Annotated in this window: 65 protein-coding genes (2 of these 65 cut by a window edge); 39 read left to right on the plus strand and 26 right to left on the minus strand. The window is 37.0% G+C overall.

Annotation, left to right across the window (positions count from 1 at the left end):
* The 3 genes from ACLHG9_RS12655 to polA all read right to left on the minus strand — a co-directional run.
* Nucleotides 1-238 carry the 5' portion of a hypothetical protein gene (locus tag ACLHG9_RS12655; RefSeq protein ID WP_410221864.1) on the minus strand. It extends 158 nt beyond the left edge of the window, so the window shows 238 of its 396 coding nt (coding positions 1-238); it begins with the start codon at nucleotides 236-238; the stop codon falls past the left edge of the window.
* Nucleotides 239-362: 124 nt separating this feature from the next.
* Nucleotides 363-1229 (minus strand): TonB family protein, encoded by an 867-nt coding sequence (locus ACLHG9_RS12660; protein ID WP_410221865.1) that lies wholly within the window; start codon nucleotides 1227-1229, stop codon nucleotides 363-365.
* A gap of 7 nt (nucleotides 1230-1236) precedes the next feature.
* Complete coding sequence (gene polA, locus ACLHG9_RS12665; protein WP_410221866.1) at nucleotides 1237-4056, minus strand: DNA polymerase I; 2820 nt, start codon at nucleotides 4054-4056, stop codon at nucleotides 1237-1239.
* Between the two features lie 187 nt (nucleotides 4057-4243).
* Here polA and ACLHG9_RS12670 point away from each other — a divergent pair, with 187 nt between their 5' ends.
* On the plus strand, nucleotides 4244-4915 hold the full coding sequence (locus tag ACLHG9_RS12670) for a hypothetical protein (RefSeq protein ID WP_410221867.1): 672 nt from the start codon (nucleotides 4244-4246) through the stop codon (nucleotides 4913-4915).
* An 8-nt stretch (nucleotides 4916-4923) separates the two neighbouring features.
* Here ACLHG9_RS12670 and ACLHG9_RS12675 read toward each other — a convergent pair whose 3' ends face one another.
* Nucleotides 4924-5493 (minus strand): DNA-3-methyladenine glycosylase I, encoded by a 570-nt coding sequence (locus ACLHG9_RS12675; protein WP_410221868.1) that lies wholly within the window; start codon nucleotides 5491-5493, stop codon nucleotides 4924-4926.
* 150 nt (nucleotides 5494-5643) lie between these two features.
* On the opposite strand from ACLHG9_RS12675, the gene ACLHG9_RS12680 reads away from it, so the two are divergent.
* Nucleotides 5644-9231 (plus strand): DUF5977 domain-containing protein, encoded by a 3588-nt coding sequence (locus ACLHG9_RS12680; RefSeq protein ID WP_410221869.1) that lies wholly within the window; start codon nucleotides 5644-5646, stop codon nucleotides 9229-9231.
* A 136-nt stretch (nucleotides 9232-9367) separates the two neighbouring features.
* Here ACLHG9_RS12680 and ACLHG9_RS12685 read toward each other — a convergent pair whose 3' ends face one another.
* Nucleotides 9368-9925 (minus strand): hypothetical protein, encoded by a 558-nt coding sequence (locus ACLHG9_RS12685; protein WP_410221870.1) that lies wholly within the window; start codon nucleotides 9923-9925, stop codon nucleotides 9368-9370.
* Between the two features lie 227 nt (nucleotides 9926-10152).
* On the opposite strand from ACLHG9_RS12685, the gene ACLHG9_RS12690 reads away from it, so the two are divergent.
* Nucleotides 10153-11793, plus strand: coding sequence for a M28 family peptidase (locus ACLHG9_RS12690; RefSeq protein WP_410221871.1), 1641 nt, complete (start codon nucleotides 10153-10155; stop codon nucleotides 11791-11793).
* An 86-nt stretch (nucleotides 11794-11879) separates the two neighbouring features.
* On the opposite strand, the gene ACLHG9_RS12695 is transcribed toward ACLHG9_RS12690, so the two are convergent.
* The 3 genes from ACLHG9_RS12695 to trmB form a co-directional block, all read right to left on the minus strand.
* Entirely contained in the window at nucleotides 11880-12224 is a 345-nt protein-coding gene (locus ACLHG9_RS12695) for a carboxymuconolactone decarboxylase family protein (RefSeq protein ID WP_410221872.1), read from the minus strand.
* 69 nt (nucleotides 12225-12293) lie between these two features.
* Complete coding sequence (locus ACLHG9_RS12700) at nucleotides 12294-12620, minus strand: MGMT family protein (protein ID WP_410221873.1); 327 nt, start codon at nucleotides 12618-12620, stop codon at nucleotides 12294-12296.
* Nucleotides 12621-12698: 78 nt separating this feature from the next.
* Nucleotides 12699-13349, minus strand: coding sequence for a tRNA (guanosine(46)-N7)-methyltransferase TrmB (gene trmB, locus ACLHG9_RS12705; protein ID WP_410221874.1), 651 nt, complete (start codon nucleotides 13347-13349; stop codon nucleotides 12699-12701).
* A 219-nt stretch (nucleotides 13350-13568) separates the two neighbouring features.
* On the opposite strand from trmB, the gene ACLHG9_RS12710 reads away from it, so the two are divergent.
* Both ACLHG9_RS12710 and ACLHG9_RS12715 read left to right on the plus strand, forming a co-directional pair.
* Nucleotides 13569-15875, plus strand: coding sequence for a TonB-dependent receptor domain-containing protein (locus ACLHG9_RS12710; protein ID WP_410221875.1), 2307 nt, complete (start codon nucleotides 13569-13571; stop codon nucleotides 15873-15875).
* Nucleotides 15875-16693 (plus strand): DUF4249 domain-containing protein, encoded by an 819-nt coding sequence (locus ACLHG9_RS12715; RefSeq protein ID WP_410221876.1) that lies wholly within the window; start codon nucleotides 15875-15877, stop codon nucleotides 16691-16693. The genes ACLHG9_RS12710 and ACLHG9_RS12715 overlap by 1 nt, the downstream gene beginning before the upstream one ends.
* Before the next feature lie 18 nt (nucleotides 16694-16711).
* Here ACLHG9_RS12715 and ACLHG9_RS12720 read toward each other — a convergent pair whose 3' ends face one another.
* Both ACLHG9_RS12720 and ACLHG9_RS12725 read right to left on the minus strand, forming a co-directional pair.
* Nucleotides 16712-17293, minus strand: a complete 582-nt coding sequence (locus ACLHG9_RS12720) for a hypothetical protein (protein ID WP_410221877.1) — start codon at nucleotides 17291-17293, stop codon at nucleotides 16712-16714.
* Nucleotides 17284-17562 (minus strand): hypothetical protein, encoded by a 279-nt coding sequence (locus ACLHG9_RS12725; RefSeq protein ID WP_243359033.1) that lies wholly within the window; start codon nucleotides 17560-17562, stop codon nucleotides 17284-17286. The genes ACLHG9_RS12720 and ACLHG9_RS12725 overlap by 10 nt, the downstream gene beginning before the upstream one ends.
* Nucleotides 17563-17766: 204 nt before the next feature.
* Between ACLHG9_RS12725 and ACLHG9_RS12730 the strand changes: the two genes are divergently transcribed.
* Complete coding sequence (locus tag ACLHG9_RS12730; RefSeq protein WP_410221878.1) at nucleotides 17767-18699, plus strand: LysR substrate-binding domain-containing protein; 933 nt, start codon at nucleotides 17767-17769, stop codon at nucleotides 18697-18699.
* 99 nt (nucleotides 18700-18798) lie between these two features.
* The gene (locus ACLHG9_RS12735) at nucleotides 18799-19986 is read left to right on the plus strand and encodes a class I SAM-dependent rRNA methyltransferase (protein ID WP_410221879.1); all 1188 of its coding nucleotides are present in this window, start codon (nucleotides 18799-18801) and stop codon (nucleotides 19984-19986) included.
* A 289-nt stretch (nucleotides 19987-20275) separates the two neighbouring features.
* Here the strand turns inward: ACLHG9_RS12735 and ACLHG9_RS12740 are convergent, their stop codons facing one another.
* From ACLHG9_RS12740 to fumC, 3 genes are all read right to left on the minus strand, one after another.
* Nucleotides 20276-21067 carry a S1/P1 nuclease gene (locus ACLHG9_RS12740; RefSeq protein ID WP_410221880.1) on the minus strand — a complete coding sequence of 264 codons (792 nt, stop codon included), beginning with the start codon at nucleotides 21065-21067 and terminating at the stop codon, nucleotides 20276-20278.
* A 15-nt stretch (nucleotides 21068-21082) separates the two neighbouring features.
* A complete protein-coding gene (locus tag ACLHG9_RS12745) occupies nucleotides 21083-21517 on the minus strand; it encodes a fumarate hydratase (RefSeq protein WP_410221881.1) in 435 nt (144 codons plus the stop codon).
* A gap of 141 nt (nucleotides 21518-21658) precedes the next feature.
* Nucleotides 21659-23056: a class II fumarate hydratase gene (gene fumC, locus ACLHG9_RS12750; protein ID WP_410221882.1), complete on the minus strand. Its 1398-nt coding sequence runs from the start codon at nucleotides 23054-23056 to the stop codon at nucleotides 21659-21661.
* A 177-nt stretch (nucleotides 23057-23233) separates the two neighbouring features.
* Here fumC and ACLHG9_RS12755 point away from each other — a divergent pair, with 177 nt between their 5' ends.
* Nucleotides 23234-24466 carry a serine hydrolase domain-containing protein gene (locus ACLHG9_RS12755; RefSeq protein WP_410221883.1) on the plus strand — a complete coding sequence of 411 codons (1233 nt, stop codon included), beginning with the start codon at nucleotides 23234-23236 and terminating at the stop codon, nucleotides 24464-24466.
* A 54-nt stretch (nucleotides 24467-24520) separates the two neighbouring features.
* On the opposite strand, the gene ACLHG9_RS12760 is transcribed toward ACLHG9_RS12755, so the two are convergent.
* Together ACLHG9_RS12760 and radA are read right to left on the minus strand one after the other, a co-directional pair.
* On the minus strand, nucleotides 24521-24985 hold the full coding sequence (locus ACLHG9_RS12760) for a DUF4920 domain-containing protein (protein WP_410221884.1): 465 nt from the start codon (nucleotides 24983-24985) through the stop codon (nucleotides 24521-24523).
* A gap of 98 nt (nucleotides 24986-25083) precedes the next feature.
* The gene (gene radA, locus ACLHG9_RS12765) at nucleotides 25084-26457 is read right to left on the minus strand and encodes a DNA repair protein RadA (protein WP_410221885.1); all 1374 of its coding nucleotides are present in this window, start codon (nucleotides 26455-26457) and stop codon (nucleotides 25084-25086) included.
* Nucleotides 26458-26576: 119 nt separating this feature from the next.
* On the opposite strand from radA, the gene ACLHG9_RS12770 reads away from it, so the two are divergent.
* Nucleotides 26577-27791: an ROK family protein gene (locus tag ACLHG9_RS12770; RefSeq protein ID WP_410221886.1), complete on the plus strand. Its 1215-nt coding sequence runs from the start codon at nucleotides 26577-26579 to the stop codon at nucleotides 27789-27791.
* A gap of 224 nt (nucleotides 27792-28015) precedes the next feature.
* Nucleotides 28016-28183, plus strand: a complete 168-nt coding sequence (locus tag ACLHG9_RS12775) for a hypothetical protein (protein WP_410221887.1) — start codon at nucleotides 28016-28018, stop codon at nucleotides 28181-28183.
* A gap of 117 nt (nucleotides 28184-28300) precedes the next feature.
* On the opposite strand, the gene ACLHG9_RS12780 is transcribed toward ACLHG9_RS12775, so the two are convergent.
* From ACLHG9_RS12780 to ACLHG9_RS12790, 3 genes are all read right to left on the minus strand, one after another.
* Nucleotides 28301-29851 carry a ribonuclease E/G gene (locus tag ACLHG9_RS12780; protein WP_410221888.1) on the minus strand — a complete coding sequence of 517 codons (1551 nt, stop codon included), beginning with the start codon at nucleotides 29849-29851 and terminating at the stop codon, nucleotides 28301-28303.
* A 246-nt stretch (nucleotides 29852-30097) separates the two neighbouring features.
* Nucleotides 30098-30955 carry a tetratricopeptide repeat protein gene (locus tag ACLHG9_RS12785; RefSeq protein ID WP_410221889.1) on the minus strand — a complete coding sequence of 286 codons (858 nt, stop codon included), beginning with the start codon at nucleotides 30953-30955 and terminating at the stop codon, nucleotides 30098-30100.
* A gap of 16 nt (nucleotides 30956-30971) precedes the next feature.
* On the minus strand, nucleotides 30972-31274 hold the full coding sequence (locus ACLHG9_RS12790; protein WP_243359003.1) for an HU family DNA-binding protein: 303 nt from the start codon (nucleotides 31272-31274) through the stop codon (nucleotides 30972-30974).
* Between the two features lie 175 nt (nucleotides 31275-31449).
* On the opposite strand from ACLHG9_RS12790, the gene mutY reads away from it, so the two are divergent.
* Both mutY and ACLHG9_RS12800 read left to right on the plus strand, forming a co-directional pair.
* A complete protein-coding gene (mutY, locus tag ACLHG9_RS12795) occupies nucleotides 31450-32496 on the plus strand; it encodes an A/G-specific adenine glycosylase (protein WP_410221890.1) in 1047 nt (348 codons plus the stop codon).
* 12 nt (nucleotides 32497-32508) lie between these two features.
* Nucleotides 32509-32928, plus strand: coding sequence for a single-stranded DNA-binding protein (locus tag ACLHG9_RS12800; protein ID WP_410221891.1), 420 nt, complete (start codon nucleotides 32509-32511; stop codon nucleotides 32926-32928).
* A 167-nt stretch (nucleotides 32929-33095) separates the two neighbouring features.
* Here ACLHG9_RS12800 and ACLHG9_RS12805 read toward each other — a convergent pair whose 3' ends face one another.
* From ACLHG9_RS12805 to ACLHG9_RS12820, 4 genes are all read right to left on the minus strand, one after another.
* Entirely contained in the window at nucleotides 33096-33758 is a 663-nt protein-coding gene (locus tag ACLHG9_RS12805; RefSeq protein ID WP_410221892.1) for a hypothetical protein, read from the minus strand.
* A 60-nt stretch (nucleotides 33759-33818) separates the two neighbouring features.
* Nucleotides 33819-35279: a RagB/SusD family nutrient uptake outer membrane protein gene (locus ACLHG9_RS12810; protein WP_410221893.1), complete on the minus strand. Its 1461-nt coding sequence runs from the start codon at nucleotides 35277-35279 to the stop codon at nucleotides 33819-33821.
* A gap of 18 nt (nucleotides 35280-35297) precedes the next feature.
* A complete protein-coding gene (locus ACLHG9_RS12815; protein WP_410221894.1) occupies nucleotides 35298-37622 on the minus strand; it encodes a SusC/RagA family TonB-linked outer membrane protein in 2325 nt (774 codons plus the stop codon).
* 509 nt (nucleotides 37623-38131) lie between these two features.
* On the minus strand, nucleotides 38132-38800 hold the full coding sequence (locus ACLHG9_RS12820) for a helix-turn-helix domain-containing protein (protein WP_410221895.1): 669 nt from the start codon (nucleotides 38798-38800) through the stop codon (nucleotides 38132-38134).
* 80 nt (nucleotides 38801-38880) lie between these two features.
* Between ACLHG9_RS12820 and ACLHG9_RS12825 the strand changes: the two genes are divergently transcribed.
* The 27 genes from ACLHG9_RS12825 (at nucleotide 38881) to ACLHG9_RS12955 (ending at nucleotide 53585) form a co-directional block, all read left to right on the plus strand.
* On the plus strand, nucleotides 38881-39087 hold the full coding sequence (locus ACLHG9_RS12825; RefSeq protein WP_410221896.1) for a hypothetical protein: 207 nt from the start codon (nucleotides 38881-38883) through the stop codon (nucleotides 39085-39087).
* Nucleotides 39084-39323 (plus strand): hypothetical protein, encoded by a 240-nt coding sequence (locus ACLHG9_RS12830; RefSeq protein WP_410221897.1) that lies wholly within the window; start codon nucleotides 39084-39086, stop codon nucleotides 39321-39323. Before ACLHG9_RS12825 ends, ACLHG9_RS12830 begins: the two co-directional genes overlap by 4 nt.
* Nucleotides 39324-39365: 42 nt before the next feature.
* Complete coding sequence (locus ACLHG9_RS12835) at nucleotides 39366-41423, plus strand: hypothetical protein (RefSeq protein WP_410221898.1); 2058 nt, start codon at nucleotides 39366-39368, stop codon at nucleotides 41421-41423.
* Nucleotides 41424-41425: 2 nt separating this feature from the next.
* Nucleotides 41426-42292 (plus strand): AAA family ATPase, encoded by an 867-nt coding sequence (locus ACLHG9_RS12840; protein WP_410221899.1) that lies wholly within the window; start codon nucleotides 41426-41428, stop codon nucleotides 42290-42292.
* Nucleotides 42293-42955, plus strand: coding sequence for a hypothetical protein (locus ACLHG9_RS12845; protein ID WP_410221900.1), 663 nt, complete (start codon nucleotides 42293-42295; stop codon nucleotides 42953-42955). It abuts the gene before it with no gap.
* A gap of 38 nt (nucleotides 42956-42993) precedes the next feature.
* Nucleotides 42994-43329, plus strand: coding sequence for a hypothetical protein (locus ACLHG9_RS12850; protein WP_410221901.1), 336 nt, complete (start codon nucleotides 42994-42996; stop codon nucleotides 43327-43329).
* 1 nt (nucleotide 43330) lies between these two features.
* Nucleotides 43331-43561, plus strand: coding sequence for a hypothetical protein (locus ACLHG9_RS12855; protein ID WP_410221902.1), 231 nt, complete (start codon nucleotides 43331-43333; stop codon nucleotides 43559-43561).
* Nucleotide 43562: 1 nt separating this feature from the next.
* Nucleotides 43563-43778: a hypothetical protein gene (locus ACLHG9_RS12860; protein ID WP_410221903.1), complete on the plus strand. Its 216-nt coding sequence runs from the start codon at nucleotides 43563-43565 to the stop codon at nucleotides 43776-43778.
* A gap of 17 nt (nucleotides 43779-43795) precedes the next feature.
* Nucleotides 43796-44440, plus strand: a complete 645-nt coding sequence (locus ACLHG9_RS12865) for a DUF3164 family protein (protein WP_410221904.1) — start codon at nucleotides 43796-43798, stop codon at nucleotides 44438-44440.
* Nucleotides 44441-44443: 3 nt separating this feature from the next.
* Nucleotides 44444-44785: a DUF4406 domain-containing protein gene (locus ACLHG9_RS12870; RefSeq protein WP_410221905.1), complete on the plus strand. Its 342-nt coding sequence runs from the start codon at nucleotides 44444-44446 to the stop codon at nucleotides 44783-44785.
* A complete protein-coding gene (locus ACLHG9_RS12875) occupies nucleotides 44772-45140 on the plus strand; it encodes a hypothetical protein (RefSeq protein ID WP_410221906.1) in 369 nt (122 codons plus the stop codon). The genes ACLHG9_RS12870 and ACLHG9_RS12875 overlap by 14 nt, the downstream gene beginning before the upstream one ends.
* A gap of 4 nt (nucleotides 45141-45144) precedes the next feature.
* Nucleotides 45145-45549 carry a hypothetical protein gene (locus tag ACLHG9_RS12880; protein WP_410221907.1) on the plus strand — a complete coding sequence of 135 codons (405 nt, stop codon included), beginning with the start codon at nucleotides 45145-45147 and terminating at the stop codon, nucleotides 45547-45549.
* 57 nt (nucleotides 45550-45606) lie between these two features.
* Complete coding sequence (locus tag ACLHG9_RS12885) at nucleotides 45607-46065, plus strand: hypothetical protein (protein ID WP_410221908.1); 459 nt, start codon at nucleotides 45607-45609, stop codon at nucleotides 46063-46065.
* A gap of 1 nt (nucleotide 46066) precedes the next feature.
* Nucleotides 46067-46468, plus strand: coding sequence for a hypothetical protein (locus tag ACLHG9_RS12890; RefSeq protein WP_410221909.1), 402 nt, complete (start codon nucleotides 46067-46069; stop codon nucleotides 46466-46468).
* A 204-nt stretch (nucleotides 46469-46672) separates the two neighbouring features.
* Entirely contained in the window at nucleotides 46673-47632 is a 960-nt protein-coding gene (locus tag ACLHG9_RS12895) for a reverse transcriptase domain-containing protein (protein WP_410221910.1), read from the plus strand.
* The gene (locus tag ACLHG9_RS12900) at nucleotides 47619-47912 is read left to right on the plus strand and encodes a hypothetical protein (protein ID WP_410221911.1); all 294 of its coding nucleotides are present in this window, start codon (nucleotides 47619-47621) and stop codon (nucleotides 47910-47912) included. The genes ACLHG9_RS12895 and ACLHG9_RS12900 overlap by 14 nt, the downstream gene beginning before the upstream one ends.
* 1 nt (nucleotide 47913) lies before the next feature.
* Complete coding sequence (locus ACLHG9_RS12905; protein ID WP_410221912.1) at nucleotides 47914-49386, plus strand: DNA cytosine methyltransferase; 1473 nt, start codon at nucleotides 47914-47916, stop codon at nucleotides 49384-49386.
* Between the two features lie 5 nt (nucleotides 49387-49391).
* Complete coding sequence (locus tag ACLHG9_RS12910) at nucleotides 49392-49808, plus strand: hypothetical protein (protein ID WP_410221913.1); 417 nt, start codon at nucleotides 49392-49394, stop codon at nucleotides 49806-49808.
* A 1-nt stretch (nucleotide 49809) separates the two neighbouring features.
* Nucleotides 49810-50178 carry a hypothetical protein gene (locus ACLHG9_RS12915; RefSeq protein ID WP_410221914.1) on the plus strand — a complete coding sequence of 123 codons (369 nt, stop codon included), beginning with the start codon at nucleotides 49810-49812 and terminating at the stop codon, nucleotides 50176-50178.
* Nucleotides 50109-50513, plus strand: coding sequence for a hypothetical protein (locus tag ACLHG9_RS12920; RefSeq protein WP_410221915.1), 405 nt, complete (start codon nucleotides 50109-50111; stop codon nucleotides 50511-50513). The genes ACLHG9_RS12915 and ACLHG9_RS12920 overlap by 70 nt, the downstream gene beginning before the upstream one ends.
* A 2-nt stretch (nucleotides 50514-50515) precedes the next feature.
* Nucleotides 50516-50848, plus strand: a complete 333-nt coding sequence (locus ACLHG9_RS12925) for a hypothetical protein (RefSeq protein WP_410221916.1) — start codon at nucleotides 50516-50518, stop codon at nucleotides 50846-50848.
* Between the two features lie 3 nt (nucleotides 50849-50851).
* Complete coding sequence (locus ACLHG9_RS12930) at nucleotides 50852-51394, plus strand: SPFH domain-containing protein (RefSeq protein ID WP_410221917.1); 543 nt, start codon at nucleotides 50852-50854, stop codon at nucleotides 51392-51394.
* A 7-nt stretch (nucleotides 51395-51401) separates the two neighbouring features.
* Nucleotides 51402-51857, plus strand: coding sequence for a hypothetical protein (locus tag ACLHG9_RS12935; RefSeq protein ID WP_410221918.1), 456 nt, complete (start codon nucleotides 51402-51404; stop codon nucleotides 51855-51857).
* Nucleotides 51820-52509, plus strand: a complete 690-nt coding sequence (locus tag ACLHG9_RS12940) for a hypothetical protein (protein ID WP_410221919.1) — start codon at nucleotides 51820-51822, stop codon at nucleotides 52507-52509. Before ACLHG9_RS12935 ends, ACLHG9_RS12940 begins: the two co-directional genes overlap by 38 nt.
* Nucleotides 52506-52712 (plus strand): hypothetical protein, encoded by a 207-nt coding sequence (locus ACLHG9_RS12945; protein ID WP_410221920.1) that lies wholly within the window; start codon nucleotides 52506-52508, stop codon nucleotides 52710-52712. Before ACLHG9_RS12940 ends, ACLHG9_RS12945 begins: the two co-directional genes overlap by 4 nt.
* A gap of 78 nt (nucleotides 52713-52790) precedes the next feature.
* The gene (locus ACLHG9_RS12950; RefSeq protein ID WP_410221921.1) at nucleotides 52791-53288 is read left to right on the plus strand and encodes a DUF4468 domain-containing protein; all 498 of its coding nucleotides are present in this window, start codon (nucleotides 52791-52793) and stop codon (nucleotides 53286-53288) included.
* Nucleotides 53289-53375: 87 nt separating this feature from the next.
* Nucleotides 53376-53585 carry a hypothetical protein gene (locus tag ACLHG9_RS12955; RefSeq protein ID WP_410221922.1) on the plus strand — a complete coding sequence of 70 codons (210 nt, stop codon included), beginning with the start codon at nucleotides 53376-53378 and terminating at the stop codon, nucleotides 53583-53585.
* Here the strand turns inward: ACLHG9_RS12955 and ACLHG9_RS12960 are convergent.
* The 4 genes from ACLHG9_RS12960 to ACLHG9_RS12975 all read right to left on the minus strand — a co-directional run.
* On the minus strand, nucleotides 53582-54019 hold the full coding sequence (locus tag ACLHG9_RS12960) for a hypothetical protein (RefSeq protein ID WP_410221923.1): 438 nt from the start codon (nucleotides 54017-54019) through the stop codon (nucleotides 53582-53584). The two genes, ACLHG9_RS12955 and ACLHG9_RS12960, sit on opposite strands and share 4 nt — an antisense overlap.
* Nucleotides 54019-54561, minus strand: coding sequence for a phage virion morphogenesis protein (locus tag ACLHG9_RS12965; protein ID WP_410221924.1), 543 nt, complete (start codon nucleotides 54559-54561; stop codon nucleotides 54019-54021). Before ACLHG9_RS12965 ends, ACLHG9_RS12960 begins: the two co-directional genes overlap by 1 nt.
* Before the next feature lie 74 nt (nucleotides 54562-54635).
* Nucleotides 54636-55940, minus strand: coding sequence for a phage minor head protein (locus ACLHG9_RS12970; RefSeq protein WP_410221925.1), 1305 nt, complete (start codon nucleotides 55938-55940; stop codon nucleotides 54636-54638).
* A 23-nt stretch (nucleotides 55941-55963) separates the two neighbouring features.
* Nucleotides 55964-56272: the 3' end of a DUF935 family protein gene (locus ACLHG9_RS12975; RefSeq protein WP_410221926.1), read on the minus strand. The gene runs 876 nt beyond the window's last position; only the last 309 of its 1185 coding nucleotides appear in the window; the start codon falls outside the window, past its right edge; it ends in the stop codon at nucleotides 55964-55966.

The following is a 56272-nucleotide window of genomic DNA, read 5'->3' on the forward strand; positions in this document are numbered from 1 at the left end:
CTTCTACTTTTTTAACTTCTTTTTTAGTGTCAGCTACTTTTGCCGTGGCTTTAGCTTCTGTTTGTTTAACATCTTTTTTAACTGCTTCTTTTGTACTGGTAGCTTTGGTTTCAGCTTTTTTAACTTCTTTCTTAGCTGCAGTTACGCTTTGCTTTGCAGGAGCAGCAGCTGGTGTTTGTGCAAAAGCTGAACTTAAACCTAAAGTAGCGATTGCAATTAAACTCAATAATTTTTTCATTTTTAAGACGATTTAGTTTAACAATATCTTCATGTTTTAATGATATAAAATTGAACATTCAGAATGAAGATTATATGAAGTTATGAAAAAATTATTTTAAAATAAACAGCTCTTTTAAAGATAGTTAGGGGAGTTTAAAAACAATGGGGACAATAACAGTAGATTCGGTCTTTTCTCCAAATTCGAGAGCGGGCTCCCAGTTTTTAAGCATTTTAACTACTCTTAATGCTTCGCGGTTAAACATGCCGTTATTGCTTTCGGCAATTCTAAAATCTTTAAGTTCACTATTTGGCATAAGGGTAAAAGACACTTTAACTGTGCCACTCATCTTTTGTTTAGCAGCAAATGACGGGTATTTTATCAGCTCACTGATTTTTGCCAGATAGGCTTCTTCTCCGTCTTTATAATAAGCATCTCTAAATAAAGTATTTTTTTCTGCTACAGATCCGTCTGCATGAAAATATTGTCCATTGCTAAGTGCTCCATTCTCTATATAGGTTTCCTGGCCAGCTGTTTTGCCATTTGGGTACAACATAATCCATTGGCCGTGTTTCTTCCCGTTGAGATAGCTGCCTTCTTTTTTAATGTTGCCATTAGGCCAGTATGAAATGTATTTGCCACTTAATACTCCATAACTATAATGTTCTAAAAGGATAAGCTTTTGTTTTTCAAAATGCTTCCACTCACCATTTTTATGCCCTTTGTCATATTGCCCCTCTGTACTTATGGTGCCATCGGTATAAAAAGCATAAGGCCCCTGCCTTACAGATAAAGACTTATCCTCAAAATGGATCTGTTCTTTTAAAACATCCTGATCATCATAAAACGAAACCAGATAAAGTCCGTTTTTGGGCATAATCTTAATGTGCCATTTAGATCGCATAGGATCTTTTAGGTAACCAGGTCTTGAATAAACAGTTGTGGTGTCTTGTTGTGCCAGAGCACTTACCGAGAACATGATAAAAAAATATAACAAAAATTGTTTCATCATATGATTCTTAATGCGCTTCGAGCCAGTTTTTTCCTTCGCCAATTTCTACTACAATGGGAACATTGGTTTTGATTGCTGTTTTCATTCTATGCGTAATAATTTCTTTAAGCTGATCAATTTCGCTAATGTGGGCATCAAACACCAATTCGTCATGCACCTGCATGGTCATTTTTGACTGTAGGTTTTTTGTTTTGATATCTTTATGGATATTGATCATGGCTATTTTAATCATATCTGCCGCCGAACCCTGTATAGGAGCGTTGATCGCATTTCGTTCTGCAAATCCTCTTACGGTTGCATTGGCCGAATTGATATCTCTAAGGTAACGCCTTCTGCCCATAATGGTTTCAACATAGCCGTTTTCGCGAGCAAAATTCATCGTATCAGACATGTATTTCTTAATACCGGGATATTGGATAAAATACTGATCAATAATGGCTGCGGCTTCCTTGCGTGGAATATTCAGATTTTGAGATAAACCAAATGCCGATTGTCCATAGATAATACCGAAGTTCACGGCTTTGGCGTTTCTACGCTGAGTAGAATCAACATCTTCAACGTTTATTCCGTAAACTTTTGCCGCCGTGGCAGTGTGAATGTCTATACCTTTCGCAAAAGCATCTAACATATTTTCTTCCTGGCTGATCTCTGCGATAATGCGTAACTCGATTTGTGAATAATCGGCTGAAAGCAAAATGTGATTTTCGTCTCGGGCAATAAATGATTTTCTGACCTCTCTTCCTCTATCTGTACGGATAGGGATATTTTGTAGGTTAGGGTTATTGGAACTTAATCGGCCGGTTGCAGCTACTGCCTGGTTATAGCTGGTATGTACACGTCCGGTTTTAGGATTTACCATTAAAGGCAGCGCATCTACATAAGTAGATTTGAGTTTTTGCATTTGCCTGAAATCCAAAATATCCTGAACAATATCACTTTTGTTGGCTAAGGCTATCAAAACGTCCTCTCCGGTCTGGTACTGTCCGGTTTTGGTTTTTTTAGCTTTAGGGTCTAATTTTAAATGATCAAATAACACTTCGCCAAGTTGCTTTGGTGAAGCAAGATTAAATCTCAATCCCGTTTTTTCATAAACACGAAGTTCGGCCTTTTCTATTTCTTCCTGTAAAGAAACAGAGTAGTTTTTAAGGGTTTCAATATCAATTTTAACGCCTTCTTTTTCCATGTCGGCCAGAACGTATATCAAAGGGTTTTCAACTTCTTTGGCCAATTTATCTGCATTCTTTTCAACCAACAGGGGAGCAAATACCCTTTCAAGTTGCAAGGTAATGTCTGCATCTTCGGCAGCATAATTGGCTGCTTTTTCTACCTCTACATCACGCATATTACCTTGGTTTTTACCTTTTGCGCCAATAAGAGAGGTAATAGAAACCGGAGTGTAACCTAAATAATTTTCAGATAAAACATCCATATTATGGCGTGTATCAGGATCAATGAGGTAATGTGCAAGCATAGTATCAAACAACTCACCCTGCAATTCAATATCATACCATTTAAGCGTTAAAAGATCGTATTTAATGTTTTGTCCTATTTTTTTAATTTGTGGATTTTCTAAAACAGGTTTAAAATCGGCTAAAATGCTAAGGGTTTCTTCTCTGTCTGCAGGCGTAGGCACATAATAAGCTTTACCCGGCTCAATAGAAAATGATAAGCCTACAAGTTCGGTAAGATTTGCGTCTGTTCCGGTAGTTTCGGTGTCAAAACAGATGGCTGGTTGTATTGCAAGTAAATTGGCTAAACTTTTCCTTTCTGCTTCATCTTTTATCAAGATGTATTCATGTGGTGTATTATGAATGTTCTTTGCATCAACAGGCGTGTCAAAAAGCGAGGGTTGTACTACAATGGTTTCTTTGGTAACCTGTACTTCTATTTCATTGCCGAACAGATCTTTTTGAACGGCAATATTAACCATTTTACTTTCGTTTACAGAAAAATTCTCTCCGAAAACTCTTTTGCCTATGGTTCTGAATTCTAATTCTGCAAAGAGTGGTTCCAGCGCATCTTTGTCTGGTGCTTCTACTTCAAGTGATTTTTCATTGAACTCGATTGGAACATTTAAGATGATTGTAGCTAACTTTTTAGAGATTAATCCCTGTTCTTTAAAATTCTCAATATTTTCACGTAGCTTGCCTTTTAACTCGTGGCTATGCGCAAAGATGTTTTCCATACTGCCGTATTGCTTAATTAAAGCTTTGGCAGTTTTCTCACCTATTCCCGGTATTCCCGGAATATTATCCACAGCATCGCCCCAGAGTCCTAATATATCAATAACCTGATCTACTCTTTCTATTTCCCATTTTTCCAGCACTTCTTTTACACCTAATATCTCAACCTCATTGCCCATTCTTGCGGGTTTGTAAATAAAGATATTTTCAGATACCAACTGTGCAAAATCCTTATCAGGAGTCATGCAAAACACCTGATATCCATTTTGCTCGGCCTCTTTGGCTAAGGTTCCGATAATATCATCGGCCTCATAACCATCTTTGGTGATTACCGGAATATTAAAACCTTCAATTAATTTAAAGACATAAGGTATTGCTGCCGCCAGATCTTCGGGCATAGCCTCACGGTGTGCCTTGTATGCTTCAAAATCTGTATGCCTTTCGGTAGGAGCTGCAGTATCAAATACTACGGCCATATGGGTAGGTTTTTCTTTTTTCAGCAATTCAAGCAGGGTATTGGTAAAACCCATTACCGCAGAGGTGTTTACACCTGTTGAGGTAAATCTTGGATTTTTACTCAGCGCAAAATGCGCTCTGTATATTAATGCCATGCCATCCAATAAAAATAATTTTTTGCTGCTCATAACCTTTGTCGTAATTAAATTGCTTTAAATGTGTAACGGGTAAAGTTACTAATAGTAAATACTTGAGATTAAAACTAACAAAATAAATTTTAGCAAGACGTAAAAAAAGCCGATGTCTTAAAAATAGTTAAATCTTATTTTGCTGGGTAAGATGATGAAAAAAAATTCGTTATTTGAGCATATGAAAATGAGAGCGGTATTAATTCTTTTAATGTTTATCTGCATGGGTAGTTATGCTCAGGATGCGGTTTTGATTAGTGAAGGAAATTTTATACGGGGAGTGATACAAGGAACAAACTTTGAAACGGTAGCGATAAAAACAACGGAAGGAGAAATGCAAACCTTTAAAGCTAAAGATATTAGGTCTTTTTTATGGAATGGAGATACTTATGAAAGTAAACCCATTATTTTTAATAAAAAAGCAGAAGTTCGGTTTTTTAAACTGCTTGAAGGCGGCAAGGTTAACCTGTATAGTTACGGAGTAACATCTGAAGTTGAAGAACGTCAGCAACAAACGTCGGCTAAAGTAAAACCTAGCTTTGGTGTAGGCGTAGGTTCGGGAGGATTTGGAGGTGGCGTTGGCGGAGGGATAAGTATAAACCTTGGCGGAAGAAGAAATAGCGACGAAACAAATACGACGAGACAAAAAATTAAAGCAACTTATTTTATTGAACGTCCGGGCAGTGGCCCTATTCAGGAAATTTTTGCGGATGGAACGAGAACAACGGCTACTAAAACATTATTGCTGCAAAAACTAACAGGAGATGAAGACCTGACAGAAAGAATTAAAGCCACAGACAGTTTTGATGATAAAATTATATTAGCGTTTGTTAAATCGTATAATGAATCCGTGAAATAATAAGTTTATTATCTAAAACTGCAGGAAGGGATGTGATCGTTTACCATACCAACGGCCTGCATAAAGGCATAACAAATGGTAGAACCAAAAAACTTAAATCCTCTTTTCTTCATGTCTTTTGCTATGGCATCAGAAATAGGGGTGCTTGCAGGTGCATTGCCATCAAAATGATTGATTAAAGGTTTTTGATCAGGCATAAAACCCCAAATGTAATTGGCAAAAGAACCAAATTCCTTTTGTACCTGTAAGAAATGTTGCGCATTGCTGATGGTGGCTTTAATTTTTAGCCTGTTCTTTATGATCCCATCATTGAGCATAAGTGCTTCGGCTTGCTCTGGTGTAAAGGCTGCAACTTTTACCGCATCAAAATTTGCAAAAGCTTTTCTATATCCTTCTCGTTTACGTAAAATGGTAATCCAGCTTAGTCCAGCCTGTGCACTTTCTAGCACCAGGGATTCAAATAGGACCTTGTCTTCATAAACGGGTTTGCCCCATTCTTGATCATGGTATTTTACATAAAGTTCGTCGTTGCCGCACCAAGAGCAGCGTATTAATGGGTTAGATTGCAAAGCGGACATAATGGTGAGTTTAATTTCAGGGCTTAAGATAGAAAAATAGATTTTTTGTATTGAATTTTTCTAATATTTCTCCTAGAGTGGAGGTTTTTATTCCCTTATTGATTAGCTTTGATTTCAGCAAACAATCAAATATATTAAACAAATTATTATATGACATTTAAGACTACGCTTTCAAGGATTACTCGCCAACCTTTATATAAGAAGGCAAAAAAAATAAATATAAGAGAGAAACAATTTTATCTGAAAGAAAAGATCGTGAGAAATGTCCTTTTCTTATCATTGCTGCTTATTTCTTTCTCTTCGGCATTTCCGCAAGGCCTTACTAAGGCAGAGTTATATCGAGTTACGCAAGCCTCTCCTAATGCAGCAGCTTTAGGTAAAGCAGCAGAATATCCTGTAGGTATGTATACGGGAATTCCTTCTATCAGTGTTCCGCTATATGAAATTAACGCAGGTCGTATAAAGTTGCCAGTGGGTGTTTCTTATAATGCCAGCGGTATAAGAGTAGAGGAGATTGCTTCATCAGTGGGACTAGGATGGGTTCTCAATGCAGGAGGTGTTATTACAAGATCGGTTCAGGGAATGCCGGATGATGAATATTTTGGATTTGAAAATTTTTTGACAACAACAGAAACAGTAGAAGCTATTTTAGCGATGGGAGATAATTCGGCCAATGCTCCTGCTTTTAATACAATTACTAAGAAAATTGTGGGAGCTAAAGTTGATGCTCAGCCAGATATTTATTACTTCAATTTTGGTGGTTTTTCAGGTAAATTTATGTATCATCAACAAGATAAGAAGTTTTATTCTATCCCATATTCTAAACTGAAAATAGAAGCAAATTCTACTTTGGATGAATTTATTATCACCGATGAAAACGGAATTGTATATACCTTCAATGATGTAGAGCGAAGTACAAGGAGTATTGATAATCCAGTTGAAGTAAAGACGGCGTGGTATCTTACTACGATAGAGGATCCCATTAACCAGTCCTCCGTTGCTTTCAGTTATTCGCGTCATACACTATCGTATGAAACGATGGGAACAGAAGTACATTATTTTGCTCTAGGCTCTGGGTACAGTATTGATGAAGGTGGAGGGGATAAGCAAAATCCCGTACATCAGGTTACTAGACTAACAAAGATTGTATTTGATGGGGGGTACATCAATTTTATTTATGGTTTAGACAGATGTGATTTGCCTAATGATAAAGCGCTTACTGAAGTAAAGGTTTATAGTTCTAATAACCAGCTGGTTAAGGATTATGACCTGGCTTACGGCTATTTTACAGCAGGACTTTCATTAAGCTCGATCTGCGGAAATCCGTTGATGTCTCCTAATGCAAGACTGAAACTATTGTCTATAAATGAATATCCGACTAATGGATCTCATACAGATCCATTATCGCATTTATTCGATTATAATACCCTTGAACTGCCTTCTCGAATGTCAAAAGCTCAAGATCATTGGGGCTATTATAATGGAGCTGACGGGAATACCAAGCTTTACCCTTCGTATACTTATACCGCTTTTAACCAACCACCTATTGTTTTATATGGTGGAAACCGGGAAGTTAATGAATATTTTGCGAAGGCAGGAATGCTTAACAAGATTACTTATCCGACTAAAGGCTATACGGAATTCGATTTTGAAGGTAATAAAGCGGTTGTAAATAACCTTCAAACCATTAATCAAGCTGTTGGGGGCTTTAGGATTGAGAAAATTCAGAATTATGACCAAAACGGATCGTTAACTTCTGTGAAAAAATATAAGTATGTGATGGAGGATAACCCCTCTTTGTCTAGTGGACAATCTAGATTTTTTCCGAGATATTACGAAACGGTTTCTTATACTTCTAATATGAATGAAAGTGCTCCAGTACCTTGTATTAAGAGATATTCCCAATCTAGTTACCCATTGGTAGATGAAGCTGGAAAAAGCGTGGGCTATAGCAATGTTATTGAAATAAATGGCGAAGGTAATGGAGATGGGTATATCCAGTATAAGTTTACTAATTTTTCTGAATATGATGATGTAGAATCTTCAGGGCTAAGTGTAAGCAGGCCAATTAGCTTTCAGTGGTTACGAGGATTAGAAACGGAGAGAAAAGTATTTAAATTAACCCAGTCGGGAAAAGAATTGGTTCATTCAATCTCTAATGAATATGAGAAAGACCTCTTAGGGAACCTGAAAAAGGTCTTTAAGGGTATAAGGGGGGTGTATATAAATACTACAACAGACATGGTTATAGAATGGCCTGGTGAAGATTACATGTTTTTAGGAGTTGTAGGAGCAAGTTGGGAAACCTATCCTACTTATTCTGATTTTGTGCACCTAAAGAAAACAATAGAACGAACCTATAATGGACCTGATTATTTGGAGAGTGTTAAAGATTATACCTATAACAGTCGTAATCTAAAGATTTCAGAAGAAACATCGTTATCGAGTGATGGGCAGAAAACCGGTATCACTACCAAGTATGTGTCTGATTATATTGTTAATTCGGCAACTGTACCAGAAAGTATAGCAATCGAAAATCTACAAATTTCCAATTACTTAAATGCTCCGATAGAACAGTATACTTATAAAATCCTTCCAAATAACGACCGTATATTGACTGGCGCTCGCTATAATTCGTATAACTTTAATAAGCAACTAAATACTATATACAGTTATAAACTTCCTTTAGAAATACAGCTTAATTATCAAGGCTTAATAGTGAGCCCAACACTATTTTCCAAATCTATAAATTATGAAGCAGATCTCGTATTCTCTGTTTATGAGTCTGGTAAGTTGGTCGAACAAAAAAGAGCAGATGGTATACCGATTAGCTATTTATGGAGTTATGCCAATCAATATCCTATAGCTGAAATTAAAGGTGTTACTTATAGTGAAATAGAGAGTGCATTAGGAACGAGTACAATTCAGGAGTTTAAATGGAGACTATCACCAGATAAAACTGCTATTGACAACTTTATTGGTTCAATACAAACAATCTTTCCTAAGATACATATAACTAAATATACTTATTTACCGCTTGTTGGGCTGGCTAGTCAAACCAGTCCCACTGGGAATGATACTTTTTATGAATATGACCAATTTAATAGGCTTAAAAACATTAAAAACCGTGATGGGTATATAGTAAAGAATTATCAATACAATTATGGTCAAGCTAATACGGCTCCGCCAACGACTTATTGGTATTACAATACTTTGAAGAGCCAGACATTTGTTCGCAATAATTGCAGTACAGGCCTTACAGGAGGAGAATATACATATGTTGTGCCTCCACGTAAATATGCAAGTTATGTTAGCCAAGCCGAGGCAGACGCTTTGGCTGATGCAGATATTATTGCTAATGGACAGAATCAGGCTAACATTTATGGACCATGCGTTGGCCCTGCTAAGGCAAATATTTCAGTGAGTAGTAATGCCATTGATAATAGTGCATATGTTAGCCGAATTGAAGTGTATAATGAAAATAATTCTGCTCTCTTGTATGATTTTACCTCACCAACAACAGCCGAAATGGAAATTCCTTATGGTACTTATTGGTTTAAAGTAACCGTATATGGTGAAGCGTATACTGCTCATGATGGGAAAGGTTACAATAGCCTTAAAATGTCTGGAACAGCCGTTAATGCAGAATGCCAAGATGTGTCATCTACTTTTTGGTTCATTTCTACGGTTTCAGCTGGTAATATTTTGTTTAGTGTTCGGACAGAGACATGTAATTAATATAAATATTAAAAAGTCAGAAGAGTTATCTTTGTGGTCTAATACTAGGATCTATTTTAAAATCAAAAGCCGGATATAGCGTATATCCGGCTTTTTTCCTAAATCTAAAAGGCGAAATTTATGTGTTCGGTTATCGTTACCTTCCTTTAATAAAACTCGCAACGGACTCACTTTCAAGCTGATTATCTGTAAAGTTAAAAGCAGAGATGTTAAATTGCATTTCAAAGGCTTCATATATAGTGCACTTAGGAGAAGTGGGTTTTATAGCATATAACACGTACAAACCAACTCCGGCTTTAGGACAGGTAACACACACTAAAACAGTAGAACAGGTTTGATTGGCCTGTTGCTGCCATTCTGCTTTATGAGCATTTACATAAGCATCTATTTCATCCCAACACAATTTGTTCGGGTTTGGTACAACTGTTCCGCCATCTACAATAGGTATGAATACATTATTGCTGGCCGATACTTTTTTAACATAAGTAGGCGCATCTTTTTCACTTAAGGCTGTTTTCAGTTCTGCTTTGCTGCCAATAATGATAGCGTTTTCAGTGTTGCCATTTGCCTCGGCAACTTTCATTGCTACAGAAAAGCGTTCTTCTTTTTTTACTTCTTCACCACTTTTTTTACAGGCAAAAACAGTAGCCAGCGCAAGGGCTAAAACTCCGAGAATTTGAATAAACTTTTTCATAACTTGTTTTTTAAGGTTAATAATGTTGTTTTATAGCTATATCATCTTGTCATGAAAATTGTTACCTATCTTTTTTAAAATAAACATAATCGGGTTTCTTCTTTAAAACACAGTGTTTAATGCTTTAATCTGTAAAGAATGCCGATTAATTAAATCTTTTGAGAAATGTCTATGCTAAATTTACGTTCATCCCTTTAAGAAAATCTCGTTTTTTACTTATTTGCATTATGAAAACCAGAATTTTAATTACCGCATTCTCTTGTATGGTATTGGCAAAAGCATCATTTGCCCAAGAGCGTATAAGTAAAGAAGTTGCAACGGCATTAGAACTTGCAAGTGCCAAACAGATAAAAGCAGATATTACCTATTTAGCTGATGATAAGTTATTGGGTAGGAAACCCGGTACGCCAGGGTATAAAATGGCAGTAGATTATGTTATTGAAGAGCTAAAGAAAAATGGTGTAAAACCTGCCGGAGAAAATGGCACATGGCTACAAACTATTTTAATGCGCAGTGCTACAATTGAACCTGATTTTACAGCTTCTTTGTACTCAAGTACCAGCAATGAAAATTTAGCTGAAGAGCATGGCATAACGCTAAGCCCAAATCCTGTAGCATCTCAAGCTTCTGTTGATGCGGCTGTTGTTTTTGTGGGATATGGCATAACAGCCCCGACAAAAAATTACGATGATTATAAAGACCTTAATGTAAAAGGTAAAATTGTACTGGTATTGCGTGGCGCCCCAGAAAGTTTTTCATCAAGTGAAGCCTCGGCAAGCATGAATATCGCAACAATCCAAAAGAATGCATTGCAACATGGAGCAATTGGTGTGATTATGGCCAGTGCAGTAGATAGACAGAGAAATGTTCCTGCAGGGGCGATTAACAGGCCAAGCATTGCCGTAATGACTCCTAAAGGAGAATTGGTGGTTTCATCAGGCTTTAGTTCAAAAGATTTAAAAATTGCCGGTACGCTAGGTTTCAATGCTGTTAAAAAAATATTTAATAGTGCAGAAAAAGATATTTCAACTATTACCGAAAAGTTAAAGAAAGGAGAAACACAATCTTTCGCAACAAACTATAAGATCAAAGCTTCTTATAAAACAAGCCACAACGATTTTATTACCTATAATGTTGCCGGAAAAATTGAAGGCTCAGACCCTAAACTAAAAAAAGAATATGTAGTACATAGTGCACATCTTGATCATTTAGGTATAAGCAAACCTATTGAGGGAGATTCTATTTATAACGGTGCTCATGATAATGCATCGGGTGTTGCTAGTTTGCTGCAGATTACTAAGATCTATTCGGGCTTAAAAGCTAAACCTAAAAGATCGGTTTTAATTCTGATGGTAACCGGAGAAGAAATGGGGCTTTTGGGATCTTCATACTTTGCACTCAAACCAACAGTTAACATTAACCAGATTGTAGCAAATGTAAATACAGATATGCCAACTATTATTGCTCCCCTGTTATCTATAACAGCGTTGGGAGCTGAACACTCTACTCTGATCAATCCTGTAAACGAAGCAGCATCATATATGGGGTTAACTGTAGAACCAGATCCTGAACCAAATGAAAACAGGTTTGTGCGAAGCGATCAGTATAGTTTTATTAAAGAAGGTATTCCGGCATTACATGTTAAATACGGAAACAAAACCGCTGATGGTAAAAACAATTTGGATGTGTTTGTAAAAGAATGGCGTGCTAAGTATTACCACAAACCGCAGGATGATATAAACGGTATATTTGATTTTGATGCAGGTAGAAAATACGCTCAGTTAAATTTCCTCATTGGTTATCTGGTTGCGAATGATATTGAGAGACCTCATTGGAATCCTGGAGATATCTTTGAAAAGAAAAAATAATAAAACCGATCAAAAATTGACGATTAAAAAAATGCGGAGTTTGAGTGGCTCCGCATTTTTTTAATTTAAAGATCTATAACTTAGTTTTAGTTGTTTTTCAGGTCGTCCCAAAACTCAACCGCTCTTCTGTAATGAGGAATAACAATAGATCCACCTACTAAATTAGCAATCATAAAAATCTCGTTTATTTCCTCATCGTTTATACCCTCATTATAGCACTTCTCTAAGTGGTATTTAATGCAGTCGTCGCAACGTAGCACCATTGAAGCCACAAGACCTAACATTTCTTTGGTTTTAACAGATAAAGCACCATCGGCATAAGAGGTAGTATCTAAGGCAAAAAAACGTTTGATATTGGTGTTTGACGTTTCCATGATCCTGTCGTTCATTTTTGTACGATAGGTGTTAAATTCTTCTGCTAATTTTCCCATTTGTATATAATGATTTTAATTTTAGTGATTAAATATGCACGAACATCATCTAAATTTCACTTTCGTATTCTACAATTCTTTCAACGGATCCCAAAAAACCTTTTTAAAGTTCTTTACTTTATCTTTTTCAACAATAATCCCTTCGGCGGTTAAAAGTTCTTCCATTAAAGAAGGCGGCGAAAAATGAAATTTTCCGGTAAGCAGCCCGGCACTGTTCACTACGCGGTGTGCGGGTACTTTTGGTTGCGACATGCCGGCATAACTCATCGCATGTCCTACCATTCTCGAAGAACTGGCTACGCCCAAAGCCTTTGCAATAGCACCGTAAGAAGTTACCCTACCTTTTGGAACAAGGCGTACAACTTCAAAAACCTGTTCATAAAAATTGGTATCCATTATTCCCTCTCTTTTCTTATCCTGAGCTTTGTTCCGGCATCTTTTTAGAAGATGCTGAATTTATTCAGTTATGATACTTTAGTTAAAAGAAAATTGAATATAGTTGATATTTTTATCTTTTTTAAGATATATCCGTTCGTAATGCGTTTTAATAGAGAGCACCTCATCTACTAAATCAGATTGGTAAAGATGATCGGTATCTTTATGTGTTAATAAACCTAATTCAGCAACTTTTTCTTTTGTATAGATATACAGACCATCATTATCTGTCTTCAGGTTTATTTTTGCTCCATTACGTAGCAAAGGCTTATATTTTGCTAAAAAATTAGGCGAGGTAAGTCGTTTGCGTTCCCTGCTGATCTGAGGCTGCGGATCTGCAAAAGTGATCCATATTTCGTCGATTTCTTTTTCGCCAAAGTAATCCTGTAAATCTTCTATTTGTATGCGTAAAAAGGCAAGGTTGGCAATGTTCTCCTCCACTCCCGTTTTGGCACCACGCCATATGCGGTTCCCTTTCAGGTCTATCCCTATAAAGTTTTTCTCTGGAAACAGTTTGGCCAGATTAACGGCATATTCACCTTTTCCGCAAGCGAGTTCCAATACAATTGGATTATTGTTCTTAAAATGGTCTCGACTCCATTTTCCTTTTAAAGGTTTGCCTTCTTCTAATTGGTAAACGTTAGGAAACGTATTGATCTCTGCAAACTTTCTTAATTTATCTTTGCCCACAATTTAATATTAAAGCACAAAAATAGTAATTAATCATTAATCTGAGGGGTGTAATAAAGGGGGCAAAATGCCGTTCATATTCATTAATCTAAACAGGAATGTTTTAACGTTATATTGACATATAGGTAACCCCTGCAAAAGGTATTTTTAGCATATTTGCCAGTTCGTTTTGTAGTTTATTTAAAACCTGATACGCAACCCTTTATGAGATCTGTTTTATTGAAGATAATCCTGTTGTTTTTTCTTGCTTTTCCTTTTACATTGCTTGCGCAGCAGGTCTTTACCATTTCAGGTATGGTAAGATCAGGAACTGAACCTTTAGAAAGAGTAAGTATTAAAATATCTGGAATTAAACAGCCTGTATATACAGATAGCCTGGGCTTTTACAAGGTTAAGCTCAAGGTAGGAAATCATGTGTTTGATATTACGGCTGTAGGCTTTAAGGGGAAAAAACAAACCCTAATGGTAAAACAGGATCAGATCCTTGATTTTGAACTGGAAGAAGATCTGAATACCTTAAATGAGGTGGTGGTATCTTCGAGAATGAATGAACGAAAGCTTGAAAGTCCACAGATGGGAGCCGAAAAGCTAAGTATGAAAGAAGTAAAAAGCATACCTCTTATTTTTGGAGAAAGAGATATTTTAAAAGCAATCCAATTTTTACCGGGAATTAAATCTGCGGGCGAAGGAGGAGCAGGAATTTATGTGCGTGGAGGATCATCAGATCAGAATCTAGTCTTAATGGACGATGTTCCTGTATATAATGCATCCCATTTGATGGGCTTCTTTTCAACGTTTAATCCCGATGCGGTAGAAGATATTACTGTTTATAAAACCGGTATGCCAGCTCAGTTTGGCGGCAGACTTTCTTCTGTTCTGGATGTTAAGATGAAACAAGGCAATGCCGAAAAATTTGAAGTAGATGGAGGTATCGGATTGATTTCCTCCAAACTTACCCTTAAAGGCCCCGTTCAAAAAGAAAAATCTTCGTTTATTATTTCTGGGCGTCGCACTTATGTTGATGCATTGATCAGATTATCGCCAGATAGTACTATCAATAAAAATATCATGTATTTCTATGATGTAAACGGCAGGGCAGATTTCAGGATTGGTGAACATGATAAGCTAGCCTTTACAGGATATTTAGGCGCTGATAAATTAGGGCTTGCAGAAACTTTTGGTCTAACTTGGGGAAATAAACAGGCAAGCTTGCAATGGCAACATTTATTTTCTTCAGCTTTAAGCGTAAATACAACAGCATCTTATACAGGTTATCAGAATAAAATTGCAGTTAATACAGGTTTAGATAATGTACAGATTTTCTCCCAGATTAGAGATTTGACCTTTAAGCATCAATACTTTTGGCAGATTTCGGCTCAAAATCAGTTAAAATTTGGACTTAACAGCATATATCATACAGTAAAACCGGGGCAAATAACTTCTGAGGGGCAATCGAGTTATAATCCTGTTAACTATCAAGAGCGCTATTCCTTAGAAAATGGCGTTTTTGTATCTGATGAATGGAATATTTCTCACGGCTTCAACGTTACTGCAGGCTTAAGATTAAGCGCTTTCAGTATTTTAGGTAAAGGCGATTTCCTGCTTGTTGATCCCCAAGGAAATATTGTAGATACAAAAACGTATAAAAGCGGTCAGATTGTTAAAACCTATTTCAATCTTGAACCCCGTTTAGCACTAAGTTATTTGTTAAATAATGATCAGTCGGTTAAGATGTCATATGTGCGGAATACGCAAAATATGCATCTAATTTCCAACTCCACATCAGGTAGGCCAAGCGATAAATGGCTACCAAGTTCTTTAATGGTCAAACCGGAGGTTTCTGATCAGTATTCTGCAGGTTATTATCGAAATTTTGTGGATAATGCTTTCGAATTTAATGTAGAAAGCTATTATAAAGCCATGCAAAACCAACTCGACTACAGAGATGGAGCAGATACTTTTAACTCAGATAATATAGAAACACAAATTCTTGCTGGCAAAGGTAGGGCTTATGGGCTTGAGTTTCTGTTTAAAAAGAAGAAAGGAAAGCTAACAGGTTGGTTAAGCTATACCTTGTCAAAAACAGAAAGAAAAATAGAGGGTATTAATCAGGGAAAATGGTACAATGCCCGTCAGGACAGAACACATGAATTTTCAACGGTTGTGGCATATGAGCCGGGCAAGAAATGGAGTTTTTCTGCTTCATGGATCTATTATACAGGCGATGCAATTACTTTTCCGGCCGGTAAATATAATATAGATGGAAGGGTTTTCTTTTATTACAGCAGCAGGAACAGCTATAGAATGCCGGCCTATCACAGACTAGATCTGGGTGCTAATTATAAATTAAAACAGAGGAAGAATTTCAGCTCTGAGCTTTCATTCAGTTTATATAATGCTTACGGAAGAAAAAATGCTTATGCCATAACGTTCAGGGAGTCTGAAAAAGACCCTTCGGTTACCGAAGCAGTAAGAACCACACTGTTTAAGTTTGTTCCGTCTGTTTCCTATAATTTTAAATTTTAATGATGGATAAGAAATATACATTAAACCCTGCTTTTTTGCTTATTGCGTTTTTGTTTTTGCTGACAGGATGTGAAGATGTGATTACGCTTAAACTGGATGAGCCCGGAGATCAGTATGTAATTGAAGCACAAATAACCGATCAGTTAAAAGGTGCTCAGGTAGCTTTAAGTAAAGTGAAGAATTTTAATGCCGATAATAGTTTTAACGGGCAGAGCGGGGCGCTCGTAAGCATAGAAGATGAGTCTGGAACACCTTACATTTTAACCGAAACGAGTACTAAAGGAATTTATAGAAATGACCTTTTAAAAGGTGCACCATCAAAAGCATACAAGCTTAAAGTACAAATAGCAGGAAAAGCCTTTACCGCCACGTGTATTATGCCTCAAAAAGTAGTTGCTCAAAATGCTTTTGCATTCGAATTAAGTTTGTTTGACGGACCAAGATTGTTTACACACGTTACTTATCTTGATCCGGCAGACCGAGAGAATTATTACAGGTTTTTAGAATATGTAAATGGAGTTTATACTAAAAATATCACTGTTACCAATGATGAGTTTACCAATGGAAAGCTTGTGAAACAAATGCTTTGGCCAAATGAATTTACCGAAGAAACTAAGTTAAAAAAGGGGGATGAGGTAAAAGTAGAATTCCTTAACATCGATAAAAACATTTTTAAATACTGGAAATCCGTTAAAGACGGAGCTTTAGGCAGCAGTGGAAATGCCTCCCCCGTTAACCCTGTAAGTAATATTTCTGGCGGAGCAATAGGCTATTTCAGCGCACACACCATGCAAAGTATAACATATACGGTTAAATAGATTAGGCTTTTTCAGAAACTACTTTGTTCCATTCCAAATGTTGGTGGGAATTGCATCTTCACAAGGGCATTTGGTTTTATCAGTAACTATTAACTTAATAGATGAGACAATTTTAGAGGCATATTCTTTAAATCCCTCTTCGTTCATACTGCTACGGGCCATTGCTGCTGCGGCACAAAATGACCATAGCTGAGCGTCTTTTTTATCACTTAACATCTTTGCCTTATATTTTTCAGCAAGGGCAAAATAGGTATTGAACTGCTCATTGGAAGCTGTTGCGTTTTTACTGCTGAGTGTAAGCGTGTAACGGCTGCTATTGACTGTGGGCTTAAAGGTTTGTATCGTTGTTGGGCTGGTCACTTCTATCCTGTAATCGATTTTGTTGGTAGGATGAATAAACTGAAATACGTTTCCTTCAAGCTTATGGTATACCGAAGTACGATTGGGCTCAATTAAGGTGAGTTCCTTGTCGGTAAAATTGATTGTAACCGTATAATAGCCATCCTCAGTAGTGTATTGCCCTGATGTGAGCTTAATTTGTGAGCTTGCACTACTCCCAATTAAGCAAAGTAATGCAATAGTTAAAAATCTTATGGACATTCTGCTTTTCTTCTATTTGCTTCAGAAAAATTATCGGCATCGTTGCAGCCATAGGTACGGGCATAATACTCCCAGTTTCTTTTACAAGTAGCTGATAAACGATTAGGAATTTGAACAGTGTTTGTTCTCCCTGTTGGACAAGTATAAGTGTAGGTGTAAGTAGAGTTATCCACCTTTTTTTCCTCTTCAGGCTCTGCCTCAAACAGTTCACATCCAGAAGCGAAAAGGCAGGTTGCTGTTAATAGAAATAATGTTTTGCTTGTTTTCATATTCATAAAATTATTAATATCTTAAAGTTAGGGCTAGTTTCAAGTCAATCAAATACTTAAAAATGAGTATTTTTAAGTGCTCTATTTTATCTTTAAATCATGAATATTTACTGAGTTCTAATGCTATAATTGGTCTGTTATGTATTATTACGGGAATATTTTCTAAATTTATAATGTAGTAAATAAACTATCAATTTTAACTATATGACCTTAGTTCAACTTGAATATATCGTTGCGGTAGATACTTACAGAAGTTTTGTTAGTGCTGCAGAAAAATGCTTTGTCACTCAGCCTACGCTGAGTATGCAGATACAGAAGCTTGAAGAGTTTTTAAATGTAAAGATTTTTGACCGCAGTAAACAGCCGGTGGTGCCTACTGAAATCGGTACTCAGATTATTCAGCAGGCCAGGATTGTTTTACAGGAAAATCAGAAAATAAAAGAGATCATCAATAACCAGCAACAGGAGATTACTGGAGAACTTAAAATAGGTATCATCCCGACCGTAGCACCTTATCTATTGCCCGAAGTTATTGCTGTGATGTTGGCTAAATATCCCGATTTAAAACTGTATATCTGGGAATACACTACAGATGATATTATTCATCACTTAAAAACCGGTGTAATAGACTGTGGCATATTGGCCACCCCATTGATAGATGCTAATCTTGAAGAATATCCTTTGTTTTATGAAAACTTTGTCGGTTATATTAGTAAAAATAGCAAGCTGTATAAGAAAAAGGCTATTGATGCACATGATTTTGATGAAGAAAACATCTGGTTGCTTAACGAGGGACATTGCATGCGTTCGCAGGTTTTAAATATCTGCCGCACCACTAAAAATAATAAGCCTCAAACCTTAACCTATAATACAGGTAGTGTAGAAACACTTATTAGAATGGTAGATGTAAATGAAGGGACTACACTTTTACCAGCATTGGCACTCCGAGATCTGAATACCAAACAACTCAATAAAGTCCGTTATTTTAAATCGCCCGAACCCGTACGTGAAATCAGTCTGGTAACCCACAAAAGTTTTGTGAAAAGACGCATGTTACAGGCCTTAAAGGAAGAAATTCTGGCTATTATACCTAAAAGTATGAAGCAAAGAAAGAAGAAAGACCTGGTTGGTATATAAATCATTATCGATTAAATACGAGCCATTTAAAGCCAGAAATAAGACGAATTCTTTAGAAACATATACCTGAGCCTAAAGCTAAAATGTTAACTTTGCCGGATGGTAGAAGTTAAGCTGAAAAAAGGCAAAGAAAAAGCAGTTCTGCAAATGCACCCATGGGTATTTTCAGGAGCGTTGGAAAAAGTGAAAGGAAACCCTGAAAACGGAGATATTGTAAAAGTAATAGCTTTTAATAGCGATTTTTTAGCTTATGGATTCTTTAATGACCAGTCTAGAGTAGCCGTGCGCTTGATTGAATGGAACGAGGACAAAAAAATAGACAGAAACTGGTATTATGAAAAAATAAAGAATGCCATAGAAGCAAGAACTCATGTTTTGCACAATCCTCAAACCAATACCTGCAGGTTAATTTTTAGCGAAGCAGATTTTTTGCCCGGCTTAATTGTAGATAAATATGCAGATTTCTTATCTGTACAGATCTTAAGCTCGGGTATAGAACAGGCCAAACCTCTTATTATTGAAATTTTAGTAGATATTCTACAGCCCAAAGGGATATTCGATAGAAGTGACGCGACAGCTCGTACGCATGAGGGCATCGAGGCCGAAAATGGCTTATTATGGGGAGAAAATCCTCCTGAATTTATTGAAGTAAAAGAGAACGGTATTCTATACCATATCAATATAGCCGAAGGACAAAAATCAGGATTTTATTGTGATCAGCGTGATAACCGAAGGATATTAGCAGAATACGTGCAAGGTAAAACAGTATTAGATTGCTTTAGTTACAGCGGAGGGTTCACTTTAAATGCTTTACAACAAGGAGCGAAAGCTGTTACCAGCGTAGACAGCTCTGCATTAGCTATACAAACCTTAAATCAGAATATTAGTTTAAATCATTTTACTGACAATAAACATACGGCTATTCAAAATGATGTGAATAAGCAGCTTAGGATTTTTGGCGATGAAGAGCGTAAGTTTGATGTAGTAATCTTAGATCCTCCTAAATACGCGCCTTCAAGATCGGCATTAGACCGTGCAGCAAGGGCCTACAAAGATCTCAATAGAAGAGGCTTGATGCTTTTGGAAAAAGGCGGTCTGCTGGCTACATTCTCTTGCTCAGGAGCTATGGATATAGAAAGCTTTAAGCAAGTTCTGGCCTGGGCGGCTTTAGATGCAGGCAAAGAAATACAGGTAATCAGGCAATTCTGCCAACCCGAAGATCATCCGGTTAGACTCTCTTTTCCGGAAGGGGAATACCTGAAAGGCTTATTGATCAGAGTTGTTTAGACATTAAAAATTTTAATAACCGTAAGGACATATTTTCTTGTATGATACCCTGTCACAACTATTTGTTTTAAACAAAAAAGTGTTATGTTTGTGCCCTGATAAACAATCTGTTAGAAATTATCAGAATTAAGGCTCTATAATGCTCAATACAAACATTCAGGCAAGTCGACCCTATAGAGAGAATGATGAGAAAAGTATCAAGGAACTTTCCACATAGAAAATAGAAAGCACCTTTTAAAAACAAAAAGCTGCCCTTTCGGAGCAGCTTTTTGTTTTTAATGCATAGTGGTTAACTATAAATTTCATTTAAGATATTAGCTAATCTTATACCACCTTTTAACAACTGAGAGTTAACGGTAGAAATCCAATCAAAGTTGTATCTATAACTTAACTTATCATCATTTTTGATACCCGTAGCATAGATCTTATTGCAGATTTCATATGATTCAAAAATATAATCTTTGATGTTTCCTTTTCTCCACTCAGCAAGTTGTGCTGCTGTAGGATTGTTAATTGCTTTTGTATATTCTGTATAGCTTAACTGTTGGTAATCGATCAGCTGTTCGTCCCATACGCGGTGCAGGTTAGATTTTTGTCCAAACCAATTAACCGTAATCCGGTTCCCACCTAAATCTTCTTTACGTGCGGTATGCATAGGTTGGTGCATATCGCCTACTAAGTGTATTAGCATACGTAACGCCAAAAGTTTTTGAGCTGCCGGAGTTTGCTTGTTTTTCAACAGGGCAATCATTTCATTGGTCTTGTTGTAAATGTTTGCTTCTGTCATGTTCTCAAGATAGTTGTTAACCCCAATTTTGTCTAAATTTTCAGGTAGGTTAACGTAGTGCCATGAGCTTAAATAGTTATAGCTCGAATCAGATTTGATAAAATCTGGCCAATTGGCCGTAATAGCCATGCTTTCAGAACCTAAAATTTCTCTAACGGCTTTTCGGGCATTAGGATTTAAATAAGATTCGGCTATTTCGCCTACAATGCGGTGCCCTAATAAACCCCATGCATTTGCAGCATATGGGAAATAAGTTAGAACGGCTACAAAAATTAGTTTTTTAATCAGTTTCATTTTTTATGGTTAAGATTACAATTCTTTTGGTACGCATGTTATTTGTTCACTTAAGGTAAGGTTTAACAGGTTATGTGTATTCAAATCTTCAAGTGCAAGTTGTTGAGGTGACCTGTTTTTAATTTTAAATTCGTTAATATATCTCCCGGTCCGGTAACAACCGCTAACCTTTTGTTTATAATTTGCTTTGGTAAAGTCGCCAACAAGGGTTAAGGTGTCATTTTTTACTTGATAAGTCCCTTTTGCATATTCTTTCCATATTCCATTGTTAAAGCATGAATCTTCGTAGTAGTTCTCTTTAGAGTGGGTTGTAAAATCAACGTAAAAAGAGTCGCAGGTAAACTTTAACCGATGTGTGGTATATGAAAGGAGTTTTTCAGCATGGGCTATGCTATCCTGTTGCCATATGCCCTGTAAAAACACTTCTCCCTTTCCCTGTACATTAGGCATGCGTCTACATGCCAAAGCCGTTATACAAACTAAAAAAATGAAGATATACTTTTTACACATTTTACCTGAGAAATAAATAATGCTGCGGTTTGATAAAAAATAAAGCATAATTGTTTATAACAACGATGCTTTAAAGATATTTTATTTTAAGCTACCAACCATATCTTCAGGCTTAACCCAAGCGGTAAACTGCTCGTCGGTTAGTAAGCCTAATTCAATAGCTGCTTCACGTAAAGTTTTATTTTCTTTGTGTGCTTTTTTAGCAATTTTAGCTGCATTCTCATAGCCAATGTGAGTATTTAATGCGGTAACTAACATTAACGAGTTTTCTAAATGTTGTTTAATTACAGGCTCGTTAGGTTCAATACCTATAGCGCATTTATCATTAAACGACACACAGGCATCACCAATTAAACGGCCGCTTTGCAACACATTAGCTGCAATAACGGGTTTAAATACATTAAGTTCAAAATGGCCATTGCTGGCACCTATACTTACAGCTACATCATTACCCATTACCTGCGCACAAACCATTGTTAAAGCTTCTGGTTGTGTAGGATTAACTTTTCCAGGCATGATAGAAGATCCAGGCTCGTTATCAGGAATAATGATTTCGCCAATACCGCAACGAGGACCGGAACTTAAAATACGAATATCATTTGCCACTTTCATTAAAGAAACAGCAACGCGTTTATAGGCCGAAGAAAGTTCAACCATAGCATCATGAGCAGCCAAAGCCTCAAACTTGTTTGGGGCAGTAACAAAAGGCAAACCTGTTAATTCTGCAATCTTTTTTGCAACCAGTACATCATAACCTTTAGGGGTATTTAGCCCGGTTCCAACCGCAGTACCGCCAAGAGCTAATTCGCTGATCATTTCAAGCGCATTTTTAATGGCTCTTATTCCGTTATCTATCTGTTGCACATAGCCAGAGAACTCCTGCCCTAAAGTTAGGGGAGTTGCATCCATAAAGTGCGTACGGCCAGTTTTTACAATGTTGCTCCACGAAGCAGCTTTCGAGGCTAAGGTATTTCTAAGTTTTTCTAATCCCGGAATGGTAATTTCTACAGCCTGTTTATAAGCTGCAATGTGCATTGCCGTTGGATAAGTATCATTAGATGACTGAGATTTATTTACATCATCGTTAGGATGAAGGATTTTTTTATCATCGGTTAAGCTGCCTCCGTTTAATACATGGCCTCTATTGGCAATTACCTCATTACCATTCATGTTGCTTTGCGTACCCGATCCCGTTTGCCAGATTACCAGCGGGAACTGATCATCTAACTGTCCGGCAATTACCTCATCACAAGCTTTTGCAATCAAATCTGTTTTTTCTTTAGAAAGCACGCCTAACTCATTATTTGCCAAGGCCGCAGCTTTTTTAAGATAGCCGAAAGCATGGATAATTTCTTTAGGCATAGAAGCCTCAGGCCCAATTTTAAAATTATTACGCGAACGTTCAGTTTGTGCACCCCAATATTTATCTGCAGGAACCTGAACTTCGCCCATTGTATCGTGTTCTATTCTGAAACTCATGATCTTATATTTTTGGCCAAATTTAAATATTTTAGAACGGATATGGCAATTTAAACTGTATTTACTTTGTGATAAAATGACAGGAATAAAACAGCAGAACAATGTTTAAAACTCTTTTCCCTGATACCGTTTAATAATGCTTATTTTTCGGGCTTTAACTTTAGAAAACCAGTATCAATGAGGATTAGATTTGTTGCTGCGGCAATTGCACTGAGTATATTTTCTGTTGTAGCGTGTACCAGTAAGGAAGAAAAAGAGAAGAAAAAGGCCGCCGATAAAAAAGTAAGAGTAAAAGAAGACGATAAAGCCGATAGCTTATTATTGGTTTACGATAAAAAAAATGAAGATAAATGGATAGCAGAGTTTGTTGAGAACCTGCATAAAAGATACGGATTTAACGGAAATGCTTTAGTAGCCAGAAAAGGGAAGATCATTTATCAGGGAGCAAAAGGCTGGGCAGATTACCTGCATAGAGATAGCCTTAAGATCAATTCAGAATTTGAGCTGGCTTCTATTACCAAAACTTTTACCGGAGTGGCCATTCTGCAACTGGTAGAACAAGGTAAACTTAACCTTAACGATAATGTTAAAAAGTTCTTCCCTGATTTTCCTTATGACGGCATTACCATAAAGTTATTGCTTACCCACCGTAGTGGCATGATGAATTATGTTTATTTCATTGATGATATATGGCGTAAGGAAAAGCGTGACATGAAAAAAGGTATAACCAATGAGGAAGTAATGAAAGTCATAGCTGAGCGTAAACCCAGCCCTTACGTTAAACCCGATAACAGGTTCCATTACAATAACTCTAACTATATGGTCTTGGGCGCTATTATAGAAAAAGTTACGGGTATGCGCTATTCCCAGTATATGGCCGAAAATATTTTTAAACCTGCAGGTATGAAAAACACGCATGTTTATTCTAAGGCCGAGTATGAGAAAATACCGGTAGATGTGGTTGGTCATGATAAAATCTGGAAATATTCTGTAGCGCAAAACTTTTTGGATGGGCCAGTGGGCGATAAAGGAATTTATAGCACCTTGCATGATCTGGTTTTATATGATAAGTACCTTAGAAATGAAAGACTTCTTTCTAATAAAAGTTTAGACTCTGCTTATGTTGGAAGGAATAAACCTGTAAACGGACATTTTAACTATGGCTATGGCTGGCGCATGTTTGATGGTAAAAATATGGACAAAGTAGTTTACCATACTGGCTGGTGGCATGGTTTCAGACATATTTATGTAAGAGATTTGGATAAAGATATTATCGTAATCTTTTTGGGTAATCTTACCAATGGCAGTTTAATGCATTTAGATGATTTGTATAAATATCTGAAAATGCCTGTTATCAGGAAAGGAGCATATTCAGGATCAGGATCTTTGCCAGGAAGCGATGAGGATTAAAGAAACAAAAAAGGCAGGAACATGTTCCTGCCTTTTTTGTTAGGTTATATATTTCTATTTGTCTAAAAGAACAACACCTTTTGCTTCAAAAATAATCTCTTTTTTAGGCTGGGTAATTTTAGCGATTTCCTCAGCGGATTTTTTCTGATCTTCAGCATAGTGTTTCAAGTCTTCAACAGAAGTGGTTTTTCTTTCAGCAAAGCCATCGATAACTACTTTTCTGCCCTCAATATCTTTCGGCATAAAAAATGCATAGTCTTTAAATTCTACACGCATAGTTTCGCCATTGGGCATTTTCAGGTTCATGAAACAACCTTTTTTCTTGCAAACAGAAACAACTTCTCCAATAACTTTCATGTCGGCTTTATTGCCTTTACCTAAAGTAGCGTCCACCTTATCAGTAGAGATTTCTCCTCCTTTTTTTACGCCTTCGCCAAATGACTGGCCTTGGAAAGCCTCTTGTGCAAAAGCAAAAGTTGCAAAAGCACAAAATATTGCACTTAAAATAATCTTTTTCATTTTTCCGATTTATATGATCATTCAAATATATTTAAAATCTTTCTAAACAAGAACAATCGAATTTATACTTTCTTCGAAAAGAATTGTCTTAAAACAACTTAGCCAAATAAGGCTGCAAATACTTCTTCTATTTTGGCAACCGTAACAAGCTGGATTTTGTACTTGTTTTTATCAAACCCTTTAACATTATAGCTTGAAATAAAAATCTTATCAAATCCTAATTTCTCTGCTTCTGCTATGCGCTGTTCTATCCTGTTTACTGCCCTGATTTCTCCTGAGAGACCAACTTCGGCAGCAAAGCATATTTTTGATGATACAGGCATATCTTCATGCGAAGAGATAATGGCAACAATAATTGCTAAATCAATGGCAGGGTCTTCAACTTTTATCCCCCCTGCAATATTCAGGAAAACATCTTTTATGCTTAACCTGAAACCACATCGTTTTTCTAAAACAGCCAGAAGCATATTCATGCGTCTGATGTCAAAACCAGTTGCCGATCTTTGTGGCGTGCCATATGCCGAGTTACTTACCAGAGCTTGGGTTTCGATAAGCATGGGTCTTGCGCCTTCTAAAGTAGCACCAATGGTAATGCCGCTTAACTCTTCTTCGCGTTGAGAAAGCAGTATCTCAGAAGGATTGGAAACCTCACGGAGGCCATTGCCGTGCATAGCATATATGCCTAGTTCTGCAGCAGCTCCAAAACGGTTTTTAATAGAACGTAAAATACGATAGATGTGGTGACGGTCGCCCTCAAATTGTAAGACCGTATCTACCATATGCTCTAATATTTTTGGGCCAGCAATAGCACCGTCTTTGGTAATATGGCCAATCAAGAAAACAGGTGTTGAAGTTTCTTTGGCAAATTTCAGCAGTTCGGCGGTACATTCACGAACCTGTGAAACACTACCCGGAGTAGATTCTATATGTGAAGAATGTAAAGTCTGTATAGAATCGATAATCACCACATTAGGCTCCAGTTGTTCTATCTGCTTAAATATGTTCTGAGTAGAGGTTTCTGTAAGAATATAGCAATTGGTATTGGATGTTTGGGTTATGCGTTCTGCCCGCATCTTGATCTGCTGCTCGCTCTCTTCGCCCGAAATATAGAGCACTTTTGCATGATGGATATTTAAAGCCAGCTGTAGCATTAAAGTAGATTTGCCAATGCCCGGCTCTCCTCCAATTAATGTTACAGAACCTGTCACAAGCCCGCCCCCTAAAACGCGATCAAGCTCTGCATTACCTGTAGGCATGCGTTCTTCCTGTGCACTGCGAATCTCGTCTATGCGGTTAGGTTTATTTAAGCGTTGGGTTCCACTTGCCGATTTCCAGGTAGGGACGTTTGCCGATTTTTCGATGATTTCTTCAACAAAGGTATTCCATTGTGAACAGGCCGGACACTTGCCAAGCCATTTAGCTGACTCATAACCGCAGCTCTGACAGAAATATGCTGTTTTTGTTTTAGCCAATTGAAATTGTTTTTTTAATGTTTAACCTACGAATTTACTTTATTGACTTTACAAATCATTACTTATTTAATTAGCGACCTGAAATTTATATCTTACTTTTGTTTAGAAAACCAGAGAGAATGAAACGCTTTACCGAGATTAATAACGAAAGTATTTCAGGAGTGGCTTACAAGACCATTACAATAAAAAAAGCAGTTATCGCTTATTTTAGTAGATATGGTAATGCTACCATAGCAGACCTAAAAACACAACTGAGCCTAAGTACGCCGAAAATTATAGATGTACTGAATGATCTGGTTGAATTTGGGCTGGTTAAAGATTATGGCAAACAGGAATCGAGCGGAGGCAGAAAGCCTAATGTTTATGGTTTGGTAAACGGAGCGGGTTATTTTTTAGGGGTAGATATTAAAAATGACCATCTCAAATTTGCAGTTTTAGACTTACAGAAAAACCTGGTGTCTTTTAAAGATAAAGTGCCATATGAGGCATCTAACACAGAAAAAGGGTTAAATGAATTATGCAATATCATTCTAGGGTTTATCAAGGAAAGTAGCCTGCCTAAGGACAAACTATTAGGAATTGGAATCAGTCTTTTTGGAAGGATTAACCAAATTTCGGGGAAGAGCCATAATCTGTTTAATTTTTACAATGAGCCTTTGGAAGGCGTTCTTTCACAAAAGTTAGATATGCGGGTTTTTATAGAAAACGACTCAAGGGCAATGTGCTATGGAGAGTTTGCCCGTGGCGTGGTCACCACAGAAAAAGATATGTTATTCTTAAACATAGACTATGGTTTGGGTGTGGGTATTATTATTAATGGGTCTTTATATTACGGTAAATCTGGATTTTCTGGAGAATTTGGCCATGTTCCTGCCTTTGATAATGAAATAATGTGTAGGTGTGGCAAAAAGGGCTGTTTAGAAACAGAAGTTTCGGGATGGGCACTTTTAAATCAGTTTAAGCAACGTATCGATAAAGGGTCTGCCTCTATCTTATCAGATAAATACAAGGAAGGAAATCTTGAAATAGATGATATTTTAGAAGCTATTTATAACGATGATGTACTGGCTATTGAGCTTGTTGCAGAAATGGGAGGAAAATTAGGAAGAAGCATGGCATCGTTAATTAACATTTTTAATCCAGAGCTGGTGGTGTTAGGCGGTAAACTCACTGCCGCCGGAGAAAATCTGTTGTTGCCTTTAAAAACAGCATTGAGAAAATATTCATCAAGTTTGGTCAATAACGATACCCAGATAAAAATTACTGAACTTAATGAACAGGCCGGGGTTTGGGGCGCTTGTTTACTGGCAAGAAACAGGGTATTAGAAAATTAATCTTTATTCAAGAGGTTTCAGCTTAACGCTTTCTTATTCATCTTTTTACTAAAAATTTACTAACTTAAAGAATATCAATTCCTTTTAGGCCAGAATTATTTGGTTCAAAGGCTTGAGCGAGCGCATGTAATTACCCGCACCAACAAGTATGATGTTGTTAAAGCCATACCGTTTTATGTTTTTACGTGCTAAAAAAACAACCTAACCTAAATTAAACTTGAACAATGAACAAAGCAAACCTACTCAGTAAATCTGAGATGAAAAAAGTAAAAGGAGGAAACGGCTATCCGCCATCATACTGCCTTGGTAAACCCGAATGTAAAGAATGTTGTCCGCTTACAACAGATCTGTTTATCTGCGAAAGCTTATGTATGATGCATCAAACAACTTAAATTTTTAGCCTATTTTAAAGCATGCTTTAAAATAACTTATGTCGAAATCATTTTTAAATAAAAAAGTCTGGTTTCTGTAAATGGAACCAGACTTTTTTATTTAAAGTAATCATAAGATTACAGTTTTATTTCTTCGTCTTTAGACGATATAAAGCGAAATTCTGTTAAATGGTAAGAGCTTACAGGTTTAACTTTTATCCATTTTCCAAATTTAATGAACCATTTCCATTGTAATGAAAATAATCCTTTTTTAATGTAGGCCTCAATATAAGGATGTACGCAAAGTGTTACTTTTTTCTCATTCTGCTCACGCAAAATATAGCTCAAGTTACTTTCGATATCGTCCATTAAAACAATACTTGCTTTAATTTCTCCTGTTCCATCGCAGGTTGGACATTTCTCAACCGTAACGATGTTCATTTCTGGCCTAACTCTTTGCCTTGTTATTTGAACCAAACCAAATTTACTCGGAGGCAAAATGGTATGCTTTGCCCGGTCTAATAACATCAGCTCTTTTAGGTGGTCAAACAATAGCTTTCTGTTGGTGGGTTTATGCATGTCTATGAAATCTATCACAACAATACCTCCCATATCGCGTAAGCGTAATTGTCTGGCAATTTCTTTAGCAGCTTCTTTATTAACCTGAAGCGCGTTTTCTTCCTGATTTTCTTTACTGGCTGTTCTGTTTCCGCTGTTTACATCTATTACATGTAAGGCTTCAGTATGTTCAACAACCAGGTAAGCACCTCCGGCTAAATTAACGGTTTTTCCAAAACCGTTTTTTATTTGTTTCTCTACGCCAAAATGATCAAAAATTGGCTCTTTATGTTTGTACAGTTTAACAATTTTCTCCATTTCAGGAGAAATTTCATGTACATAAGATTTTATATCTTCAAACAATAATGCATCGTTTACATAAACGTTTGCAAAATCAGTGTTTAAGATATCCCTGATTAAGGTAGATGTTCTATCCATCTCGCCCCAAACTCTTTTGGAAGGTTCCGCATCAGGTAGCTTTTTCATGAAGCTTTCCCACTTAGAAACGCAGTCCTGCAAGTCTTTTTGAAGCTCGGCAACGCCTTTTCCCTCAGAAACCGTTCTAATAATTACTCCAAAATTTTTAGGCTTAATACTTTCGATAATCTTTTTTAAACGATTACGTTCAGTATTGCTTTTTATTTTTTTTGAAATAGATATTGTATTAGAAAAAGGAACTAAAACGATGTGTCTTCCTGCAATAGAAAGATCAGAGCTTAGTCTGGGTCCCTTTGTAGAAATAGGTTCTTTAGCAATTTGTACCGGAATAATTAAATTTTTGCTGACAACATCAGATATTTTGCCTGCTTTATCAATGTCGTCTTCTAATTTAAAATTATCTAGTAAAGAGCCGTTTACTGTGCCGTTACGCTTAATCTTAGTAAGCTTTATTAAAGATTGAACCTGAGGGCCTAAATCAAAGTAATGCAGAAATGCATCTTTGTCATAACCAACATCCACAAAGGCAGCGTTAAGGCCCGGCATAATTTTTTTAATGCGGCCTAAATAAATATCGCCAACAGCGTAATTATTATTAACGTGTTCCTTGTGGAGTTCTACAAGTTGCTTGTCCTCAATTAAAGCTATGGTTACTCCAGCAGGAGTTGAATCGATAATTAATTCTTTTACCAAAAGCTATAGATTTTAAGGTGCTAAGCACGTATTAACGTATGGACTAAAAAACACAGAATCCACAAATGAATGCTACACAAAAACAGCATTCATTTGCGGCTAATACATAAAAATAGTTAACTATTTTTTCTTATGTCTGTTTTTTCTTAAACGTTTTTTACGTTTGTGCGTAGCCATTTTATGTCTTTTTCTTTTTTTACCGCTTGGCATAATTTTAAGGGTTTAATTTTTTTATTAATCTGTTAATTAAATTTTATTTTTTAGTTCAGCAATCTTTTTATCTATAAAATTAGATAGGGTAGGATTTGCTGCTAATTTTTTACTGTGTTGATAAGCGTCAATTGCTTCCCGGTTCTTTCCTAAATTCTCGTAGGCTGTTCCCAGGTAAAAATAGGCATCAGGGGTTGCTTTAATATCTTTTATAATATTTTCAAACCTTGTTGCTGCCTTGTCAAACTGACCTGACTTTAAAGCAAAGGTGCCTAAATTCATATTTGCTTTAAAGTTTTTTGGGTCTTTTTTAACCACATCCATTAACATTGCAATACCTTGCATAGGAGCTCCCATTCCGTTTACAATGGTTATTCCTAATCCGGTTTTCGCGTCTGCGCTGGCTGAGTCTATGCTGATCGCTTTTTCAAAAGCTAAGTTTGCTTTTTGTAGCATAGCAGGTTTTATAATGCTATCCTGTGTATTGTCAAAAGCCTTTAAAAGACGTTCACCAGCCAAAACCCAATTGTTTAAAGAGCTTTCATTTTGTGCAACTTGTTCTAAATAAAGAGCGCTTGGAACAGACTGTTCTAAATCGTCCCATTTTTGAGCTAGTTGCTTACCTAATTTTAGTTTTTCTGCTCCTGAAGCAGATTTGTAAGTGTTCTCTAAAGATGTAATCTCCTTAGCAGTAGCATTACTGATTAGGTTTTTGGCTGTTGCAGAAACGGATTGTAAATCTATTTGTGCAGCAACGGGTTGTTGAGTGGCTGTAGCAGCAGGGTTTTGTTCCTGCTCTTTAACTAATCCTTTAATATCACGGGTAAACAAAAATCCTATAAGCAATATAACTGCCCCAATAATAATTATTTGTTGTTTACGGATTTTGCTCATGATAAGTAACTATTAATTAAGCTTCAGCTTTAACTTTTTTAGTGTTGTTTTTTACTTTGTCAACAAAAACTTTTGCAGGTTTAAAGCTTGGTACAAAGTGTTCAGGAATAATGATTGCAGTATTTTTAGAAATATTTCTTGCAGTTTTTTGTGCTCTCTTTTTAACTACAAAGCTTCCAAATCCTCTTACGTATACGTTCTCACCACCAATCATGCTGTTTTTAATTACTTTAAAGAACGCCTCAACAGTTTCCTGTACGTCAACTTTTTCAATTCCTGTTTTTGCTGAAATCTCTGCAATAATATCCGCTTTAGTCATATTTTCTAAATATTAAAAAATTATTGTGTGTTTTTCTTATTTATATGTGTTTTGGGGATGCAAAAGTATTGCTTTTTAACGAGATAGGAAAATAAAAGATAATTTATTTACAATGGGTATCTCATATTATTGCAAGTTTTGTCGAAAAGCATGTAAATGGTTGTATTTTTATCAAATGGTTTTTCAGAACGAAATTATTGAGTGGTATAAGAAGAATAAACGTGATCTGCCTTGGCGACATACTAACGATGCATATACAATCTGGCTTTCAGAAATTATATTACAGCAAACCCGCGTAGATCAGGGATTGCCCTATTTTAACAGGTTTTTAGCAAATTATCCAACGGTAGGCGACTTCGCTGCCGCAACAGAGCAACAGATATTGAAATTGTGGCAAGGGCTTGGTTATTATTCGCGTGGACGGAATATGCTGTTTACGGCCAAAACTGTAATGGAAATGTATAATGGCATTTTCCCGGAGAGATATGATGAACTGATTAAATTGAAAGGTATTGGAGATTACACCGCTGCAGCCATTGCTTCTTTTTCAAGTAATGAAGCAAAAGCAGTAGTAGATGGTAATGTATCAAGAGTTTTAGCCAGGTACTTTGGCGTTGAAAAAGCTATCAATTCTTCTGAGGGCAAGAAAGAGATCAGTTCTTTAGCGCAAGCTTTAATAGAAGATCAACCTGCATCTGTGTACAATCAGGCCATAATGGAATTTGGTGCGCTGCACTGTAAACCTAAACAACCTTTATGTAATGTTTGTCCATTACAGCAAAGCTGCTATGCATTTGCTCATAAAAAAGTAGCCATTTTGCCACTTAAAGAAAAGAAAATAAAGGTAAAAGAGCGCAGGTTTAACTATTTTCTATGTTTAGATGGAGAGAAAATCTTAATGCGGCATCGTGGTCGGGGAGATGTATGGCAACATTTATATGATTTGCCGCTTATTGAAACAGAGCTTAAAGAAGGTAGCGAAGAAAATTCTTTGCAAAAGCAAGTAAGTGATCTTTTTGGAAAAGAGGCCTCTTACAGGTTATTAGATCAAATTAAACATCAACTAACACACCAAATTATATATGTTCAATTTTTTGCATTAGACAATTATATTGTTAACTTTAATAAACAGGCAGAAATAAAATGGGTGAGCGAGGAGGAACTAAAAACGCTTCCGATGCCTAAGCCCATAAGTGTCTTTTTGAAGAAGTATGTAGAATAATCAAATATAATTATGTCAGGTATCAACAAAGTTATTTTAGTAGGCCATTTGGGCAAAGACCCCGAAGTTAGGCACTTGGAAGGCGGGGTAACAGTAGCCAGTTTCCCGTTAGCTACCTCAGAAACATTCAATAAAGAAGGTAAGAGGGTTGAACAAACAGAATGGCACAATATTGTTTTATGGAGAGGGCTGGCTGAAGTAGCAGCAAAATATCTTCAAAAAGGCAAACTGGTTTATATTGAAGGAAAATTAAGAACACGCTCTTTTGAAGACAAGGAAAAAGTAAAAAGATATGTTACGGAAGTTGTTGCCGAAAACTTTACCATGTTGGGCAGGAAGAGCGATTTCGAACCTGCAGGTAGCAATGGGGTTCAAACCAAACAGGATGAAGTTTACAGTGATACGATAGATGACGGAGATTTACCGTTTTAATGAGTCTAATCTACTGAATTAATGCAATAAGTAAGCAGCAGGCACATGAGTTCCCGCTGCTTGTTTGTATATGGTCTTGTCTATTAGAGAATTAAAAAGAAAAGGGGTATCATATTTGGTACCCCTAATTAATTATCAACTATTGATTAACGTTAATTGCTTGGTTTTTATTGAAGGTCATTGTAATAGTCAGCTAATTCTATAAGGTTGTCTTCTGTGTTGCTATTTATTCCTTTTTGTTGAGCATAATATTTTAGCTTGTCAGATAACCTGAAAAAACCTTTATAGTCATTTATTTCCGTCATGTTATTCTTGTCATCATACAGATAATATTTTACAAAAGTTTGAATAGTTTTTGTAGGAGTTGTTTTTCCATAATCTGTTCTTTCTTGGATATATTTTTTAGTCAACTTCAAAAGTTTGAACTTCCGGTTAACGAGTATCTGATAAAAGGCTTCACCTTTTGGATCTTTCTTAGAAATGAATCCTCTTGAAAAAAGGACATCCTTGCCATTACTGTCAAAAAGAATGAATGAAATAGGTCTTTGCGTAAATTTCATTTCAGCATCTTTTTCATATTTGAATGTTAATTCATCAGTAAGGAGATTATATCTAAGCGATATTCCTTTTTCATAAATCAGATTTGATGACATATAAACTCTCCCTGTTCTATATCCTGCATTATTAATATAGTAAGGAGACCCTATAATCTCGTCATAATTAATTGCCCGTAACGGAATGCCTTCAACGCCTTTATAATAAATTATGTCTTGGCCTTTAACCAGATTCCATGAAATGAATAAAAGAAAACAGGTGAAAAAAGATTTCATAATTATTAATTAATAGAACAGGCATTTGAATTTTCAAATGCCTGTTATTTAAAGAAAAACCTAACGATTTATTGCAGGATTTAAAAGAATTTCATCTGAAGACATTGGCCATATATAAGCCGCTTCAGTAGGCCCAACTGCTGGTGCTCCTCCTTTTGTAGGAAAAGTTTGTAATAATCGGGTAATATCAAGACTTCTGAAGCCTTCTCCTAATAGTTCTATTCTTCTCTCTGTCATAATCAAAGAAACTAAATCTGTGGAAGTAACCGGTGCAAAAGTTGTAGTTGCATCAGAACGCTGTCTTACAGCATTTAATAAACTAATGGCCTGAATATCCGGGACCGCAGTGCTTATTCTTGCTTTGGCTTCTGCCAAATTCAGTAAAACTTCTGCCCATCTGATTACAGGAATATAATCAATGTATTGAGGGCTTGTGGTTGTAAATTTAGCCATGTAATCTCTTCCATTAACCGTATTCCTATAAATAAGGTTTCTTCTGGCATCACTGGCTTTCCAGTTTGGATTTGAAACAATACCCGTAGCTAATAAAGGATATGGCGCTGATCCTACCGCTCCATTATTATAAAAGTAATATGCGGCTTGGCTTTGAGTGCCAGGGTAATCGCCTGATGTTGAAGACATCGGTAAAGAGAATATTGACTCTGTTGTTGTGTAAGGAGTTTTAAAAACATTGACAATATTACTTTGTAAAGCATGGGGCACACCAGATTTTGCTACAAACGGAGCAGTAGTAGGAACTATTTTATTTGCCTCTTCTACAACTTTTGGATAGTTCTGCATAGCTAAATATACTCTTGTTTTTAGAGCTATAGCAGTATTCTTATGTGCTCTTGTAGTATTTAATAAAGCACTAGAATTTGTAGAGGGTAAATTTTGTTCTGCAAAATCAAGGTCATCAAGGATTTGTTTGTAAACGGCATCGACAGAACTTTTAGGTTTCTCTGAGAACCCAGATCCAACGATTCCTGTCAATCTTAATGGTAATCCGGGTTTGCTACCATTTCCATCTGCATATGGTCTGGCAAAATATTGTAAAAGGCTGAAGTAGCTCAATGCCCTTATTAATCTTGCTTCTGCATTATAATTCGCAGCTAAAGCCGTTCCTACAACTGAATTGCCTTTAGCTGCCATACCATCCAGAAATACGTTAGCTAAGTTAATCGTATAGTATGCCTGCGACCATAATCCTTTAACGGATGTGGCGCTATTCGCTAAATTCATATTGTAAACATCGGCAGCAGTAACCAGGTTTTGATCAGTGATGTCGTAGTCTTCGCCACGAATTTCGCCATAAACAATTAAGCGGCCTCCATAAAAATTAGATGATTTCAAGGCGCTATACAAAGAAAGCACCTGACTTGAAATTCTGTTGGGGGTATCAAAAGCCGAAGCATCTGTTACCGAAGTTTTTGGAACAGGATTCAATCTGTCTTTCATACATGATGAAAGAATAGACGAAGCTCCCCATATCAATCCTATATATATTATTTTCTTTTTCATATAAAGCTTTTTTGTTTGTTAGAAAGTCAAATTAACTCCTAATGTTAATGTTTTGGCATTAACTACTGTATTTCTGTCACTTCCCTGTCCGGCTGAAGCTGTTCCATTTGATGATACCTCTGGATCAGGACCTGGGTAGCTTGTAATCATAGCAAGATTGTTTGCGCTTAAGTATAAGCGTGCATTACTCAGCTTAACTTTATTAATAAAATTCTTAGGTAATGAGTAACCTAAAGAAATAGTTTTAAGCTTGATATAATCGCTGCTAAATACATTCCAAGACAATGGGATTGTGTTTCCGTAAGAAACATTGTCTCCATAAATTGGGCGTACAAATTCAGTAACATCTCCCGGCGATTTCCAATAGTTTAACACATCAACGGCATTGTTCCAGAAACGTTGGTCATGTAAGCCGGCATTTGTTCCATAATGAACGTATCCTCCAAACTGATAAGTTAATAAAACATTTAGATCAAAGCCTTTATATCTGAATGTATTATCAAACCCCCCATATGATTTTGGTTGCGTGGGTTTATACATTACAGCATCAGTTCCCTGAGTAATCGCAGGAGCTGCAGTTCCATTGTTTAGGTATGTCCATTGACTTTGTCCTGTTGGCACAATGTGTTGATAGGTAACAGCCCTGCCTGTTGCATCATAGAAAATTCTACGGCCGGTGGCTGGATCTGTTCCTCCCGTTTTTACTACATATAAATATCCAATTGAATAACCTGGAGCAGTTCTGTTTGGACTTTCGCCTGTAGTTCCACTTCCTGTTAGGTAAGTGATTTGAGTTAAGCCTGGAGCTAACGCTGTAACTTCATTTTTATTAAAAGTAATATTAAAAGAAGAAGACCATGTAAAATCTGCTTTTTGAATAGGTGTTGCATTCAAGGTTAACTCAAATCCTTTATTGTACATTGAACCTACGTTTTTTAATATGTTGGTAGGTAGACCTGCAGAAGGGGCTTCTGGTACACTGATGATTAATCCGTCAATGTTGTTTTTATAATATGCAAATTCAACATTTAATTTATCTTTAAATACACCAAAATTAACTCCGATATCTGTTTTCTTACTGGTTTCCCAGGTTAATTGATTGTTTCCTGCAGAAGAGAATTGCAATGTAGATGTTCCTCCGTACAATCCAGAACCAAATGTTGAGTAGATTGCAAAGTCTCCAATACCAGAAACATTTCCTACTTTACCATAGCTGCCTCTGATTTTGAAGCTGCTAAAAATGTTGCTTAGTTTGCTAGAAGCCCAGAAATGTTCTTTGGTAACTTCCCATCCTGCAGATATCCCGTAAAATGTACCCTTTTTAACACCTAATGCCGAATATTCATCTTGTCTTATATTTGCACTTAAAAAGTATCGTTTATCATAGTCGTAGTTAAGCCTTCCAAAGTAAGATAAAAGATAGTTTTCACCTAATATCTGGCCAGTAGAGTTATTCGTGGTATAACCAGCCTGTTCTACAACATAAGCCGGATCCGATAGTGTCTGTCTGTTAATACCAAATCCTAAACTTGTTCTAGATTGTTGCTCATTACCAATTAACAGGTCGAAATTATGTTTACCGGCAAAGGTTTGTGAAGCTTGAGCAGTATTGGTCCAGGTCCAGTTTTTATATTTACCATAAGTAGCTGTAGCGTATCCGCCGTAAGATAAACCATCCCCATGTAACGGAGCCCAAAATAAATCATTATCAACAAGGATATTATCTATGCCATATGTTGTTTTAAGATTTAACCATTTGAAAGGGTTTACCTGAACAAATGCATTTGATTGGATGTGACTAATGAAAGTATTTGATCGGTTGTTGTTTAATATATATTCCGGATTGAAGAAACCAGCTTGATTGCTTGCTAATACGTTATTCATGCCTCCTAAATAAGTTGGGGTGATATTATAAGACCCGTCATTGTTATAAGGGGCAACGTTTGGAGCATTTACTAAGGCTAGTCGACCTAAACCAGCAGAACTATAAGCCTCTCCAGATAAAGATCCAGAACTGGTTGCCGCTAAATTCCTTTCATCAGAATATGAAAGCTTACCTCCTACAGATAGATAGTCATTTATTTTACTATCTACATTAAGTAAGATGTTGGTTCTTTTAAAGTCATTCTTTCTTATAATGCCTTGTTGGTCGGTATATCCGGCGCCTAAATAATATTTCGTGTTTTCTGTTCCACCAGTAATTGAAACAGTATGATTTTGTGAAGCTCCTGTTCTATAGATATAATCGTTCCAATCGGTGTTGATTACATTTCCATTGGCGTCGTAACTAAGATTAAATTTTGTATTTGCCGGAGATACAGAGCCAGCCCTTATATAGGGCATAAAACAACTTGTACATAAAGGGAAAAATTTAAAAAAGGAAAAAAAGCGGTTTAAACATAGTTTGAGCCGCTTTTTTTATTTATTATGCTTAACGAGGCAAAAAAACGATTTGTACAAAAGTACCATTAACTACCATTTAACTACCGTTTAAAGTATAATAACCATACATATTACTGATAAAGTACATTTTTACGCTTAAAAAGCTATTTAAACAGGGTTTATTGGTATTTAAAATAGGTTTAATATTAGTCTGGAATGCTATTAATAAGATTGGCTAAATGAGATGTTTTATTAAGTTAGGCGGACATTTGGACGGACATTTGGACGGACATTTTTAAATGTATGTGACTATTTTAATATATTATTATTGCCTTAATTATATGTTTAATGTATATATAATTAAGTAATTACATATAGATATTACATATTTATATAACATAATAAGTTAATGTAACTTATTGAAAAATAACATGATAGCCTTAATCTCTATTTTATTGTGTGCGTGGAGTCTATTCAAGGCGTAAAACACCTACAATAATTGCGGTACGATATATAGATTTTCGTGGTATCTTAAATGATGGATAACGTTCACTGTTTTCTGATACACAAAGCAGCATATCTGGTTCAGGGGCCTCAAAAATTCGTTTTACCAAAGGTCCTTGATCAGTATCCAATACATAGCATTTGCCCCATTGAAAAAATGACAAATCAGTTATAGGCTTACAGCCAAGCAAATCGCCATTGCTATACTTTGGGTACATACTACTACCGCTAACCCTTATTAAATACTTTACCCCTTTTTCATCAAAGTCTGGTATTACATATCCTTCAGTAATATCGGCTTCATTAACCTGTATTTCGCCATTACCATATCCAGCCATTGCTTCAATAGGTATTAACGGTATAAAGTGCTTGGGCTTTTGTCTTTCATATACAGGATCCGGTTCTTTTAACATTGTATCTTGTATTAAAAGCATATCTCCCTTACCTGTTAACAACCAGTTAGCATTTATATCTTCACACTTTGTGATTACCAACTCATAATCTAAAGTATTTCTAGAGTACCAATTACTCAGTGTATTAGGTGCAATGCCGAGAAATCTTGCAAACTCGGCATCTGATTTGAATTTATAATAATACTTTATTTCATTCAAAATCAATCTATTATCTTTTTTCATTCGTATTTTGTGAATAAAAATCTAAAAACACTTTGAATTAATCACAAAGTGTGTATATATTTGTTCTACCATTAAGAACAATGTCAATAAAAAATAAAAGTATGGAAAAAAAAGGAAGCTACAACTCACAGGTAGTAGATAGACTTATAAAAAAATACGGGGTCAGCCGCCGCTTCGTTACCATGAGCTTAAAAGGCGATAGGGTTTCGGAAACATCCGAAAGTATCAAAAAAGATTATAAAAGCTTGGAGGAGAGCATTGACAAATTATTAAACGGGAAATCATGAAAATTAGACTTCTGAACGTAGCTCGTGGGGTATTCTGTTTATTGCACAGTAGGCTGAAATCGCATTCAACCTCAAGCAAGCCTCATACATATCAACAGGTACAGCTAAAACAAACTCATTCTTATAATGAAGCTTGCCCTGTTTGTGGATTCTTATCTGAAAAAGTTTACAGAACTCCTGTAGAGCGTTGGTATGCTCTTTCAAAACACTCTCATTGCCATCGGGCAATCGAATAAAGATATACATATCATATTGGTTTGATTTCAAATATATAAATAATGCAAACATCACCATACGAATATTACGACAATAATTATGGAGTACGCCTCAGTTTCTTACTGAGCGATACTGACAAACGTCGTAATGAAAGTATAGACTTATTTAGCTATAGTTCTTACGAAAAACGAGCGCAAAGAATAAATGGTTTCAGACTTCGTACTGGTGGTGGATATGGTAATGATGTATTAATCAACTTTGCCAAACTAAAACCATCGGAGCAATTGCTATTGATTGAAAAGTTTGGTGATCCTGCTAAAACAACAAAACTTCACAAGTTTGTTGATTATATAATCTCAGATGACAAGGCTTTAGAGTTTTTTAGCTCCTACCGCTTAACAGACCGCCGTTGCTTACCGGGTGATGTTGTAATTGAATATACAAACAACGCCAATATACTTGGTGCCTGCCATACGATCATTACCAATAACGCAGCAAGGCGAAAAGCTATGGGGCATAGCAAGGTAAATATCTGGGAAAAGCTATCAGACTGTATCATTAACCTTGATAAAGAGATTTATCCCCATACTTTGCCTGCCAACCCACGCAGGTTACAGGAAAAATACCGCAATTATAAAAAAGATGGCTATACGTCACTAATCCACAAAGGTTTTTGTAACGATAACAGCCGTAAGGTTACAGTTGACATCGAAAGACTGATCCTGAGCCTGTACATACAGAGCAATAACCCTTACGTTGCTGATGTTGCAAACGATTACTGGCGATTTTTGGCCGGCGATATCGACATTATAGATTATAAAACAGGTGAAATATATAATAAGGAACATTTCTATGAAAATGGGCAACCAATCACATTAAGCGATGCAACGATCTGGAACTATATCAATCAGCCTGCTAACCGCGCTGTAGTTGATAAGTTCAGGATGGATACCCTGACCTATCAGAGCATACATGGTCCGCACCACCATCGCCATGCCCCTAACCATTCATTCAGTAAGATATCAATGGATGATAGGGACCTTCCACGTAAGATGCCTAATGGAAAGCGGGTTAAAGCTTATTACGCATACGATGTTACAAGTGGCTGTATTATCGGTGCTGCTTACAGCCAGAACAAAACCACGGAACTGTTTATAGACTGTTTGCGTAATATGTTCCACTTCTTGGACCGAAACGGTTACGGCATGCCCATGCAGGTAGAGGTTGAGCATCATTTGGTCAACTCTTTTAAAGAGGACCTGATGAAAGCGGGCGTGGTTTTCCCTTTCGTTAGATGGGCCAATCCCGGCAACTCACAGGAGAAATGGGCCGAGACCGGAAACCGTGTTAAAAAGTACGGATTTGAAAAACGCTACCAAGATGGGATTGGAAGATTTTATGCCAAACTTGAAGCGAACAGGACCAAGAGTGAAAAGATATTTGATGAAGAGAATGACCGCTACAAAGAGAAAACATATCCTTATGAGGTATTGGTTGCCGATGACTTAGAGATCGTAGAAAAGTACAATAACTCTCCTCACCCCAACCAAAATAAATATAAGGACCTTACCAGAGCTCAGGTGCTTGAGATGTATGCAAATCCACAGATGGCACAGATAGATAGGCCATTGCTGATCCGTTACATAGGCGATCCACAGAGTACGAGCATCCGCCGTAATCAATATGTACAGGTACAATATGCGAAGTATGCGTTGCCTACCCCTAAAGTATTAGAGCAGCTCCAGCCTAATAACTATGAGGTAACAGCTTATTACCTGCGTAACGAGCTGAACGAGATTGAGAGCGTTTATCTGTACCAAAACAATGTATTCATATGCCAGTGCGATAAAATCAACGAGTATAATACCGCCAATGCTGAATGGCAAGATACAGATACAGCTAACTATACACAACAGAAACAATATGTATCAGCTTTCAATGATCAGGTAAAAACAGCTAAGGTTGATCTTGGCAAGGTCAAGGTAATCACTAAAACAGATTACCATGCCAATACACCTGTAGAAGTAGTTGAACCCTCTGTACAGCCAAGTAAATCATTTGATTTTGATGATAATAACGATGATGATTTTAACCGCTTAAATGCCATAAACTCTTTATAAACATGATTACACAAGCAATTAAAGAAAACGTAATTAATGCCATTGGCAGTCAAAGAAAGCTTTATAGCAGTGACGCAAAACAAGCTGTAGCCCTTGGTATCAACTCTGCTCAATTGAACCGTATAAAAAAAGGTGAGTACGACGGTGTTTTGAGTGATGGGAACTGGATCAGATTAGCGCGGCTGCTGGATGTGCAGCTGACCAATAGCCCACAGTGGGTAACCGCTAAAACCGACACTTATTTATTTATTTACCAACAGCTAAAGGCATGCCAGTCAGCCAGTTTATCTGCAATACTTTGCGACATGCCCGGTATTGGCAAAACATACACCGCCAAACAATATGTAAGGGAAAATGCCAATGCCGTACACATTGATTGCAGCCAGTACAAATCTAAGCAAAAGCTTATCCGTGCCATAGCTAAGGAGTATGGGGTTACCCATACAGGAAGATACGCTGATGTGTACGGGGATTTAGTTTACTACCTGTTGAGTATTCCTACTCCCTTAATTATTCTTGATGAGGTTGGAGATCTGGATTATGCCGCTTTCTTGGAGCTAAAGGCATTGTGGAACGCAACGGACAAGTCTTGCGCTTGGTATATGATGGGAGCTGATGGCTTGCGTGAAAAGATAAGGAGAAATAAGGACCTTAAAAAGGTTGGTTATGCAGAAATATTTGACCGTTACGGAAACAAATATCAGGAAATAGTACCACATGGACTTGAAGCAAGAGAAGATTTTTTGTTAAAGCAGGTCAGTCAGGTAGCAAGAGCAAACGGAGTTACAGATGTACAAAAGCTATATGCAAGATCTGGCAGTAGTCTTCGCAGGGTTTATATAGAGGTCCAAAAATTAAATGCTGCTTAAATGGAGGTTAAAGAACAAATAAAACGAACAAAATCTGCTAACGATTTACCGCGTGCGAAAAGTGCGAAGGAGTTGCAGACAATGAAATTTAAAACTTGGCCATTCATTGGTAAGTGGAAGGAATTCTTGGGCACTCCAGAAACCTCTGGATGCTGGATAATATGGGGAAACAGTTTCAATGGTAAGACAAGTTTTGTCCTTCAGTTATGCAAATATCTTACTGAGTTTGAAAGTATAGTTTATAACGATCTGGAGGAAGGGTGGTGCCAAGATACGCAGGATGCAGTAAAGGCCGCTGGTTTAGATGAGGTTGGGGGCAAGTTCCTGCATCTGCATAAGGAGCCTTTGGATCTTCTTATAAAAAGGCTTAAAAAGCACAAAAGCCCTAATGTAGTAGTGATTAATAGTTTGCAATATGCGGAAATGACCTTAAAAAGCTATATCGAATTAAGGTCGATGTTTCCGAAAAAGCTATTCATTCTCATTAGTCATGCAGAAGGCAAGATGCCAGAAGGCCGTGTAGCCCGGCGCATTCGCTACGATTGCGCTAAGAAGATAAGAGTTGAGGGCTTTAGGGCAATAGCACAGGTACGGGGTAAAGGGCTTGCCCATTTTGACATATGGCCAGAAGAGGCTGCTAAATACTGGAACGAACTACAATAATAATTAAAATGAAAAACTTTAACCAACACATCACCAACATGGCGAAGCACCTAAACCTTAGTGTTGAGCACATCAATAATCTGTTCTTGGATACGGCAGATGAATTCCTTAAGGACTATGCCGGAAGCGCCAATGCTGCCAAGGTATGGAAAGCAACCCCAGAGTTTTGGGGATGGTGGCAGCAGGTCTGGATAAACAGAGATAAAATGGTGCTAAAACGTTATCCTCAACAGCTCTCTATAGATAATAGAGCTGAGCTGTACGGGATTTGGCACTCTCCAAAATATATGCACATAAAGCCCAACAGCGTAGTGTACGATGGCTTTGTGCGCAAGATGAAAGAGCAACAGATCACAATCAATCAAATGGCATAATATGACGAGTATTTATAAGTTCTGGTTCGATCCGCGCGTAGATGTGGAAACACCATTTAAAGCAATTGGGCTAACCAAAAGTGAAACAGGAGAAGATGTAATGCGGGCTTTTCGCTTTGAAAGCAAGACAGAAGCAATAGATTTCTTTAATCAGTGCAAAGGTAGATGTATAGTTAGCCATCATGATTACAGTCGTAAAGTAACTAAAATTTTGGCCTATAAATTCAAATAATATGGAAAGAGATCAATTAGAAAAGCTGCTCAACTATTACAAGGGCAGCGAAGTAAGAATAACTGATGAGCACCATCCGCACTATAATTCAGTAGGCGCGGTAATCGGTGCCAGTAACACAGCAATTGGCGGTGGATTAAAAATAAGAAGGTTCGATACTCAGGAAGAGTTCTTGGTGTTTGATGTGAACCACTTGAAAATAACAAAACGTAGATAAAAACTAAAATATGTGAAATGAAAACATTAACACTAAATGTACAGACGAGTAAAAATAAAATGTGGAAGGATGAAGCTGGTATAGAAATACCTTACTCAAGAACTACCCCATTTGAACGAAAATGCGAAAAAACGGTTGGTAGAGTAGCTACCAGAGCTATGAAGATTAACAGCGACATGACCGCATTTAAAAATGATTTAAAACGAGAAGTAGAAGTGCTTTACGAGGACTTTAAAAAAGAGAATGGTGGAATTGTGGGTAAAGGCAAGGGCAACGCAACCTTTTACAGTTTTGACAGGTCGATAAAGGTTGAAGTTTCAATTAACGAGGCGATAACCTTTGATGAAAACTGTATCAATTTGGCTCATGAGATGCTAAAAGAGGTTATTTCTGAAGGGTTATCTGGTGCGGCAGACTGGATTGAAGGTATTGTATTGGATGCTTTCGCAAAATCGAATGGCAAGCTTGATACCAAAAAGGTTTTAGGCTTGCGAAAATATGAGCAAAAGGTTAATAAGCCGCGCTATTCTGAAGCTATGAGAATGATTGACAAAGGCATCATGCGCCCTTCATCCAAGGAATATTTCAGAGTTTGGGTCAAAGATGGTAATGGCGAGTATATAGATGTTCAATTAAATTTTTCTGCAATTAAAATAGATTAAATCATGGCAAAGATATATATCGCTGGCAAGGTAAAAGGCCTGCCAAAAGACCAGGTAGCTAAGAAGTTTGAAATAGCTGCCAAAACAATAAAAGATGCGGGACATGATCCTGTTAATCCATTCGAGCATATAGATGCACTGAATAACATTTTGATAGAAAATGGTGAGTTACCACTAAGTGATGATGATACGCAGCAGCGTAATGAGATATTAAAGATATGCTTGGATCTTCTTACAGAATGCGATCATATCTACTTACTGCACGACTGGCAAGACAGCCAAGGTGCCACGTTTGAGAAACAAGTTGCTGATGCTTTTAATATACCTGTTTATGGAACTGATTGATTACATCATTAATTCAATATTGGTGCTGTTGGCATTAATACTCATTGGGATAGTTATAGATTTTCCAGAAATCAGGAGAAAAAAACGCAAGAGTAATTGCGATATGGGTAAACACAAATTTACAAAATGGGATGCAAAAGAAGAGATCCATAACGGTAATGAGTTATGGGTTAGAAATTGCAAACATTGCAACCTTGAGCAAAGAACAGTTTCAAAGCTTATTCCTTATACACCAGACTATGCTTATTGCTTCGATTGCGAAATGATGATGCCTACAGTTTTTAGACACGGAAATCTATTCTGCAAGAACTGTAACATGGTCCATAACAACAATATTAATACACCTTTTAAATAATAAAATGAAAACAACAATTAACATCAACAACAAAGCGGTTGAAATCGAATTAACTACGGAACAGGTTGAAGCGATTAAAAAAGCATCTGAAAAGATCACAGACCGTGTAAAAACTTACGAAGATGCCTGTAAGATTTTTGGGATTGATCCCTCAAAAATCATGCTGACATATCCCGATCAGCTTTCGGTAAAGGATGCAAATAGTATAGTTGCATTTGCAAAGCTTCAGACTATTGCAAAAGCTCTAAATGAAGGATGGGAGCCTGATTGGTCAAACGCCAATCAACCGAAGTACTATCCATGGTTTAAATGGGTTGTTCGGGTGCCGGGTTCTCGTGTTTCGGCTGCTACTGCGATGGCACGTATTCGGTTGTCGGCTCCCGCCTCGTATTTAAAAGCAGCAAGTTAGCCGAATATGCTGGTAAACAATTTAATCATCTATATAACGATTTATTATCCCTTTAAAATGAAAACAACAATTAACATTAACAATAAAGCAGTTGAAATTGAATTGACTGCCGATCAGGTAGAAGCAATTAAAAAGGCAACTACAAAGTACACCGACATCAAAACGTTGGCCGATGCCGTAAGTTTCTTAGGTAAGGACGATGCCGATGTTATGGCATTTGAAAGAACAATAGAAGTTTCATTACCTAAAGATGTTGTGGCCTACATGAAATTGCGGATCATCGTTAAGGCACTTAACGGTGATAAGGTAATGGATTATAAAACTATCTCTGAAAACAAGTATTTCCCATGGTTTAACGCCGTTGGTTCGGGTGCCGGGTTCTCGTCTTACGACTACGGCTACGCTGACACGGGTTCGGATGTCGGCTCCCGCCTCTGCTTTATAGATAGTGACAGAGCCAAATATGCCGGCAATCAGTTCAAAACAATTTATAACGATTATATCAATGCAAATTAACATGGAACACTTAGAAACATTTGATGCAGCTTGTGAGCTGTTAGGATACAATGCCAAAGAAATATTACCTGTAGTAGATAAGATGCCGGAAGCATTAGCAAAAGCTACGGTAGCAGCTACAAAGCTTTTTATATTTAGTGAAGCCGCATGGAAAGCAGAGGATAAAAAGATAGACTGGAATAATTACGAGCAAAGAAAGTACTATCCTTGGTTCGATATGGAGACCTATCCCGATAATCAGGTTGGTTCGGGTGCCGGGTTCTTGTGGCGGCTACGACTACGATTACTCGCTTTCGCTTGTCGGCTCCCGCCTCGTTTTTCCAAGCAGAGAAATTTCAGAGTATATGGGCAAAACACATTTGCAGCTATACAGGGAATTAATGGTAATAGAGTAAAAAATTAGGTTGTGTACTGTTAGGGCTGTAGTTGGTTCGGGTGCCGGGTTCTCGTATAACGACTACAACTACGATAACACGAATTCGAATGTCAGCTCCCACCTATGCTAAAAGAAATTTACAGTACAGACCATGCCATCAGTGCAAAAAATAACAGCTTAAAAACAGGGCGTTGGTAGCACTTGCAAAGACGACCTAACAAAGCAGAGGCCATGAAAAGATTAAACAATTTATACCAGCAGATCTACAACATACACAACCTTTATAAGGCTGATGAAATAGCCAGTAAAGGAAAAAGCATGCAATATGGGGTAAAGCTTCATAAAGCTAATGCAGATGTAAATTTAACTGCCCTGCAAAACATGCTGATAGATAAAACCTATCGCACTTCAAAATATCAGGTATTTAAGGTATATGAACCCAAAGAGCGCGAAGTGTACCGTTTACCTTATTTCCCCGACAGAATAGCGCATCATGCAATCATGAACATATTGGAGCCTATTTTTGTGGCTTCATTTACAGCAGATACCTATAGCTGCATAAAAGGCAAAGGCATACATGCTGCTGCCAAAGGAATTAAAAAAGCCTTAACAGATAAGAATAATACGACCTACTGCTTAAAATTGGATATAACAAAGTTTTATCCATCGGTAGATCATCATATATTAAAAACACTATTACGCAGAAAATTTAAAGATAAAGACCTGCTTTGGCTGCTCGATGAAATTATAGACAGCGCAATAGGTCTGCCCATTGGCAATTATTTAAGCCAGTACCTTGCAAATTTTTACTTGTCATATTTTGACCATTGGTTAAAAGAGGTAAAACGGGTAAGGTATTATTTCAGGTATGCTGATGATCTGGTAATACTTGCAGATAATAAGCCCTATTTACATAACCTTTTAACAGAGATTAAACAGTATTTAAATGACAACTTAAAGCTACAGGTAAAAGGTAACTATCAGGTATTCCCCGTTAGTAAAAGAGGGATTGATTTTGTAGGCTATAAGTTCTACCATACCCACACTCTTCTGCGCAAAACCATCAAAAAGAACTTTGCCAAGGCATTAAAAGCCAATAAACCTAAAGAAAGCATAGCAAGCTATTTAGGTTGGGCAAAGCATTGTAATTCCAAAAATTTAATTAAAACTCTCGTACATGAAAAAATTTAGTGATTTCGGAATTGTAGTAACAACGAACTCGTTTGTAGGCGATAAAATGAAAGTATCCAAGATTTTAAACAGAAACATAATTGTGCATGGTTATAAGATTGAAAAGAGTAAGCATAATGATGGCGATTGCCTTAGCTTACAGATAGAGGTTAACCAAACAAAGTACGTAGTATTTACGGGGTCAGTTGTACTCATGCAGCAAATAAAACAGGTGCCAAAAGAGAACTTTCCTTTTGAGGCTACCATAATACAAGAAGACGAAAGATTTGAATTTATATAACATGAAGAATAGCTACATAACAGTTACAGATCAATTTTGCGGCGCTGGTGGCAGTAGTCAGGGCGTTCATAACTATGCGAATAAAATTGGCGGTGGTTTAGAGGTTAAGCTCGCGTTAAATCATTGGAAGCTGGCTATAGAAACACACTCTACCAATTTTCAGGATACATTACATGACTGTACAGATATATCTGCATGTGATCCCCGTCGATATCCATCAACTGATATTTTGATAACGAGCCCTGAATGTACAAACCATAGCTTGGCCAAGGGTAAAAAGATTGTAAAAGCACAAATGGACCTGTTTAATTCAGGAAAGATAGATGCAGCAGCAGAAAGGAGCCGAGCTACAATGTGGGATGTCTGCCGTTTTGCAGAATATCATCAATACAATGCCATCATTGTTGAAAATGTTGTTGATGCCCGCAAATGGATAATGTTTGATGCATGGTTAAATGCGATGCACATTTTAGGTTATAAGCATCAATGTGTTTACTTAAATTCCATGCACTGCCATCCAACACCGCAAAGCCGAGATAGGATGTATGTAGTATTTTGGAAAAAGGGAAACAAAACACCTAATCTTGAATTTACACCTTTGGCATATTCGCCACGGTTAGGAAAAGATGTACACTCTGTTCAGACATGGAAAAACCCTCTTAAAAAATTCGGAAAGTACAATCAGCAATATGTCTATTGCTGTCCGTTTACTGGCGATGTTGTAGAACCTTATTACTATGCATCTTTTAATATGGTTGATTGGAGCGATTTAGGCACCCGTATTGGCGACAGAAAACACCCTCTAAGCCATAATACTCAAAAACGAATAGAAGCTGGACTGGTCAAATATAGTACACAGCCTCTAATCATTAACAACCAACAAAGTACCGGGATTGGTTTTAGGGTTAAGAGCGTTGCCGAACAAATACCAACGTTAAGTACACAGCCCAATTTTGGTTTGTTTATGCCATTTATATTTAAGGGCGAGCATACCCTACAGAAAGGTTATACAAGAAGCATAACTGATACAATACAAACCCAAACCGTACGCCAAAGCATGGGGCTGGTAATCCCGCATATTGTTGAGCTTAACCGTACTGGTGAAAGCAAACCAAGTACCGCTCCCTTTTCGACTTTTACTGCCGGAGTAATAAATCATGGCATTATGGCTACAGAAGCAATGCAAAGCTTTTTAACATACTACTATAAAACAATCCAAAACAGTCACATTAGTGAACCTATGCGTACTGCTACAACAAACGATAGAGCCGCTCTAATCAGTAATGTTCAGCCAAATATTGAGGATTGCTATTACCGGATGATAAAGCCTCCAGAAGTAAAATTGGGTATGGCATTTAATCGTGATTATATAGTCTTGGGCAGTGGTAAGGATCAGGTTAAACAGTTGGGTAATGCAGTTACGCCACCAGCCATGGAAAGTTTAATAGAAAGAGTAGTTGAAAGTTTAACCTAAAAATCATGAAAACAAGACTAAAAATTGCATTAAAACTATTCTCTATAATAGATATCCTATTTGCTGAAAAATGGGAGCTTATAACCTTTAAGGATAACCAAAAACAAGCCGTGACTAAATATGACAGCAAAGAATTTAAATCACAAAAAATGGTTAGGGTAACGCCGTTAAAAACCAAACTTTTAAAAGCAGCTCGATTGAGGTTTAAAATAGAGCATTATCCTAATAGAATTGGCAACAATTACTGTTTAGTAGATAATGGTCCTGATGCACTTACATGTTGGTATGATCCGCCAAAACATACATGGCATAAAACGAAGGATGATGCTATATATAACATTCTATTTAGACTTAGGATAGAGTACTACCACTATAAGCGTAAATATAAAATGAACAATGTAAAACATAAAATATCATTTTAATATGAAAAAGAAATACTCATTTAAAGATTTACAATTTAAGGAACATTATTTATTTAAAGGTGTACATGCCGTAATGATTTTTGATAATGGCTATGGTGTTTCAGTTACAAGATTTAAACTTCCAACTGGCAGCTATGGATCATACACCCATAATGATAATCAATACGAGGTTGCTATTATTTTTGGTACAGTTGATAATTACAGACTTGTTTTCGATACCGCTATTACTGATAGTGTTATTGGTTATTTATATCATGAACAGGTTTCTGAAATAATGTATAAAGTTCAAAACATTGGGGTATGTTACGAAATTATAAACAATTCTTTGCCATCTGCAAACATTATGGATGGGATTACAGGGACAAGGTAGCTGAATTTACAAATGGCCGTACAGAAAGCCTTAGCAGCCTTAGCGATGGCGAATATCATGAGCTTTTAACGCAAGTACAGCGATTTAATCCAAGTCCACAACAGGGATTTAATGAAGAACGCAAAAAAATGCGCGGTAAAATTACCCATTACCTGTGCTTATTGGGTTATGTAGATCTGCAGGGCAAACCAGATTGGCAACGCATAGATAGATATATAGTTAACATAGGCAGCCGCAACCCCCGTAAAGTAATATTAAACTACCTGTACCATGATGAATTAAAAGAGGTTTTGACGCAGGTTGAAACAATGTATAAGAAGGAATTAAATAAATAAATATGGAAAATATATTACAAGAAATTAAAAACGAAAGACTTAGACAGGATGCTAAGTGGGGACAACAGGACCATCCGATACTTGATCCTGTGTTGTTAGATAGAACTCCTAAAAGAATGTGTGAGGAATATGGTTTGCCAAGTGAAAATGTGGCGAAGCAATTGTGCGAAGCTGCACATAGAGGTGGCTACCTAACCTATATGCATATTTTAGTTGAAGAGGTTAGCGAAGCCGCTTCATGTGGCCGAGATACTCAATCTCTTAGGCATGAATTAGTACAGGTTGCTGCTGTAGCTGTTGCAATGATTGAAAGTTTAGACAGAAGTAAACAATAACATATGAATCAGGCTAAAGAATTTATCGAATATATTCTGAATGCGATTAAAATTTGGATAATAGTACAACCTTGGGAACGTGGATTACGCGTAAGAAGAGGTAAATATATTACTAAGCTTAAAGGCGGCATATATTTCCGCATACCTTATATAGATAGCATATTTATACAATCTGTAAGAACCAGAGTTATAAGTCTCCCAATGCAGACATTGACTTCTAAAGACTTTAAAACTATTACCCTTAATAGTGCAATAGGTTACTGTATTGTGGATGTAGATAAGCTTTACAATAATATATTTCATCCTGAATTAACATTATCAAACATGGCCATGAGCGAAGTGTCTGAGTTTATACATAACAATAACGTAGATGATATAAATCCACAGCTTATTGAGAATGCAGTAATCGAGAAACTAAAGGCAGGCAATTACGGTATTGATGTGCATTATTTCAAGCTTACCAATTTTGCAATAGTAAAAACATTCAGATTAATTCAGGATCATAGTTGGGTTAATAGTGATTTAGATATGGATAAAAAAAGTTAAATAATTTATGACACTAAAAGAGCAAATAGCATGGTGTAAGGGGCAGATAAAAAAAGGCTACGAAGTTATTGCGCTTCGTAGCATCTTAGCAAGATTGCAAAGTCTGGAGAAAGTGAGCGAAACACCAGCCATATACCAGCAGTGCCTGCATGAGTATGCAGAATTTTTGCGCGGCCGTAACATACCACTTATTATGGATGCCCGACAAGGCAAGGCATTAAAGCAAATCATAGCAAAGCTATATGCTGCCAGTGTTGATAAAAGTGATGACGGCATCTTTGCCAGTTGGAAGTTTATTCTGAGAAACTGGCAGCGTACTGGCGATTTTATAGGCCGCCAGATTAAACTAAGCGATATTGACCGCAATTTGTTAGAGATTTTAGATAAAATAAGAAATGGAGCCAATAAAAAACAAGCCCACATTAATGAGGCCGAACGCTTTCGTAACGAGCTTACTAAGTAATAATGTTTCTTTGCTAAGTAAGGTTGAGAACTGTTCGCCAACCTATATTGAGCAGGTTATTGAGGTTCAGCAAGAGAAAAGGGAAAAATTAGAAAGTCTGCGCAAATCGTTGAGCTGGTTTGCGAGTTGCTACAATGGGGATGGCTTGTTTGACCACCTTAAGGATATTACAGTAGAAATTAACCAATTAACTAACGATCTTTCAAAAGCTGTTGTAACGCCTCAGCCCTTATCGCAAATGGTGCACATTTACCCAACAGAAGCGAAAAAGGGATTAAGTTTATTGATTAATGACCTGAGGCTGTTTTTTAAGGTTGATAATGTGATTACAAGCGATGGTATAAAAAGCCTGGTACCCATGATTATCAGCGAATATGGCTCACTATCATTAGAAGAGGTTAGTATTTGTTTTAACCAAGCTAAGAAAGGTGCTTATGGCGAGACTTATAACCGTTTAGATGGACCGGTAATATTAAAATGGTTACGAATTTACTATGCTGATAAAGTTGAACGTATTAGATTAAAACAACAGAATCAGCATACACAGAGCAAAGCTGATATAATTTACAGGGAAATAGGGCAAACAAATAGTGATGCTCTTAACCAAGCGCATGCAGCAGTTGAATTAGAAAAGGTAATAAATAAAAAATGATACGATTTATAAATTTAACAGATCAAATAGATGAAGGCAAACTATTTGCTTTTTTTGATACAATAACAATGCAGTTCATTACTACGGGTAATAATTGGTGTGTCTGGAAAACAATAAAAGAATTTGAGGAAGACTACCGTTCTGTTTATACACATAAAGGTTTAGATCGTTTTTTAAATTTGATCCCAGATGATTGGGAGTAGTTTTATATATTTATACTTTTAATTTTAACGTTTATGAAAAGAATTTTGCTTTTAATCCTTCTACTTCCGATTATATCAATGGCCCAGAAGAAGACAGATAGCTTGAATTTACCAGTAAAAGACGGGGATATTTATATAGAAAGGATTGAAGATATCAATGGTGTAACTAAAGATCAGATTTTTGAACGCGCAAAGAAATGGTTTGTCAGAAGCTTTAACGATTCCAAAGAAGTCGTTAAAAATGAAAATAAGCAAGAGGGTACCATAATGGGAGTTGCTATATTGCCTATATCCACAAAAGATTTTGTGAGTATAAGTTATAACGTAAAGTTTGTTGTGGAATTTACTGCCAGAGATGGTAAATATAGGGTACGTTTTCAAGATTTCTCAAGGCGTGTATTGGATTCTGAATATGCTGAATACAGATCTTTAACTAAACCGTGGAAAGATGGTAAAATCAATAAGGTAATCACAGGTTGGGAAGATGACTATAAGTTCTATAATAAGTTACTTCCTGCATTAGATGTCATCTTAGTAGATCTTAAAAAGTCATTGGCTAAAAATGATGATTTTTAATAGTGTATATAAGCCCCATAATCGGGGCTTTTTTTGTGGGATAAAGTTTTGTTGCAGGATGTGCTTTTCTGCCTTAACTTTGTATTAATGGCCTATAACAACAATAATAAGAACAAACATATTGCACTTGTTATGGAGGTTTACCATAAGGTTAAGCAGCCGGACCGACCGGATACCAAGATTGTCGCTTTTGATCTACCGCAACATAACATCCATATCAGCTATAGAACGCTGATGAATTACAAGGCAAAAAAACCGAGCGAATACCTAACGCAGTTGAGTTTATTCGCTGTTTAAATACCATCAAATACAACTGTTTCAAATACTATATTAACTACCAGCAAACCATCATTACGGTTTTCCTCAATCTGGCTAATGCGTTCAAGCGGTTTTTGAAAAATCGTGTGGTCTATTTCTGCCTGTAACAGATTATACACCTCATCGCAGGTATCAAAATAGCTCAGGCTTTCCGTTAGAGCGGTATCATCAGTTGTAGAATCGGTGTCGCCGTTGTAATCCCAGACCAATCGCACCGTGACCCTGCAAAAACACCTTTGCTTCTTTCTGCTAATGGCATCGGTTCTCGGGTAATCTATCTTAATCAGTGCAGCAGGAAAACCGATAGCAGGTCGCATATTAAATCGGTTGATCTGTCCTTTATCTTTATCTACCCAAGCAATACTGCTCAGGTTTTTTAACTTGCTCCTTAAATATTTAAATAGCTCTTTCATTATCCAAATTCGTTTTTAAACTGTTCATCAATAGCCTGTTTTATCTTGTTTTCCAACTTAGCCGTAAGCCCTAAAAAAGTACGCTTGGGCATATTATAGCTGTATGCCCTGAACGATAGCCCACGTCCAGTTGATGTGCCTTTTTTAAATGCGCCCATGCCGCCAAACATTTTACCTTTAGGTCCTACCTTATACCTGTTCCTTACAAATGTTTCCGTTCTTGCATATCTATTGATCTCTTCCCCGTAATTATGTACAGCAGCATAGGGTATATCAGAACCGACAACCACGGATGTCATGGTCGTACTGATAATCCTGATGCTCCTTCTCAGCGTTCCGGACTTTATCAGTAAATGCCTTGTGTTTTTTTTGTTGACCCTTGCCTGCCATTTAACATTGTCAAAGCTTTCATTCCTGAAGTTATCCAGTGCATCATTGATGACCACGTTTCCAACTACCTCCCCAAGCAGGCCCTGTACTTTCTCTACGCGTGCCTGAAACTCTAAAAAGTATTCTTCTATAGCTTGCTGATGGTTAGACATTTGTATTTTAATTTATTGTTTGTACATTTGTGTACGGACGTCGCTATTTAGAGGCGACCGTGCCAAAAGCGACTTTACTTTGTAGGGTCGCTTTTCTTATATACCATAATGATCTGGTCTTTATACCTGAACTCTAAATACCTTAGGTTTGGGTAATCTTTAACCTTTTGCCTGATGATGCCACTTATTACCTTATCGTCATACCTGCTGGCCATAGAAACAATGATAAAATCAGCCTGAGCAGCTCCCGATTCAATGGCCCCTTTAAGTGCCCTTACCGTTGTTTTGTAAACGGTTTCATATTCTACCAATTCTCCATCAATTCTTAAATCTGGAGACTTTCCAGCTTTACCGCCTTTAAATATGATATCTCGGGTATAACTGCTATAAGTGGTCGGATCTAATGTAGGCATGATATCTACGGTACTGCCCTGCTTTGCTTTGTCAACAGCAATATTCTCGATGCGGTTGTAATCGCTTTCATAACCTGTTACCAAGAAGTGTTTTCTGACCGTGCCCAAGTCTTCATGCAGGATATCAAACTGTAGATTGTAAGGGAAAAACTCACGGCTTTTATCCATTACCTCTTTAGGCATATCAATAAAATAGGCGTGGTCCTCTGGGAATGCAAGTCCGCGCTGTCCCAGATTTACCTTGAACATTTCAGGTATTTCAGGGTACGTTATTTCATCATCCGTGGTGTTTTTACCAGATTTGAGCTGTCTTACCGTACTCCGGCAGTTGTAATGGTTTGGCGGGTAATACAATTGCCAGAACGGATCATCAACATGTCTTACCGTACCATCCAGTTTTTTGCACAGGGCCGTTGTATGGCTGTCCTCAACCGCTTCAAGCTGCAAGTAAGGAAATAGGTCCTTCTGTTTTTGGATCTGATCCCATTTGGCTGCCATCTGCCCACCTGAAACCGCAAGGTCATATTCTGTCTTTAACCAGGTTAACTGCTGTTTGGTGATCGTGCTTACCTGCATCCTGAACTCATCAAAAGATCTTAAGGTACCATCTGGTTTTAAAAGTGCGGCACTCATGTCTTTGAGCTGGGTGTAGCTTTTTGCTGCTGAAAACTGCCAGACGTTTTGCTGTAGTTTTAAATGAAGCTCATTATCCCTAACCGTAAAATCTACATTGATCCCCAAGCCTTTTTTTAAGGCTTCCTGCAATCGGTTACCATAGGTTTGTACCAAAACAGGATCAGTTGTTATGGTCTGTTTACTGTTCCATATCTTAAGGGCAAGCTGCGAGATATAATCGCCAAAATCTGTAGGTACCCCAGCAAGTTTAACCGATGCGCTACAGCAACCGTAGTAGCTATTTACCTTTTGACTTAATGCTTCAAATGAAATGCCGCCCAGCCCGTTCAACCTTTTTTGTATGGCCGACGGGCTTACTCGAAAAAACCCTTAAGGAGTTTAGCCGAAAGCTTGGTATCCTGTAATGGAGAAGCTTTCGATGCAACTTCTACCCCGAACTTATCCTTTATCCACTCAGGAGCTACATCATAATACTGTAATAACTTTTCGGTATATTCAAATAGCTTATTGGTATCCTCAGCCTCTTCAAAACTAAAGGTTAATCCATCGGGTATCAATCCAATATTAGCTAAAGCCGGAATTGCCGTAGTGTTCCAGTACTGCTCTACCATTCGCATATCGGCTTGTACCAATAGCCACTGTATATCCTGACTAACCTGTTC

It is taken from the genome of Pedobacter sp. (assembly GCF_046462515.1).
Lineage (GTDB): Bacteria > Bacteroidota > Bacteroidia > Sphingobacteriales > Sphingobacteriaceae > Pedobacter.

Bases quoted from the DNA above. Each gene is read 5' to 3' on its own strand.
- ACLHG9_RS12660 (WP_410221865.1), bottom strand. From the start codon at position 1,229: ATGATGAAACAATTTTTGTTATATTTTTTTATCATGTTCTCGGTAAGT.
- polA (WP_410221866.1), bottom strand. From the start codon at position 4,056: ATGAGCAGCAAAAAATTATTTTTATTGGATGGCATGGCATTAATATAC.
- ACLHG9_RS12670 (WP_410221867.1), top strand. From the start codon at position 4,244: ATGAGAGCGGTATTAATTCTTTTAATGTTTATCTGCATGGGTAGTTAT.
- ACLHG9_RS12675 (WP_410221868.1), bottom strand. From the start codon at position 5,493: ATGTCCGCTTTGCAATCTAACCCATTAATACGCTGCTCTTGGTGCGGC.
- ACLHG9_RS12680 (WP_410221869.1), top strand. From the start codon at position 5,644: ATGACATTTAAGACTACGCTTTCAAGGATTACTCGCCAACCTTTATAT.
- ACLHG9_RS12685 (WP_410221870.1), bottom strand. From the start codon at position 9,925: ATGAAAAAGTTTATTCAAATTCTCGGAGTTTTAGCCCTTGCGCTGGCT.
- ACLHG9_RS12690 (WP_410221871.1), top strand. From the start codon at position 10,153: ATGAAAACCAGAATTTTAATTACCGCATTCTCTTGTATGGTATTGGCA.
- ACLHG9_RS12695 (WP_410221872.1), bottom strand. From the start codon at position 12,224: ATGGGAAAATTAGCAGAAGAATTTAACACCTATCGTACAAAAATGAAC.
- ACLHG9_RS12700 (WP_410221873.1), bottom strand. From the start codon at position 12,620: ATGGATACCAATTTTTATGAACAGGTTTTTGAAGTTGTACGCCTTGTT.
- ACLHG9_RS12715 (WP_410221876.1), top strand. From the start codon at position 15,875: ATGATGGATAAGAAATATACATTAAACCCTGCTTTTTTGCTTATTGCG.
- ACLHG9_RS12720 (WP_410221877.1), bottom strand. From the start codon at position 17,293: ATGTCCATAAGATTTTTAACTATTGCATTACTTTGCTTAATTGGGAGT.
- ACLHG9_RS12725 (WP_243359033.1), bottom strand. From the start codon at position 17,562: ATGAAAACAAGCAAAACATTATTTCTATTAACAGCAACCTGCCTTTTC.
- ACLHG9_RS12730 (WP_410221878.1), top strand. From the start codon at position 17,767: ATGACCTTAGTTCAACTTGAATATATCGTTGCGGTAGATACTTACAGA.
- ACLHG9_RS12735 (WP_410221879.1), top strand. From the start codon at position 18,799: ATGGTAGAAGTTAAGCTGAAAAAAGGCAAAGAAAAAGCAGTTCTGCAA.
- ACLHG9_RS12740 (WP_410221880.1), bottom strand. From the start codon at position 21,067: ATGAAACTGATTAAAAAACTAATTTTTGTAGCCGTTCTAACTTATTTC.
- ACLHG9_RS12745 (WP_410221881.1), bottom strand. From the start codon at position 21,517: ATGCCTAATGTACAGGGAAAGGGAGAAGTGTTTTTACAGGGCATATGG.
- fumC (WP_410221882.1), bottom strand. From the start codon at position 23,056: ATGAGTTTCAGAATAGAACACGATACAATGGGCGAAGTTCAGGTTCCT.
- ACLHG9_RS12755 (WP_410221883.1), top strand. From the start codon at position 23,234: ATGAGGATTAGATTTGTTGCTGCGGCAATTGCACTGAGTATATTTTCT.
- ACLHG9_RS12760 (WP_410221884.1), bottom strand. From the start codon at position 24,985: ATGAAAAAGATTATTTTAAGTGCAATATTTTGTGCTTTTGCAACTTTT.
- ACLHG9_RS12770 (WP_410221886.1), top strand. From the start codon at position 26,577: ATGAAACGCTTTACCGAGATTAATAACGAAAGTATTTCAGGAGTGGCT.
- ACLHG9_RS12775 (WP_410221887.1), top strand. From the start codon at position 28,016: ATGAACAAAGCAAACCTACTCAGTAAATCTGAGATGAAAAAAGTAAAA.
- ACLHG9_RS12785 (WP_410221889.1), bottom strand. From the start codon at position 30,955: ATGAGCAAAATCCGTAAACAACAAATAATTATTATTGGGGCAGTTATA.
- ACLHG9_RS12790 (WP_243359003.1), bottom strand. From the start codon at position 31,274: ATGACTAAAGCGGATATTATTGCAGAGATTTCAGCAAAAACAGGAATT.
- mutY (WP_410221890.1), top strand. From the start codon at position 31,450: ATGGTTTTTCAGAACGAAATTATTGAGTGGTATAAGAAGAATAAACGT.
- ACLHG9_RS12800 (WP_410221891.1), top strand. From the start codon at position 32,509: ATGTCAGGTATCAACAAAGTTATTTTAGTAGGCCATTTGGGCAAAGAC.
- ACLHG9_RS12805 (WP_410221892.1), bottom strand. From the start codon at position 33,758: ATGAAATCTTTTTTCACCTGTTTTCTTTTATTCATTTCATGGAATCTG.
- ACLHG9_RS12810 (WP_410221893.1), bottom strand. From the start codon at position 35,279: ATGAAAAAGAAAATAATATATATAGGATTGATATGGGGAGCTTCGTCT.
- ACLHG9_RS12815 (WP_410221894.1), bottom strand. From the start codon at position 37,622: ATGCCCTATATAAGGGCTGGCTCTGTATCTCCGGCAAATACAAAATTT.
- ACLHG9_RS12820 (WP_410221895.1), bottom strand. From the start codon at position 38,800: ATGAAAAAAGATAATAGATTGATTTTGAATGAAATAAAGTATTATTAT.
- ACLHG9_RS12825 (WP_410221896.1), top strand. From the start codon at position 38,881: ATGTCAATAAAAAATAAAAGTATGGAAAAAAAAGGAAGCTACAACTCA.
- ACLHG9_RS12830 (WP_410221897.1), top strand. From the start codon at position 39,084: ATGAAAATTAGACTTCTGAACGTAGCTCGTGGGGTATTCTGTTTATTG.
- ACLHG9_RS12835 (WP_410221898.1), top strand. From the start codon at position 39,366: ATGCAAACATCACCATACGAATATTACGACAATAATTATGGAGTACGC.
- ACLHG9_RS12840 (WP_410221899.1), top strand. From the start codon at position 41,426: ATGATTACACAAGCAATTAAAGAAAACGTAATTAATGCCATTGGCAGT.
- ACLHG9_RS12845 (WP_410221900.1), top strand. From the start codon at position 42,293: ATGGAGGTTAAAGAACAAATAAAACGAACAAAATCTGCTAACGATTTA.
- ACLHG9_RS12850 (WP_410221901.1), top strand. From the start codon at position 42,994: ATGGCGAAGCACCTAAACCTTAGTGTTGAGCACATCAATAATCTGTTC.
- ACLHG9_RS12855 (WP_410221902.1), top strand. From the start codon at position 43,331: ATGACGAGTATTTATAAGTTCTGGTTCGATCCGCGCGTAGATGTGGAA.
- ACLHG9_RS12860 (WP_410221903.1), top strand. From the start codon at position 43,563: ATGGAAAGAGATCAATTAGAAAAGCTGCTCAACTATTACAAGGGCAGC.
- ACLHG9_RS12865 (WP_410221904.1), top strand. From the start codon at position 43,796: ATGAAAACATTAACACTAAATGTACAGACGAGTAAAAATAAAATGTGG.
- ACLHG9_RS12870 (WP_410221905.1), top strand. From the start codon at position 44,444: ATGGCAAAGATATATATCGCTGGCAAGGTAAAAGGCCTGCCAAAAGAC.
- ACLHG9_RS12875 (WP_410221906.1), top strand. From the start codon at position 44,772: ATGGAACTGATTGATTACATCATTAATTCAATATTGGTGCTGTTGGCA.
- ACLHG9_RS12880 (WP_410221907.1), top strand. From the start codon at position 45,145: ATGAAAACAACAATTAACATCAACAACAAAGCGGTTGAAATCGAATTA.
- ACLHG9_RS12885 (WP_410221908.1), top strand. From the start codon at position 45,607: ATGAAAACAACAATTAACATTAACAATAAAGCAGTTGAAATTGAATTG.
- ACLHG9_RS12890 (WP_410221909.1), top strand. From the start codon at position 46,067: ATGGAACACTTAGAAACATTTGATGCAGCTTGTGAGCTGTTAGGATAC.
- ACLHG9_RS12895 (WP_410221910.1), top strand. From the start codon at position 46,673: ATGAAAAGATTAAACAATTTATACCAGCAGATCTACAACATACACAAC.
- ACLHG9_RS12900 (WP_410221911.1), top strand. From the start codon at position 47,619: ATGAAAAAATTTAGTGATTTCGGAATTGTAGTAACAACGAACTCGTTT.
- ACLHG9_RS12905 (WP_410221912.1), top strand. From the start codon at position 47,914: ATGAAGAATAGCTACATAACAGTTACAGATCAATTTTGCGGCGCTGGT.
- ACLHG9_RS12910 (WP_410221913.1), top strand. From the start codon at position 49,392: ATGAAAACAAGACTAAAAATTGCATTAAAACTATTCTCTATAATAGAT.
- ACLHG9_RS12915 (WP_410221914.1), top strand. From the start codon at position 49,810: ATGAAAAAGAAATACTCATTTAAAGATTTACAATTTAAGGAACATTAT.
- ACLHG9_RS12920 (WP_410221915.1), top strand. From the start codon at position 50,109: ATGTTACGAAATTATAAACAATTCTTTGCCATCTGCAAACATTATGGA.
- ACLHG9_RS12925 (WP_410221916.1), top strand. From the start codon at position 50,516: ATGGAAAATATATTACAAGAAATTAAAAACGAAAGACTTAGACAGGAT.
- ACLHG9_RS12930 (WP_410221917.1), top strand. From the start codon at position 50,852: ATGAATCAGGCTAAAGAATTTATCGAATATATTCTGAATGCGATTAAA.
- ACLHG9_RS12935 (WP_410221918.1), top strand. From the start codon at position 51,402: ATGACACTAAAAGAGCAAATAGCATGGTGTAAGGGGCAGATAAAAAAA.
- ACLHG9_RS12940 (WP_410221919.1), top strand. From the start codon at position 51,820: ATGAGGCCGAACGCTTTCGTAACGAGCTTACTAAGTAATAATGTTTCT.
- ACLHG9_RS12945 (WP_410221920.1), top strand. From the start codon at position 52,506: ATGATACGATTTATAAATTTAACAGATCAAATAGATGAAGGCAAACTA.
- ACLHG9_RS12950 (WP_410221921.1), top strand. From the start codon at position 52,791: ATGGCCCAGAAGAAGACAGATAGCTTGAATTTACCAGTAAAAGACGGG.
- ACLHG9_RS12955 (WP_410221922.1), top strand. From the start codon at position 53,376: ATGGCCTATAACAACAATAATAAGAACAAACATATTGCACTTGTTATG.
- ACLHG9_RS12960 (WP_410221923.1), bottom strand. From the start codon at position 54,019: ATGAAAGAGCTATTTAAATATTTAAGGAGCAAGTTAAAAAACCTGAGC.
- ACLHG9_RS12965 (WP_410221924.1), bottom strand. From the start codon at position 54,561: ATGTCTAACCATCAGCAAGCTATAGAAGAATACTTTTTAGAGTTTCAG.